This window comes from Bacteroides mucinivorans (assembly GCF_034654355.2).
GTDB classification, from domain to species: domain Bacteria; phylum Bacteroidota; class Bacteroidia; order Bacteroidales; family Bacteroidaceae; genus Bacteroides; species Bacteroides nordii.
Map to the genome: position 1 here is coordinate 4,440,705 of NZ_CP178179.1, position 57,671 is coordinate 4,498,375.

Below are 57,671 nucleotides of genomic sequence, written 5' to 3' on the forward strand. Positions count from 1 at the left end.
AAGAAGAGAGAACATCACTTATCCTGTCTCCTGAGTTTGATGCATCAAAAGGCTTCACATTAGACTTCGACATTAAGTTCAGATCAGAAGAACATAATTACGGGTACGTCTTCAGAATCATAGTCGATAATGAAAAAAGTTTTGACTTAATAGCTAATATCACACCAGGGAAAAAAACACTGAATCTAATAGAAGGTGACAACATCTATCTGGCTTTCGATGAAGAACTACTTAAGCAATACACATGGAATAAATGGGTGCATATCCGGTGTTCAATCTATCCGGACAGTCTACGGCTTGTTTTCGATAATCAAACGTTGCAAGACCGGTATAAACCTATAAATATCCAAAATGTGAAATTCTATTTCGGGTATTCCGACCATGATAAATTTCACTCTTCGGATGTCCCTCCGATGTCTATACGTAATATAAAAATTACAGACGGTAAAAATAAAACAATTGCATACTGGCCGTTGAAAGAACATCAGCCATATTCCTGTTCAGACAGTCTGCATCATATTCCGGCAACAGTAACCAACCCCACATGGGAAATAAACAAACATACCAAATGGGTAAAAGAAAAGACGTTGGAATTACCGATATATACACAAATCTGTCATGCTCCTTCAAAAAGCAATATCTATTTTGCCAATAGTTCATCTGTTCTCGTTTATTCGACCATTGATAATACATTAGATACGATTTATTCTGCCCACGGAGCTCCATATACGGAAATAAACAACCAACTCATTTATCATCCATATTATAATGAGTTATGGTCATATGATTTTGACACCCTAAAATGGATTTCTATTTTCAATTTCAAGGACAACACATGGACGAGGGATGACCGTGAAATAAAAAATCCGGAATATTCTCAACACAATACTTTTGTATCTCCCAATGACTCGTGCTTGTATATTTTTGGCGGATACGGTAATTATCAATATAAGAACCAGATACTTAAAAAGAGCCGGACGCAGGATAATTGGAAATCGGTATCGTACAGTGAAGAAATACCTCCACGTTATCTGAGTGGATCAGGTTACAAAAACAGAGACACGATACTGGTGTTCGGAGGATGTGGTAACCCACAAGGAAAACAAGAGTTAGGAATCATCAATTATTACGATCTTTATGCGATAGACATCAACACATTCAAAACAAAGAAATTGTGGACTATCCCCAACGATACAAAGAATTTCGTTATCGGTAATAATATCGTTGCAGATGAAAAAAATAATAGACTGTACGCTTTATGTTTTCCGAATGACTGCTCAAACAGTTATATCCTGCTAAAGTCTTTCGACCTGGATAGTGGAAACAACTGTACGAACTATGCAGATACTATCCCTTTCACCTTTAACGATGTAAATTCATTCTGTACACTCTACTACGACTCTTTGCAGTCACAACTTTATGCGGTAACCAATTATAACCACAACAATAAATCAAATATTAACGTATACTCGTTGGCTTACCCGCCTTTAAAAATAGAAGATACATTGCAAACGGCTACGGGACGTAAAGCACATTCTGCAACGATAGGATTCTTCATAAGTGTAGGAATCTGCATTATTGCAGGTATGGGCTGTATATACTTCTGTTATCGAAAAAGAAGAAGAAAAAGAAACTTTAATCCCAACTCTCCGGTCACTACAAATACGGACCGTCTCCACGAAACAACTTCGGAAGAAGAGAATTATAAACCTAAACCAACTGTCCACAGAAAGTCATCCATTCTTTTTCTGGATGGATTCCAGGTATGGGATAAGAATGGAATAGATATTACCAAATCATTCACTCCCATTTTGAAACAACTGCTGATTCTTATCATATTATACAGCGTAAATAACAAGAAAGGAATTTCGAACGTCACTCTGCGAGAACTGCTTTGGTTTGACAAAATGGATGAAAGCGCCCAAAATAACCGACGGGTGAATATTCGGAAATTGAAACTCTTACTGGAAAAGCTGGATGGTGCCGAACTTGTGAAAGAAAGTACCTATTGGTCTGTTAAGTTTACCCAAACTTATTGCGACTATATAGAAGTATGCAATTGTATAGACAAAGTAAAAAACAACGAACCTATCACAGCAACAAATATCAATGATTTGCCTTTAAACCTACTATCGGGACAATTATTGCCATATGTTCAAACAGACTGGTTGGATTCTTTCAAGTCCAATTATGCCAATTCCGTACTGGATACAGCAATAAGCCTATCCAAACAGGAATATATAAAAGGAAACAACGAATTATTAATTCAGATAGCCAACAGCATGTTTGCACACGACAAAACAGATGAGTATGCATTAATTCTCAAATGCCAGGCACTGTATAAAAATGGCAGAACCAGCTTGGCTAAAACAACATTCGACACATTCTGCAATGAATATAAAGCAATGTTGAATACGGATTATACGAAGACATTCAATGAAGTAATCAATTGTCAATTGTAACCTCTCAACAAGATAAAAGTTAAAAAAATGTATGCTCCTGTTTCACGAAACAAAAGCATACATTCTACTAATAGGATATTCAGATACTTAGATAAAATTTCTGTTCCTTTAAAACAAGATTCTATCTTTAAAGATTCTTTTTTATGGCAAATGTTTCTGTAATGCCTCTACCATCAATGTAATATTGCTCATAAACAATTTCACAGAAATAGCCAGCAGAATAATTCCAAAGAATTTGCGGATGATATAGATACCACCTTTACCCAAAAAACGTTCTACACGTCCCGTCATACTCACCACAAAATAAACCCAAATCATATTCAGTACCAACGCAATGATTATATTGATACTGGCATATTCGGCACGCAACGACAACAGGGTAGTGAAAGCTCCGGCACCTGCTAAAAGAGGAAAGACAAGCGGAACAAGAGTAGCCTCCTTAATAGGGCCCTGATTCTTGAAAATTTCTACATCGAGAATCATCTCGAGAGACATCAGAAAAATAACAAAAGCACCGGCTACGGCAAACGACTCAATATCTACATGAAAGAGCTTTAACATCATATCACCGGCATAGAAAAAACCTATCAACAAAACAAAAGAGATGACAGTAGCTTTCATCGCATTTACATCTTTTCCTTTTTCTTTCAGATTGATAATGATAGGAATAGAACCAATAATATCAATTACAGCAAACAGTACGATAAACGCACTTATCATCTGTTGAAAATTAAATTCTACAAACATCGCTCCTCCTTTTTTTCTGCAAAGATAATCTATTTTTATGCATTTTACAATATTTTTTTTCTTCAATCAGTACGTTCAATTAAGAAATAATAAAAAAAACAAAAAGAGAAGCGAAATGATCACAGCAAGCTCTGATTATAACTACATTTGTTTCAAATTAGAAGATTATACTTGTATGGAAACGATGTTTAACACTTTGTTGCAATTGCCTTTATTTCAAGGACTTTGCCACGAGGATTTCACAAATATACTGGAGAAGGTAAAATTGCATTTCACCAGGCATAAAGCCGGAGAAGTGATTGTAAGAAGTGGAACTCCCTGCAATCAGTTGGTTTTCCTACTGAAAGGAGAACTCTCTTTGCAAACTACCTCAAAGGATGATTTATTCACTTTTATAGAGCACATGGAAGCACCTTATGTGATTGAACCTTATGCCCTGTTTGGTATGAACGTAAACTACGCTTCATCTTACATAGCTCATACGGAGTCACACACCATAAGCATCAGCAAAGCATTTGTTCTTTCCGGTCTGCTCAAATATGAAATATTCCGTCTCAACTACATGAATTTCATCAGCAACCGGGCTCAAAATCTCTATGGCCGTTTGTGGGATGAAGCATATACGGATATAGAAGATAAAATTATTCATTTCATACTGATTCATGCGGAAAGGATGCAGGGAGAGAAAATCATGAAGATTAAAATGGATGATTTTGCCCGCTGTGTAGATGATACACGATTAAATGTATCCAAAGTTCTGAATTCCTTGCAGGAACAGAAGCTATTGGAACTGCACAGAAAAGAAATAATCATTCCGGATGCTGCATTATTGGCGGAATGGAATGAAAAAAGAAAATAACGGCTAAAAAAATAGCCTCAACTTTTAAAGGTTGAGGCTATTAAAGATTTAACTAACTTCTCCAATTTTAAATAGGGACATTCGGGAAATACATAAAATCAGGGATATTATTAAAATCCTAAAGTTAAATCCAACTAATTCATAGCGAGTTAGTTGGATTTTTCTTATCTTTAGATATTTCCCCGAAAACCCAGTTTGACGACTAAATCGGTGGCAATCAATAAAAATCGTCAATGCTATCCGTCAGGAACTGGCTTCAAGACTGGAGATTGAATCTTTACAGGAAATTTTAGCTGAATATTGGAAACCCTACCTGGAAATACATACGGCCAATGCTGTTTGTATAAATCTATCCGGTCCAATGGAATATCAGAAAACAAGAAGAAGATAGTTAAATAATTATCTTTTTTTGAGTTTTGCATTTTATTATATGTTCCACAATTTTTGTTTTTTCTGAATAAAACGGTAATATTGTAGTATTATTCATTTTATGATGATTTTAGCTATGTATAATACACTCTTTTTGTCAATGATTTATACAGGATTCAAACGTGTCGGGACCTGGTGGAATTATAAAAATGTGATTAGTCCTTTTTATCGATTGTATTATGTAGAAAAAGGAAAAGGGAAAGTATATATCAACAATCTTTTGTATGAATTGACTCCTGGTACTCTTTTCTTAATCCCTAAATTTACATTTCATAGTTATGAGTGCGACGATTTTATGGATCATTATTATATCTGTTTTTTTGATGATATGGCAGGAAGTGTCGGGATACCGAGCCCTATGCAGATGAACTTTAAAATAGTAGCTCATACGACGGATATTAATTTAATTAAACGTTATTTGAATATAAATCCATCAAAGTCGCTTGTTGTTTCAGATCCCCAGTATTATGATAATGATAAGACAATATATGAGTTTCATGAAAAAGATTCTTCTTATATGGCTCAATCAATAGAAAGTAACGGCATTCTATTGCAATTGTTCTCCCGCTTTGTAACAGTAAATAGTGTAAAGCAACCCACAACCAATAACTCATATGAAAAACTTGATGTAGTGGTTCAATATATAAACAAGCATTTAACCAAACGCATTGCTGTAACTGAGTTAGCCCAATTAGTATATCTCACCCCTAATCATTTTTCTAAGATTTTTAAGAAAGTGATGGGTATGTCTCCCTGTGAATTTATTCAAATGAAACGCATAGAGCGAGCACAAGCATTATTGTTGACATCTCGTATGAGCATTATGCAGATAGCAGAAAGTGTAGGTATTTATAATCCTGCTCAATTTACCCGTCTGTTTACCAAAATATCTCAATGCCCTCCTAAAGAGTATCGGGCAAAGCAATTAAATATATAAAGACATTACTGTCCACTAAAAATGTGTACGTTAGATAGTAAGTTCGCCAATTACCTCAAAGTATATATTCTATTTATACAATCTTTAGACAATCAAATAGTTGAAACTATATATTTATTTTTCTTCTTCAAAAACAGGAAAAAATGAATTGCAGATATATGACAAATTAATTCATTTGCTTATTTCTTAAGGATCATTATAGGCTATATCGACAGGAATCTGGGTAATATTCGGTCAGTATCTTTAAAATAGTCAAAAAAAACTCGATTTATGACATTTTTTTTATCTCCTTCATTTCTACCTTTGCATCATCTTAAACAAATAAATATCCTAAAAAACATGAAAAGACTATTTTTTACTTACATTTTTTTAATTACATTAGTATTGCAAAGCGTCTATGGGCAAAGGCTTATTCTTCCTGTTCCTTCTAACACTCCCAATAAGGCACAGCAAAAACAAATAGCACGTAAATATGGTATGTTTATTCATTTTGGCATCAACACTTTTCATGATGAAGAATGGACGGATGGCTCCAAACCGGTTTCCAGTTATTGCCCTACTAATGTTGATGCAGATCAATGGATAAAAACTGCCAAAGAAAGTGGTATGAAGTATGTTATTTTAGTAACTAAGCACCATGACGGATTCTGTCTTTGGGATAGTAAATATACGGAATATGATGTTGCAAATTCAGGTAATATTACCAACGTCGTGGAAGCCGTTGCTAAAGCTTGTAAAAAATATGATATAGGTCTTGGGCTATATTATTCATTATGGGATCGCAAAGTAAATGGTAATGTGAAAGATCAAAGTCAAGATATGGCTTACAATGAATATATGATTAAACAACTGAAAGAACTAATCAAGATTGTGAAGAAATACACACATATTGTGGAATTCTGGTTTGATGGTAGTTGGGTGAAGCAAAGTTATCGTTGGCCAATAACAGATATTTACCAAACTATTAAATCGAAAGAACCGGAATGTCAAATCGGTATTAATAATACCATTGGCCTGCCGGAAGATATAAGTAAAGCTGTACTTCCAAAAGATCAAAAAGCAGGTTATCCCATTCGTTATTTCCCAAGTGACTTTAGATTGTTCGATCCTCATTTACCCATTGATGATGATCCTAAGATATTTACTCACGATGGTAAAAACTACTATATGCCGTGGGAATCGACAGTGTGCATCAGCGAACGTTGGTTTTATCATACTAAAGACACAAAGTTTAAATCAATAGATGAATTAGAAAAAATATATAAACAATGTACAAAAAATAACAATATCTTAATACTAAACTGCCCTCCTAACAGAAAGGGAGAAATAAGGACAGAAGATATTGCCATACTAAAAGAATTACGTAAACGGTTGAATTTATAAGATAATACGGAAGATACTATGCTAAGAACTCAGTCGTGTATGTTGCTGTTAAGATGTTCTACCAGTAGCCTGCCAGAGAATCCGGTGTAAGCCTTCAATACCATAAGGGCGATCTTTACTGGAGGACTGAAACTGTTCCCAGCCAGTGCTGTGACAGACCGACCTCTTTGGCTATACTGTCGAATGGAAACACGGAATGAAGATTTCCAAGTTCACTCTCACCAAAACTCTTACGATATTTTTCCAGAATATCGAATTCTGTAAAGCCCAAAGTAGGGTGGATTTCTGAAATATTTTGTATCTTAGCCATATCTTAATTTGGATATTTCCCCCGTTTTGCCCGTCAAACCTTATTTGCGGGGGAATATCTAAAGATACAAAAAAGCCAACTAATTCGCAACACTTTGAATATGAATCAGCTGGCCAATTTTATATTATTTACTAAATGTCCCTAAATATATTGAATCCGTATCAAACGAAACAATCTATCATTCTTTTCCATAGTGTAACAAATAATAAATAGAATACTACCAATCATTATTTTCATTCCCTACCAGACCATTCTTTGCTGCTTCTTCTATTTTATCCATGATGACATTTGAATAAGCATGTGTCATAACAAGTGCCTTAGAAGAACTCTTTTTAGCCTTATATCCATCTTTCATTTGAAATGGAAAGCATTTTTCAATAGCCCACTTTTCTACAGATTTTGTAGCCTGGGTACCCCCAATTGCTCCCATTATACCGCCACCTACATATTTATTAACATCGTAGTTTTGAACAGTATAAGTAACACGAATTTTACCCTCTTTAATATCTACTCTGATAATAGGATATATGCTGATAACATAAGAATTCATACCTCCTGCATGAGACGCAATTCCTCCTATAAACCCTTTGGCAATTATCACACCAGCCTCTTTATCATTAAGTTGAATAACAGCATCAGCATCGTTGAATGTAGCAGTGAACCAATAATTAAGGGCAACATAAAGTTGTTCTTTTGTTTGTTCTCCACAATCTATAACTTGAACATAAGTCAATGAATTGTTTTTGTCTAATGAAACTTTTGTTCCTAAGTTTTCAGCGGCTTCAGTCCATTTATCTCCAAAATTCTCAACCGCATACTTCTCAAGTTCTTCAGCACGCATAATTTGAGCACTTATACATACTGTCATAACGCATGCCAGTGCACTAATAAAAAATCTTTTCATAATTGTTAAACATGCATCGCTGGCTCGTCAATGCTCTTAATTAATAAAGGAATATTATTAACACATAAAGAAAGCGTGAACCAATAGTTCAATATTCCAATAATAAAAGTTCTCAACTACCTTAAAACGGAAAAATAGAAAAAGTCAACTCACACTTATTATCGTATATGCTACAAATCATTATAACGCTAATAACGAGTTTTTTTCATCTCTACCACCTTAGATAATATATTAAGTTTATCATTTTAAAAAGAACTAAACGCATCCTATATATGTTCGTTGTTTTATACAACAATGCAAATATAAACATTTTTTAATAAAGACTCAAAATTTACAAATTATTTGTTTAAAAAGATGTATCCAACCACTACCAACTTTCCCTATTTAGAAACACATTTCCCATTCTATAACATTGATAATCAGAAAACAAGAAAGTACGTACTTTCTTATAAAAAAATACGTATTTGACACACTGTTAATTAGAATTTTAAGTGTGTGTTAAAATACTAATCTTATAATCATAAAAACACATAAGAAACTTTCATTAAATTAAGTATATTCTTTTCTTATACAATAATGAGGGGGTCCGAAAAAGGGTACCCTCCTGTTTTTTTTGTAAAAGTCCGAACTTTCTCAAGCTCGGACTTTTGCACAATAAAAAAGAGGGGATCCTTTCGGACACCCTCATTTGAATAAACTCTAAAAGGAACTACTAATCACTCCCACTCTATAGTTGCCGGTGGCTTGGAACTGATATCATAAGTTACGCGATTCACACCCTTCACCTTATTAATTATATCATTAGAAACTTTTCCTAAGAACTCATAAGGCAAATGTGCCCAATCAGCTGTCATTGCATCGGTAGATGTCACAGCACGCAGTGCAACAGCTCTTTCATAAGTACGTTCATCTCCCATTACACCTACAGACTGAACCGGAAGCAAGATAACACCTGCCTGCCATACCTGGTCATACAATCCCCAATCTCTCAATCCTTGAATAAAGATATCATCGGCATCCTGCAAAATAGATACTTTTTCCGGAGTTATATCACCTAAAATACGCACAGCTAATCCAGGTCCGGGAAATGGATGACGCGTAATCAAATGTTCAGGCATACCCAATTCGCGACCTACACGGCGAACTTCATCCTTAAACAAAAGACGAAGCGGTTCACAGAGTTTCAAGTGCATTTTTTCAGGCAATCCACCTACATTGTGATGACTCTTGATGACTGTGCCCGTGATAGACAATGATTCGATGCAGTCCGGATAGATTGTACCCTGTGCCAGCCATTTCACATCTTTAATCTTATGTGCTTCTTCATCAAATACATCGATAAAGCCTTTACCTATGATCTTCCGTTTACGCTCTGGTTCAGTTACGCCCTCCAGCTCTGCAAAGAACTTAGCACTGGCGTCCACACCAATCACATTGAGACCAAGGCATTCATAATCATGCATTACGTTTTTAAATTCATTCTTACGAAGCATACCGTGATCAACAAAGATACAAGTAAGATTCTTACCAATAGCTCTATTCAATAATACGGCAGCCACTGATGAATCAACGCCGCCACTTAAACCAAGCACTACCTTATCATCACCCAACTGAGCTTTCAGTTCGGCTACTGTACTTTCAATAAACGAAGCCGGAGACCAATCTTGCTTACAACCACAAACATCTACCACAAAGTTCTTCAACATCTGTGTTCCGTCTTCACTATGAAACACTTCCGGATGAAACTGTACACCCCATACCTGTTCTCCCTCAATCTGATAAGCAGCTATTTCTACTTTATCAGTAGAAGCTATTTTCCTGAAGTTGGAAGGAATAGCTGTAATAGTATCTCCGTGGCTCATCCACACCTGGGTACCTTCTTTCACCCCTTTGAACAACACGTTGTCCTTACAGAAAGAAGCTAAGTGGGCACGACCGTACTCACGCGTACCTGCCGGTTCCACTTTTCCGCCATTCGTATAAGCCATGAACTGTGCACCATAGCAAATGCCCAAAATAGGATATTTACCCCGTATCTCGCTCAAGTCTACCTTGAATGCGCTTTCATCATATACTGAGAAAGGGCTTCCGGAAAGGATAACACCTTTTACACTTTCATCTCCTTTGGGGAACTTGTTATAAGGAACAATTTCACAATACGTATCCAGCTCGCGTACACGACGTCCAATAAGCTGCGTAGTCTGCGATCCGAAATCAAGGATTATTATTTTTTCCTGCATATAAATGGTTGGATTTTGAATAAATGATCTGCAAAAGTATAAAAAACTATGCAATCTACTTGAACAATAGTCTATTTATTTTCCTTTTTGCTCCTTTAGCAAGTCACGTATTTCAGTCAGTAACACCTCTTCTTTAGTAGGAGCCGGTGGTGCGGGGGGCGTTGCAGGAGCAGCAGCTTCTTTCTTTGTGGTCAGTTTGGTCAACAATCGTATAAATAAGAATATAGAAAGGGCAATTATCAGAAAATCAAAAGTAGCCTGCAAGAAGTTTCCATAATTCAACGTCACAGCAGCAATTTCTTTTCCATCTATCACCTCAGCAGGCTTCATCACCCACTTCAAATCCGTAAAGTTCACTCCACCTACCAGCAATCCGAGAGGAGGCATTATGACATCAGCCACCACTGATGACACTATTTTACCAAACGCTCCACCGATGATAACACCGACGGCCATATCAATCACATTTCCCTTCATGGCGAAAGCCTTAAAGTCCTGTAAAAAAGTACTCTTTCCCATCTTTTTTTATATTTAATATTAATTTCATGTGCGAATATAAAAACATTTTCTTACTTTTGCACCGCATTTAGAAAAGAAATGCAAGTTCAGAAATATATTTGAACAAATATTATAAAACCCTTAAAAGTTTAAACAAAATGATTAAAGTAGGTATTAACGGTTTCGGCCGTATCGGACGTATGGTGTTCCGTGCTGCAGTTAAGAACTTTGGTAACGATATTCAAATCGTAGGTATCAATGACTTGTTGGATGCTGATTATTTGGCATACATGTTGAAGTATGACTCAGTACACGGTCGTTTTGATGGTACTGTAGCTGTAGAAAACGGTGCTTTGATTGTAAACGGTAACAAAATCCGTTTGACTGCAGAGATGGATCCTGCTAACTTGAAATGGAACGAAGTTGACGCTGACGTTGTTGTTGAATCAACAGGTTTCTTCCTGACTGACGAAACAGCTCGCAAACATATCCAGGCTGGTGCTAAGAAAGTAATCATGTCTGCTCCTTCTAAGGATGCTACTCCTATGTTCGTATATGGTGTTAACCACGATACTTACGCAGGTCAGGACATTATCTCTAACGCTTCTTGTACTACTAACTGCTTGGCTCCTATCGCTAAAGTATTGAACGACAAGTTCGGTATCGTTAAAGGTTTGATGACTACAGTTCACGCTGCTACTGCTACTCAGAAAACAGTAGACGGTCCTTCTAAGAAAGACTGGAGAGGTGGTCGTGGTATTCTTGAAAACATCATCCCTTCTTCAACAGGTGCTGCTAAAGCTGTAGGTAAAGTATTGCCGGTATTGAACGGTAAACTGACTGGTATGGCATTCCGCGTTCCGACTTCTGACGTTTCTGTAGTTGACCTGACAGTAGTTCTGGAAAAACCTGCTACAGTAGAAGATATCAACGCTGCTATGAAAGAAGCTTCTGAAGGCGAATTGAAGGGTATCCTTGGCTATACTGACGATGCAGTTGTTTCAACTGACTTCCGTGGTTGCGCTATGACTTCAATCTTCGATTCTAAAGCTGGTATCTCTTTGGATTCTAACTTCGCTAAAGTTGTATCTTGGTATGACAACGAGTGGGGTTATTCAAACAAAGTTTGTGAAATGGCTCGCGTTATCGCTAAGAAATAATCATTCACAATATGATTCAAGTAAAGCTGTTTCGGTTTCCGAAGCAGCTTTTTTCATATATTCATTTTTGATCCGAAATGAGCAAAACTCACCACAGAGTAGTATTTATCTGATGAAACGCAGATTAAAAGGCTGTAGTTCTTTATCATACATTTGTTTCCCTTTACGAAAATCTGCGTTAATCCGTGTTTCAATAAAGATTTAAACTCTGTGGAACTCCGTGTTACTCTGTGGTGAAATCATTCAGAAAAAACTAAAACGCCCTCTATTAATTAACAAAATTATATTAATCTGCGAAATAATCCTTATTCACTAATACTTTGTTAAAAAGCAGATCATTCCTACTGTAAGTATCCACTATTTTAGTAATTTTGTAACTCATAAGTATAAACCAAATCATTCATAATCCGGCTTATATGAAGAGACTAAACGTAATATTGATTTTACTTTGCATTATTATTAATATGATGAACGCCCAAAACCCTTTTTTTGAAAAGTATACTACACCGTATGGAACTGTCCCATTCGATAAAATAAAAACAGAACATTATGAACCTGCCATCCGTGAAGGAATCCGTCAGCAGGCAGCTGAGATAGATGCTATCGTTAATAACCCGGAAGCACCGACTTTTGCCAATACAATACTGGCATACGAAAAGTCAGGCGAACTATTGGATCGTGTAACGACTGTATTCGGTAATCTACGTAGTGCAGAGACGAATGATGATCTGCAGATACTGGCACAGGAAATGATGCCACTTCTTAGTGAACACAGCAACAATATCAGTCTGAATGAAGAGTTATTTAAACGTGTAAAAGCTGTCTATAACCAAAAAGAGCAATTAAACCTAACTCCGGAACAAACCAAGTTACTCGAAAACATATATGATGGTTTTATCCGCCGGGGAGCCAATCTGCAAGGAGAAGCCAAAAAGCAATACCGTCAATTAACGAAAGAATTGAGCAGCCTTACATTGCAGTTCAGCGAAAACAACCTGAAAGAGATAAATAATTATCAGCTTGTGCTTACAGACAAAGCACAACTTGCCGGACTCCCGGAAAGCGCCATAGAAGCAGCAGCTGAAACAGCCAAGGAAAAAGGTGTAGAAGGCTGGGTATTCACTCTACAGGCACCAAGTTACATCCCTTTCATGACTTACGCCGACAATCGTGATCTACGTCATGAGCTTTACATGGCTTATAATACCAAATGTACCCACAACAATGAGTACAACAATATCGATATTGTAAAGAAGCTCGTTAATACCCGAATGGCTATCGCACAATTGCTGGGATATGAAAACTTTGCCCAATACACTTTGAAAAAGCGGATGGCAGAAGACAGTGATGCGGTTTACAATCTGCTCAACCAACTTTTAGAAGCGTATACTCCTACTGCAAAGAAAGAATACCAGGAAGTACAGGAGCTGGCACGCCAGGAACAAGGTGCAGAGTTCACCGTTATGCCTTGGGATTGGAGTTACTATTCTAATAAACTAAAGGATAAGAAGTTCAATATTAATGAAGAAATGCTACGTCCTTATTTTGAACTGGAAAAAGTAAAAGAAGGAGTATTTGGCCTGGCAACCCGCTTGTATGGAATTACCTTCAAAAAAAATACCGATATTCCGGTCTATCACAAGGATGTGGATGCCTATGAGGTACTTGACAAAGATAATAAAACGCTCGCTATACTTTATACAGACTTCCACCCACGTACAGGGAAACGTGCAGGTGCGTGGATGACCGAATATAAAGGCCAATGGATAGACGAAAAGACAGGAGAAAACAGCCGGCCACATGTGTCTATCGTGATGAACTTTACAAAACCAACAGGAAACAAACCCGCCTTACTGACTTTTGACGAAGTGGAAACATTTCTCCATGAATTCGGGCACAGTCTGCATGGTATGTTTGCTAATTCTACTTACGAGAGCCTCAGCGGCACCAGCGTTTATTGGGATTTTGTAGAGTTACCTTCACAAATTATGGAAAACTTTGCTATCGAAAAAGAATTCCTCAATACGTTTGCCCAACACTATCAGACGGACGAAAAGTTACCCGAAGAACTGATAAAACGCATGGTAGATGCTTCCAATTTCAATGCTGCTTATGCCTGTCTGCGTCAAGTTAGTTTCGGTTTGTTGGATATGGCATGGTATACCCGTAATACCCCTTTTGAGGGAGATGTGAAAGAGTACGAACAACAATCATGGGCCAAAGCACAAATATTACCGGTTGTGAAAGATGCCTGTATGAGTACACAGTTCTCACACATCTTTGCCGGAGGATACTCTGCCGGATACTACAGTTATAAATGGGCGGAGGTATTGGATGCGGATGCTTTCTCGTTGTTTAAACAGAAAGGTATATTTAGCAGGGAAGTTGCCGAATCATTCCGCAACAATATTCTGTCAAAAGGTGGAACGGAACATCCAATGATACTTTATAAGCGCTTCCGTGGACAAGAGCCTACAATTGACGCATTGCTCATCAGAAATGGTATTAAAGAAAACACTGGAAATTAAAAACTGAAGATTAGAAATCAAGATGAAGAAACAAATATTGAAATATATCGGAATATTGTTTGCAATCATGCTGATTCCGGCTTTAAGCGGATGCAATGATACGGACGATGTGCAAAAGATATTCACAGGGAAAACATGGAAGATGACCTATATCACCAAAAAGGGTGAACATAGATGGTATACTTTTCCGGGAGTAGACGAAAAGAACTATTTGTCTTATGATCCAACCACCGGAACAAGAGCATTCCGGATAACTTTCACAGGCAGTACAAGTGAAAACAGAATCAATGGTGACTTCAACGGTTCCGGTTCTGTGGTTATGAACGGTACATGGGAAGCAAATGGCGAAAAACAAACTTTCCGAACAACTGTAAAAGATAAAAGGGTGACCGATTCGAATGACAAATTGGGGCAGTTCATCATCGAAGCAATAACCAAAGCAACCTCCTATGAAGGAGATGAATACAATTTGTATCTCTATTTTGAATATAATACAGAAACTCTGTGCATTACATTTGCACCCGAAAAATAAAACACATACGATAATGGATAAACAATCAGAATTAGATAAGCGTTATATACGTATGGCCAGCATCTGGGCTGAAAATTCGTATTGCCAACGGCGTAAAGTAGGAGCATTGATTGTCAAGGACAAAATGATCATTTCCGACGGATATAACGGAACGCCTTCCGGCTTCGAGAATGTCTGTGAAGATGAAAACAATGTCACAAAGCCCTATGTGCTTCATGCCGAAGCAAACGCCATAACCAAAATAGCACGTTCTAACAACAGCAGCGATGGTGCTACCATGTATGTCACGGCTTCTCCTTGTATTGAATGTGCCAAACTAATCATTCAGGCGGGTATCAAACGGGTAGTTTACTCCGAGCATTACCGTCTGGAAGATGGAATTGAATTACTCAAACGGGCCGGAATAGAAGTCATATTTGTGACAACAGACCACGAGTAACAATAACAAAAAAAGAAAAAACAGCAAACCGCAGTTATAGCATAGCCCCCGCAGCTTGCAACTACTAACTAATAACTAATAAAAAAGCATGAGTACAAAAAACTCTTCCCGTTTTACCCCTGTCATCATTGCTATCAGCGTAGTAATTGGAATCCTTATCGGAACGTTCTACGCCAAACATTTTGCAGGCAATCGCTTAGGCATTATCAACGGATCATCCAATAAGTTGAATGCTTTACTCCGTATTGTTGATGACCAATATGTAGATACGGTGAACATGACAGACCTTGTAGAAAAAGCAATGCCTCAGATTCTGGCTGAACTTGATCCACATTCAACTTACATTCCGGCACAAAATCTGGAAGAAGTAAACTCTGAATTGGAAGGAAGTTTTAGTGGAATAGGTATCCAGTTTACAATACAATATGATACCATACATGTAAATGCCGTTATTCCCGGCGGACCTTCCGAGAAAGTAGGCTTAATGGCAGGTGACCGTATTGTAACCGTAGATGATAGCCTCTTCGTTGGGAAAGAGGTTACTAACGAACGGGCCATGCGTAAACTGAAAGGCCCGAAAGGCAGTCAGGTTAAACTGGGCATTAAGCGTGCAACCGAAAAAGACCTGATAAACTTCACGATTACCCGTGGTGATATACCGCAGAATACAATAGATGCCGCTTACATGCTGAACGATGATTTCGGATATATCCAAATCAGTAAATTCGGACGTACATCACACGTAGAATTATTAAATGCTCTTGCACAATTAAATCATAAGAATTGTAAAGGACTTATCATAGATCTTCGTGGAAATACCGGAGGATATATGGATGCTGCCACACGAATGGTAAATGAGTTTCTGCCGCAAGGGAAATTGATTGTTTATGCACAGGGACGTAAATACAAACGTCTGGATGAAGTTGCTAACGGAACAGGAAGTTGCCAGAATCTCCCATTGGTTGTTCTTGTAGATGAAGGATCGGCTTCTGCCAGCGAAATTTTCTCGGGTGCTATTCAGGATAATGACCGTGGAACTATCGTAGGACGTCGTTCATTCGGTAAAGGTCTGGTACAGCAACCCATCGATTTCAGCGACGGTTCTGCCATTCGTCTAACAATAGCCCGTTACTATACCCCCTCAGGACGTTGTATACAGCGCCCATACGAAAATGGAAAAGACCGCAATTATGAAATGGATTTGTACAACCGTTATACCCACGGAGAATTTTTCTCACGTGACAGTATAAAACTGGACGAATCACAGCGTTACTCAACCGGGTTAGGACGCCCCGTGTACGGTGGTGGCGGTATTATGCCCGACGTATTTGTACCACAAGATACTACTGGTGTGACCTCCTACTTGTCTACCGTACTAAACAAGGGGTTGACTATTCTCTTTACATTCCAGTATACGGACAACAACCGCGAAAAACTGAGCAAATACGATACGGAAGAGTCACTCGTAAACTACCTGCGTCAGCAAGGACTCGTTGAACAATTCGTTCGTTATGCAGAAACCAAAGGTGTTAAGAGAAGAAATATCCTTATTCAGAAGTCATATAAACTACTGGAAAAGAATATCCTCGGAAACATCATTTACAATATGCTCGGAAAAGAAGCTTATATCAAATATTCCAACCTGACAGATCCGACTGTAAAGAAAGGATTGGATTTGTTGGAAAAAGGCGAAGCTTTCCCCAAAGCACCGGAAATAGTTGAAGAACCGGAAATCAAGAAAAACGATGAAGGAAAGAAAAAAAGAACTGCGCAAGCTGATAGCGCAAGAGAAAACCCGGTATTGCGACTCTACGCTGAAGGCACTCTCTGCTGACATTTTAGCTAACCTGGAAAGTCACCCGGCTTTCCAGGCAGCAAACACCATACTACTCTACCACTCCTTGAAGGATGAAGTCCAGACCCATTCCTTCATTGAGAAGTGGAGTGAAAGAAAAAGGATTATATTACCTGTCGTTGTTGGAGATTATCTGGAACTACGACTTTATACAAGCCCCCAGGACCTGATTATCGGTTCTTATGGTATTGCCGAACCTACCGGAAAATTGTTCACCGACTATGGCTCCATTGAACTGGCAGTAGTTCCGGGCGTTGCTTTTGACCAGATCGGACATCGGTTAGGAAGAGGTAAAGGTTATTACGATAAACTCCTTCCCCACATTACAGCCACAAAACTTGGAATATGTTTTCCCTTTCAATTGCTTGAAGAGGTACCTGCAGAATCATTTGATATCTGTATGGATGAAATTATAACAAAATGAAAACTAATTATCACACCCATACTACCCGCTGCCACCATGCGACAGGGAGTGACGAAGAATTTGTTTTAAGTGCCATCAAAGGAGGCTATCAGATAGTAGGGTTCTCAGACCATAGTCCGTGGAGATATCACACGGACTATGTATCAGATATCCGGATGACTCCTGAAGAATTCCCTGAATATGTAGAGAGCATCCGGAGCCTACAAGAAAAATACAAAAACCGGATAAAGATACATTTAGGATTGGAATGCGAATATTTTCCTGAATACATACATTGGCTGAAAGAGCTGATAAAGGAATATAAGCTCGATTATATCATCTTTGGCAATCATCACTTCCACACAGACGAAAAATTTCCCTACTTCGGACGTAACACCATCACACCAGATATGCTCGAACTCTACGAAGAGAGTGCAATCGAAGGAATGGAAAGTGGTCTGTTTGCCTACTTAGCCCACCCTGATCTTTTCATGCGTTCTTATCCGGAATTTGATTCCCACTGTAAATTAATTAGCCGGCACATTTGCCGCGCAGCTGCCCGGCTTAATATCCCTTTGGAATATAATATAGGAATGATGGACTACAACCAGGCTTTTGACACTCTGACCTATCCACACCCGGAGTTTTGGCATATTGCTGCTAATGAGGGTTGCACAGCCATTATTGGAGTAGATGCACACGACACTAAATCACTGGAATATTCAGGATATTACGATCAGGCTTGTGAAAACCTGAAACTATTGAAAATAAAAACAATTGATACACTTCCCTGCTTGAACGGATGAGTTATTCAGTGAAAAGATTACGCTCATAACTATCTAATAATCAAGGCTTATAAGAATGTACATTTTTGCATAACAAGAGTGTACATTCTTGTTATACTAAAGTGTACAATATTGTCATGCATAAGTGTACAATCTTATAAAACATGAGCTACAAGTGAATGCATACCATTCTACTTGTAGCTCATATTTATAATGCAAGTTATAAAATTCAGCTGCCTATAAGGCAAGCCATTTCAGTTACCACTTCAAATCCGGGAAATAACTCGTCAGGCAATTCCTCAAAATACTCAATGTAATGGGTTTCACCAATACCTCTGTTGCTCCACATTTCATTGCATTTTCTTTATCGGAACTGAATGCATATGCAGTCTGCATTATGATAGGTATTTTCTGATCCTCTTTACGAATAATCACTGTTGCGTCCAAACCAGTCATTATCGGCATTTTAATATCCATAAGTATCGCTGCAGCTTTGCCACGATTCTCATTGAACAACTTCACTATTTCCTCTCCGTTCTTAGCCCACAGGATATCACATTTTTTTCCTATGATAGCCTTTATCAATTTGAAATTACTGTCATCGTCTTCCGCCACCAGTATTAGCGGACGGAAGTCTGTTGTTGATTCATTTTCCATTATAATGATTGTTATATTCGCGTGTACATATTTAAGTATATCGTATTATATCATACGCATTCAGCGCGCAAGTTATAAAAAAAAATAATATAAATGATTATCTTTGCCAAAAAAGCGAAGATAAGCTGCACCTTGGCATAAAAAATGAACTCGTTCATTTTATTCTACTCCCGGTTTGCATTATCTTTGCACCTCATTTTAACGAACATATATGATTTCAGTAGACGGAGTTGCCGTAGAATTCGGCGGAACCACCTTATTTAGTGATATTTCTTTTGTAATTAACGAAAAAGACCGTATTGCCCTGATGGGTAAAAACGGAGCAGGTAAAAGCACACTGCTTAAAATATTGGCAGGAGCCCGCCAGCCGACCCGAGGGAATATTTCGGCTCCCAAAGAGTGTGTTATTGCTTATCTTCCACAGCATTTAATGACCGAAGACGGACGTACCGTATTTGAGGAAACAGCACAGGCGTTCGCTCATCTGCATGAAATGGAGGCCGAAATAGAACAATTAAATAAAGAACTGGAGACCCGCACCGATTATGAAAGTGACAGTTATATGGAACTGATTGAAAAGGTTTCGTCACTGAGTGAAAAGTTCTATTCGATTGATGCAACCAACTATGAAGAGGATGTAGAAAAAGCATTATTAGGACTCGGTTTCGTGCGTGAGGACTTCTATCGGCAAACAAGTGACTTCAGCGGTGGCTGGCGTATGCGCATCGAACTGGCAAAACTGTTACTGAAAAAACCGGACGTATTGCTACTGGACGAGCCGACCAATCACCTGGATATTGAGTCTATACAATGGCTGGAAGATTTCCTCATCAACAATGGTAAAGCGGTAATCGTAATCAGCCATGACCGTAAATTCGTTGACAATATCACCACCCGTACCATCGAGGTGACGATGGGACGCATCTACGACTATAAAGTTAACTACTCCCAATATCTGCAATTACGCGCAGAACGTCGTGTGCAGCAGCAAAAACAGTATGACGAACAACAGAAATTCATTGCCGAAACCACCGAATTCATAGAACGGTTCAAAGGAACATACTCCAAAACCCTGCAAGTACAAAGCCGTGTAAAGATGCTCGAGAAACTGGTATTGCTGGAAGTGGACGAAGAAGATACATCGGCTTTACGCCTGAAGTTTCCGCCTTCTCCCCGTTCGGGTAGTTATCCGGTAATTATGGACAATGTAGGTAAAACCTATGGCGAACATACAGTATTCAAAAATGCTTCACTCACTATAGAACGCGGAGATAAGGTAGCATTTGTCGGAAAAAACGGTGAAGGTAAATCCACATTAGTGAAATGTATCATGAAAGAAATCGAACATGAGGGTACATTGACTCTGGGACACAACGTACAGATAGGATACTTCGCACAAAACCAGGCCTCACTGTTAGACGAGAACCTAACCGTATTCCAGACCATCGACGATGTGGCTAAAGGAGAAATCCGTAATAAGATACGCGACCTGTTAGGAGCTTTCATGTTTGGCGGACCGGAAGAATCAATGAAGAAGGTGAAAGTACTATCGGGAGGCGAGCGTACACGTTTAGCTATGATTAAGCTATTACTCGAACCGGTAAACCTGCTGATTCTGGATGAGCCTACCAATCATCTTGACCTCAAAACAAAGGATATCCTGAAACAGGCTTTAATTGATTTTGACGGTACGTTGATTGTCGTTTCACATGACCGTGACTTCCTGGACGGACTGGTAACAAAAGTATACGAATTCGGCAATAAGAAAGTAAAAGAACACTTGTGCGGTATCTACGAATTTCTTGAAAAGAAAAAGATGGACTCTCTGCAGGAGTTAGAAAAGAAATAGTGGTACTTCCCGCACGGGGAGGTACGCCAAGCGATGGGTATATTTTGAAACGCGGATTAACGCGAATTTGCGCAAATTAAAAGACTGTTATTCTATCTCGTCTTTCTTTGTGCAAATCCGCGTTAATCTGCGTTTTATTGAATAATAATACTCTATGGAACTCTGTGAGCCTCTGTGGTGAAATCCCTCCAAATTATCTTTTTAATATTTTAAGTACTATAATTTGCTATTCGATAAGGTAAATCCTATCTTTGCCAGCCAATTAAAGTTTTAAATTTGAAGAACAAAAGGTACATATTCTATATTCTATTTGTCATCAGCATCATTATGCTGGCAGTACCCCTTGTTCCCCATCATCACCATGCCAATGGGATGATTTGCATGAAACATGATGTAACACCCGAAGAACAATGCCCTGTACACAATCACCACCGGGAAAATGACTCCTGCTGCAGTAACGAATGTCTGGCGCGTTTTTCATCTCCTGCACCCAGTGCGCAGGTAGATTTGGGACCACAACATATGTTTGTTGCAATCTTATTCACCGACTTTATAATTGAAAATCTACTCCGACCTCAGGAAAAACAATTCACTAACGAATATGTCTACCGAGAGTCTTTACACGGCACGAATATCACTCGTGCCTTCGGACTTCGTGCCCCTCCATCTACATTCGTCTAACCGAACAATGTAGCTATTACATTGTTTGCAAGACTGTTGCACCCACAAACCTCTACTTTTGCAGGGTGAATTGTGACGAATTTACAAAAACGAAATCATTAAGAATGTATTTTATATAATCATGAAGAAACTTATCTTTATGGGAGTTCTAGGATTGTTTATTCTGGGCTCCTGCAACAACAAACCGGGAAATAATCCCGAGGAACACAATCATGGTACCGAGGCTCACAACCATGACCACGAAGGACACGATCACGAAAATGAAGGACACAGCGCCACCAAAGAGTGCGAGGGGCATGATCACGGCAGCGAAGCTTCCGTAAGTGAACATAGTGATGAAATCATCCTGCCCAAAGCCAAGGCGGAAGCTGCCGGAGTGAAGGTGAGCACTATTGAACCGGGGACTTTTGAACAAGTAATAAAGACCAGCGGACAAGTACTTGCCGCACAGGGAGACGAAAGCGTAGCTGTAGCTACGGTAGCCGGTGTTGTCAGCTTTCACGGTAAAGTTACCGAGGGCATGAGTGTAGGGAAAGGCAGTACCCTGCTGACCATCTCATCCAGTAATATAGCAGATGGTGACCCGGTGCAACGTGCCCGTATTGCCTATGAAATCTCAAAGAAAGAATACGAACGTATGAAAGCGTTGGTTAAAAACAAAATCGTATCCGACAAAGATTTCGCACAAGCCGAACAAAATTACGAGAATGCCCGTATCAGCTACGAAGCACTCGCCAAAGGAAATACCAAAGGCGGACAGGCCATATCTTCTCCTATCGGCGGATATGTGAAAAATATCTTAGTCAAAGAGGGAGATTATGTTACCATCGGACAACCGTTGGTCAGCGTAACACAAAACCGTCGTCTTTTCCTGCGCGCAGAAGTTTCAGAGAAATACTACCCATATCTGCGCACTATTGGTTCGGCTAACTTCAAAACGCCGTATGATAATAAGGTGTATGCACTGAAAGAATTAAGCGGACGCCTCCTTTCGTTTGGCAAGTCTGCCGGAGATAATTCATTCTATGTTCCGGTAACATTTGAGTTTGACAACAAAGGAGATATTATTCCCGGTTCGTTTGTAGAGGTATATCTACTGTCAACCCCAATGGAAAACGTTATCTCGCTCCCCCGCACTGCACTGACAGAGGAACAAGGATTATTCTTTGTCTATTTGCAACTGGATGAAGAAGGGTATAAAAAGCAGGAAGTGACCTTAGGTGCAGATAATGGGCAAAGCGTACAGATACTTACAGGCGTCAAAGCCGGCGATCCTGTTGTTGTCAGCGGTGCCTACCAGGTGAAACTGGCTTCGGCAAGTAATGCGATACCGGCACATAGTCATGAACACTAAAAGGATTTACGATTGGACGATTTACAATTTACGATTGAAATTACTTTGATTTACAATCTCTTTCATCAATCGTAAATTGTAAATCGTCTAATCGTAAATAATTGTAATTTCAATCGTAAATTGTAAATTGTCTAATTGTAAATCGTCTAATCGTAAATAATTTCATGTTAAATAAAATTATACATTTCTCTCTTCAGAACCGCATCCTGGTACTCGTAGCCTCGGTGTTGTTGCTGATTGGCGGTACGTATACCGCAATGCATACAGAAGTGGACGTATTTCCCGACCTCAACGCGCCGACAGTGGTCATCATGACTGAGGCCAATGGTATGGCAGCCGAAGAAGTGGAACAGCTCGTCACCTTTCCCGTAGAAACTTCTGTGAATGGTGCAACAGGTGTGCGCCGCGTACGCTCTTCTTCTACAAATGGATTTTCTGTAGTTTGGGTAGAATTTGACTGGGGAACAGATATTTATCTGGCCCGGCAGATTGTAAGTGAAAAACTGGCAGTAGTCAATGAGTCACTGCCCGCTAATGTGGGCAAACCAACACTTGGCCCACAGTCTTCCATATTGGGTGAGATGCTGATTATCGGCCTTACCGCAGATTCAACATCTATGCTCGACCTGCGTACTATCGCCGACTGGACAATTCGTCCGCGTCTGCTTTCAACAGGAGGTGTGGCACAAGTAGCCGTTTTGGGTGGCGATTTGAAAGAGTATCAAATACAACTCGACCCGGAACGGATGCGTCACTATGGGGTATCTATGGGTGAAGTAATGAACACCACCCGGGATATGAATCTCAACGCCAACGGTGGAGTACTTTATGAATATGGAAACGAATATATAGTACGCGGAGTACTCTCTACAGATAAAGCAGATCAGCTGGGAAAAGCTGTAGTGAAGAGTATAAACACCGTACCTGTACTATTGGAAGATATAGCAGATGTAACTATCGGACCGAAAGCTCCGAAGTTGGGCACAGCCTCGGAACGGGGAAAACCTGCTGTATTGCTGACAGTTACCAAACAACCTTCTACCAGTACACTGGAACTGACGGATAAACTGGAAGCTTCTTTAAAGGATTTACAGAAGAACCTACCTGCGGATGTGAAGGTTTCTACCGATATTTTCCGTCAAAGCCGTTTTATCGAAAGTTCTATCGGAAACGTGAAGAAGTCTTTGCTGGAAGGAGGTATCTTTGTTGTGATCGTGCTCTTCCTGTTCCTGGCAAATGTACGAACCACAATTATTTCACTGGTAACACTGCCAATTTCACTGATTGTTTCCATCCTCACTCTTCATTATATGGGGATGACTATTAATACAATGAGTCTTGGCGGTATGGCAATTGCCATCGGTTCACTGGTGGACGATGCTATTGTAGATGTGGAAAACGTATATAAACGACTCCGTGAGAACCGGATGAAACCGGAAGCTGAACGTCTCCCGGTACTCGACGTGGTATTCAATGCCTCTAAAGAGGTGCGTATGCCCATTCTGAACTCTACACTGATCATTGTAGTGAGTTTCGTACCCCTCTTCTTCCTTACAGGTATGGAAGGACGTATGTTAGTACCGCTGGGCGTTGCTTTTATTGTGGCACTGTTCGCTTCTACAATAGTGGCTTTAACACTTACTCCGGTACTATGCTCTTATCTGTTGGGTAGAAACAAGAGTGACAAAATCCCCAAAGAAGCATTCGTAGCACGCTGGTTGAAAGGTGTTTATGAAAAAGCATTGAGATGGGTACTTAATCACAAGCGAATCACGTTGGGAAGTACCATTGCTCTGTTTATTGTTGCTTTGGGATGTTTCTTTACGTTAGGACGCTCCTTCCTACCGCCTTTCAACGAAGGTTCGTTTACCATCAATATATCTTCGCTGCCGGGTATCTCTCTGGAAGAGAGTAACAAAATGGGGCACCGTGCGGAAATGTTGCTATTAACTATTCCTGAAATACAGACCGTGGCCCGCAAAACCGGGCGTGCCGAACTGGATGAACATGCCCTGGGAGTGAATACCTCGGAGATAGAAGCACCATTTGAACTGAAAGACCGTTCGCGCAATGAGCTCATTGCAGATGTACGTGAGAAACTGGGTACAATCACCGGAGCAAATATCGAGATCGGCCAGCCTATCAGCCACCGTATCGACGCTATGCTATCCGGAACAAAAGCCAATATCGCTATTAAGCTTTTCGGAGATGACTTAAACAAAATGTTCTCTTTGGGTAATGAAATAAAAGGGGCTATTGAAGGTATTCCCGGTATTGCCGACCTGAATGTGGAACAACAGATTGAACGCCCACAGCTAAAAATCACTCCGAAACGTGAAATGCTTGCCAAATATGGTATCACCCTGCCAGAGTTCTCGGAATATATCAATGTAGCATTGGCAGGTGAAGTCATTTCACAGGTTTACGAAAAAGGCAAGGCATTCGATCTCATTGTTAAAGTGAAAGATAACTTCCGTGATGAAGCCGAGAAGATACGTAACCTGATGGTAGATACATCGGACGGAAAGAAGGTACCCCTAAGTTACGTAGCTGATGTTGTTTCGGCTATGGGTCCCAATACCATTAACCGTGAAAACGTGAAACGTAAGATTGTGATTTCTGCAAACGTAGCCGACCGCGACCTTCGCAGCGTAGTAAATGATATACAGAAAAAGATAGATACCTCCGTAAAGCTCCCGGAAGGGTACCATATTGAATATGGAGGGCAATTTGAAAGCGAACAGGCAGCAAGCCGCACGCTGGCCTTGACTTCCTTCATGAGTATCGTTATAATCTTCTTACTGCTGTACCATGAGTTCCGGAGTGTAAAAGAGTCCGGAGTGATTCTGCTGAACTTGCCGTTGGCGCTGATTGGTGGCGTATTTGCGCTACTCATCACCACAGGTGAAGTCAGTATCCCGGCCATCATCGGATTTATCTCTCTGTTTGGTATCGCTACACGTAATGGTATGCTACTTATCAGCCATTACAATCACCTGCAACAGGAAGAGGGTATGGGAGTATACGACAGTGTAATTCATGGTTCACTGGACCGGTTGAATCCTATTTTGATGACAGCACTCTCCAGTGCTCTGGCGCTGATACCACTGGCCCTGAGTGGTGATCTGCCGGGTAACGAGATACAAAGTCCAATGGCAAAAGTAATCCTCGGAGGTCTTTTAACATCGACTTTCCTGAACGGATTTATCATTCCCATTGTATACCTGATGATGCATCACCGCTCCCCACAGAAGGAGGAGATATGCCAAACGATAGATGATGGGAATATCCCTAATGAAACGAATGAATAATAGAATGAAATGAAAAGAATAACGATATTTACTGCCGCACTCCTTGCCATTGCAGGAGTGCAGGCACAAAGTAACATAGAACAGGTGCTTCGGAATATCGAAGCTAACAATAAAGAGTTGCAGGCAAACGCCCAGCTTATCTCTTCACAGAAGCTGGAAGCAAAGACTGATAATAACCTTGCAGATCCCAGTCTCTCTTATGCACACCTCTGGGGTGCTAAAGACAAAAATGAGACAATCGGAGAGCTTGTTGTTTCTCAAAGCTTCGACTTTCCCAGTCTCTACGCCAGCCGTGCAAGATTGAACCGCCTGAAAACAAGCTCTTTCGACGGACAGGCAAGTATCTTCCGGCAAGGTATCCTGCTACAGGCCAAAGAAGTATGTCTGGACATTATCATGCTTCGCCAGCAAAAGCAGATCTTACAAGAACGTTTACGCAATGCGGAAGAGCTTTCGGCAATGTACAAGAAACGCCTGCAAACAGGCGATGCCAACATTATTGAAACAAACAAGATCAACCTGGAACTGCTAAATGTCAAAACAGAGGCTTCGCTAAATGAAACAGCCTTGCGCAATAAGCTTCAGGAACTGAATACCCTGAATGGAAATATTCCTGTAGTATTTGAAGGGAATACATATCCGGCGGTTATCTTCCCTTCGGACTATCAGATGCTTAAAGCGGAAGTACTCGCTGCGGATCCAACCCTGCAGACACTTGCCAGTGAGAGTGCAGCTGCCCGTAAGCAGATTGGTGTCAATAAACAAGGCTGGTTGCCGAAACTGGAACTGGGATACCGCCGGAATACCGAATCGGGTACTCCCTTCAATGGCGTAGTAGTAGGTTTCTCTTTTCCAATCTTTGAAAACAAAAGCAAAGTAAAGATAGCAAAAGCACAAGCCATGAATACAGATTTCCTGAAAGAAAGCGCCATGTTGCAGGCAGAATCACAAGTAGCACAACTTTATCAGGAGGCACAAACTTTGCGCAGCTCAATGGACGAGTACGAAAAAACCTTCCAGGCGCAGCAAGATCTCGAAATGCTGAAACAAGCACTGACCGGTGGGCAGATCAGCATGATTGAGTACTTTGTAGAAGTCTCGGTAGTATATCAAAGCAAACAAAATTATCTGCAACTGGAAAACCAGTATCAGAAGGCAATGGCAAAGATATATAAGAACCAATTATAGAACCGATTTCACTTCTGCCAGACATTGTTTGAAGCTTTTTGTTGACAAAGACAAGAGAATACATTATATTTGCAGCAAACATAAAATACTGATTATGAAACCTAAACATTTCTATCAGACAGCTTTGTGCTGCATCCTTACTCTGCTGAGCGCATGTAAGGACGACAACGACAGTCCGCTCCGCTTTTATAACGACACATACGAAGTCCCTATGGGAGGTATACGCTACCTGGGGTTGGAAAGCGGAAACGGTGATTATTCATTAGAAGTAAAAGATCAACGTCTTGTCAGTGCACAAGTGGAACAGGGATGGTCGACTCCGGGTGGTAGTGCCATCTATGTCCGGGGAATCCTTACGGGAAAAACAACCTTGAAAGTCACAGACTATGCAACGTTGGAAAGTTGTCTTTTGACAATTAAAGTAGTGGATAATTACGAAACAATGCGGCTATCCCGTGGATATGGATCTGTACTGTCTGAGAATGGAACGGCGGACATGCTGCCCGGCATTTCGGATATATTTCTTATCAATAATCGTGCACGGGATGCATATTTCTTCAGACAGGGACCTCAAACAGCCTTTTCATCCGGGTTGGTACTGGTAGCAAAAGGAAATTATGTACTCGAACCGGGAATGGACGACCAGGCCAATATGACACTCACCTTTACAGAGAGTGTGGAGCACGCAGAAGCCCTGACCGGTTCACATAAGTTCATCCTTCACGGCAATCCGTATATACTCCACCGGTTGGACAAGAACCTGAATCTGAATTGGGATACTCCACCGACAGGAGATACGCGGACATCGCCCGAACCTCCTCCTTCTTACATTCTGGAAGAAGAAGGAACAGGAAAGCAGTTGAGCTTTTCATTCACCGGACTGGAAATGCCGGAAGGAATATTGCCTTAACCGGGAAGAAAACAGCCGGCTCCGATGTCTGGTGTCATCACAGGATACGTATCTCTTCGGGCAAATATCCGCTGCGAATACGCCACTCCTGCGGATAAAGATTATTGGCACGATTGCCTATATTCTTCACAAAACCGAGGGGAACCGATCTATAAGTAAGCAATACATAACCACGAGGGGCCGTCTCTGATAAAGAGATGGCCTCTTTGCGTAAAAAAGCAATGGCTTGTTCGTAACTGATTTCTTCTGTAGAGAAAATATCCGGTTGCAATGCCCGGCTCATAGCAAGTGCATGATCGGGAATAAGATCTTTCCCTTTCACTTCTCCCACTGTGATACCCGCTTGTACTATGCGGAGAAACTGCTTTAAAGTGGCAAGTTCACCGATGTATTCTTTAGGAAATGCAGTAATCGTGTTTCCATTTACTGACAGTTCATACGCTTCAGGAACTGCAAGCCAGCTTTTTGCTGTCGCTAATTGTTCTTTACCAATCGGTGCAGGAGCTGCTTTACCTCGCATAGCAGACACTTTTTTACGGATAGCCTTTCCATTGCCGACTTCATAAGCAAATACCTCCGAACCTGCAGCACCGTACATTTCTTTCTCTCTTTCCGGTTTCCGAAGTGCGGCAAGAAAGAACCCCTCTCCTCTCGTTTTATGAGGCAAAAAACGGTAGACCGGAAAGTCTGTTCCTGTTAGCAGATCTCCTGTGATGTCCCACTCCGAAGAAATATCCAACGGAAGTACTTCAGTTCCGAATTCATCACAAATCCACTGCACATTTTCTTCGTCCTCCTTCGTGTTATAAGTACAAGTACTGTATATAAGTATCCCACCCGGTTTAAGACATTGCCAGATATCAGCAATAATACGGCGTTGACGTTGCCAGCATATTTCAACGTTATCCGAGTTCCACTCCTCAATTGCGCGAGGATCTTTGCGGAACATACCTTCGCCGGAACAGGGTACATCGGTGAGTATTACATCAAAAAAACTTCCAAGATGTGAGAAATCTGCCGGATCATTGTTCGTCACTACAACCCCGGGATACCCCCACTTTGTCAGATTCTCTGCAAGTATCTGCGAACGATTGCGGATCACTTCATTTGCAACCAACAGACTTCCTGCCGGCAAAAGGCTACAGGCATGAGTAGACTTCCCGCCGGGAGCAGCGCAAAGATCAAGCATCACAACAGGGTCTTCGGATAGATATTGTTGCAACACCTGACCAACAAACATAGACGAGGCTTCCTGCACATAGTAACAACCGGCATGAAAAAGAGGATCAAAAGTAAACGTCAGACGCTGATCGAGATAATACCCCTCTTTGCACCAGGGAACTTGTTTTAGTTGAGAGTTGAGAGTTGGAAGTTGAAAATTAACTGCGCTATCAGGCTGCATAGTAACTTTCAACTTTCCACTTTCAATTTTCAATTGATTAAGCCGGATACTGACAGGAGGTTCCTGCTCCAGGGCAGCAGATAACTTTTCATATTCTTCGTTGCCCAACAAGGTACGGGTATAGTCAATAAAAGAGGCTGGCAAATTCATTGGATTTCCTTTTTATATGTATTAAAACCGATTGGATTACGGGGTTTACTCGCATCTTTCTCTTTGGTCTGTAACTCCGCAAGAGTCCGATTTATCAATTCTATCTGCATACGCGTATCATCATTTATATCATTATAATCGGCAACTCCATCCATTTTCTTCTGTTAATTCCTGCAAATATCAAAAATATTTTGTCTCTTTGCAACTTTCCGGCAGGTTAACTACGTCTAATAACCAAAGAAACAAAAAAATTACAAGATATGAAAAGAATTTTAATTGCTCTAATGGTGGCAACTCTCTACTGCTCCATGTCATTTGCACAAAAGCAGAAAACCGTCTACAAAGATAGTACCGGACAGGTAACAATTACAGTTAGCAAAACCAATGATGATTCGGTCTATACCCCCAAATACAAAGATACAGCAGAGGATGGAGTAACCGTAGAAAGCGAATCAACTGATTCCTATGACAGTACATACAGTTATACTGGCTTTAATGATGAAGACTTCTCTTTAATCAAAGACTTTAGCGGCATGGCTTCCAAAGGCATTGCTCTTGCATTCTTCATCTTGATATTAGTTTTCGGTTTCCCTATTTTTGTTATCTTCATTGCGTTTTACTTCCGCTACAAAAACCGGCGTGAACGTTACAAACTGGTAGAAAAAGCCATTGCTGCCGGACAGCCCATTCCGGAAGGTATTCTTAAAGAGAGCCTGAATACAGACACACGTTCCAAAGGAATTAAAAACATGTGCCTCGGCGCCGGATTGTTCATCTTCCTTTGGGCTATAACAGACAGCTTTGCTCTGGGGTGTATAGGCCTACTGATAATGTTCACCGGCCTCGGACAATGGTTGGTTGCCCGTAATCAACATCCTACTGACGAGCAAAAATGAGTCAGATCAACGACATATCGTTAGTCGCACAGGTCGTGGTGTTTAAAAACGCCAAGGCCTTCAACCAGTTGGTGCAGAAGTATCAATCGCCTATCCGGCGCTTCTTCCTCAACCTGACGTGCGGCGACAGCGATTTGAGCGACGATCTGGCACAAGATACATTTATCAAAGCATATACAAGTATAGCAACCTTTAAAAATCTTTCAAATTTCTCAACATGGCTTTATCGTATTGCTTATAATGTATTTTATGATTATATTCGCAGTCGGAAGGAAACAACCGAACTGGACTCCAGAGAGGTAGATGCTACCAATTGTGTTGAACAGGAAAACGTAGGACAACGCATGGACATTTACCAATCACTTGAAAAGCTAAAAGAAGTGGAACGAACCTGTATCACTTTGTTCTATATGGAAGATGTAAGTATAGACAAAATTGCGGGAATTGTGGGTATACCGGCAGGAACAGTAAAAAGTCACCTGTCGCGTGGTAAAGAGAAATTGGCTATGTATTTAAAACAAAATGGTTATGATGGAAACAGATGATAAACTAATACGGGAATTCTTTGCAAAACAAAAACAAGAAATACCCGATAATGGCTTTAGTCGCCGTGTAATGCACCATCTGCCCTACCGCACAGGACTATTGGTGAAAATATGGAGTGTATTTATTACGTTTGTGGCTGTGGTGCTGTTCTTTGCTTTCGACGGACTTCAGGCAGTAGTAGGTACTGCACGTGATATATTTGTATCGATGGTACAAAGCGGAGCCGCAACTGGCATTGATCTCAAATCGCTGATTATCGCTGCAGTGGTACTCATGTTTCTGGGAGTACGCAAGGCATGGTCGATGGCATAAGAAAAGCAGAGTAAAAAGTAAACTTTTTACTCTGTAATATAGTATATTGGTAAACGTATAACAATCACACATTCAATTTAATATGGAATAAAAGAGGGAAGTCTTTACTTTCCTCTTTTATGCTTATACAAAGCAAAGGAATTTCAATCAACAGGCTCCATATGCCCTGTGAAGGGGGTATATAGGTCTCGTTTGAAATCGGCATATCAACAATATCCCGGTAGCAAACAGTCCGCTTGATAGCAGCAAACTTTTTTTCATCAGTAAATAATATTCTATCTCTTAGTCTGGTGAAACGGAACATCAAATGATAGGAGAACAGTTTTCATTTTGTTAAAGTATGATAAATTTGCTCTTAACAGAAAAGAGCTCCGAACAGAGAAGTTGTATCTTTGTTTCCTTAGTAAACTAAATAAAGACTGCAAGTTTTGAGACTACATATATTTTTTATTTTGTTGTTTTTGACAATAAGCAACATAAAAGCAGATGAAATAGATAGCTCATGGGTACAGCGACAAGACACTACCGAATTACCCAGTGACCAGATGGTACTCAATTTCCTCCGGGAATCGGGTATTCCTATTACGCATGGTAATAAAGTAAAGTTACTCAAAAGCGGACGCGAGAAATTTGAGGATCTCTTTGAAGCTATTCGCGGCGCTAAACACCATATACACCTGGAATACTTTAACTTCCGGAATGATTCCATTGCCAACGCTCTTTTTGACCTCTTGGCCGAAAAAGTAAAGGAGGGAGTGGAGGTACGCGCCTTATTCGATGCTTTCGGTAACTGGTCTAATAATAAGCCGCTAAAGAAGCGTCATCTCAAAGCAATCCGTGAACGAGGTATCGAAATAGTCAAGTTCGATCCATTTAAGTTTCCCTATATCAATCACGCAGCACATCGGGATCATCGGAAAATAGTTGTTATCGATGGGAAAATAGGTTACACCGGAGGAATGAATATAGCAGATTATTACATCAACGGACTCCCCAAAATTGGTACATGGCGTGATATGCACATCCGTATTGAAGGCCCGGCAGTAGACATTCTGCAAGAAATCTTCCTCACAATATGGAACAAAACAGCCAAGCAAGATATCACAGGAGAGGCTTATTTTCCTGAACTTCCGGCTCCGGCAGATAGTATTGATGGAATTACCGTTGCTATCGTCGACCGTACACCGAAAAAGAATACCCGCATGCTCAGCCATACTTATGCCATGTCTATCTATGCGGCAAAAGAAAATGTACGAATAGTGAATCCTTACTTCGTACCCACCTCTTCGATCCGGAAAGCACTAAACTACGCACTTGAGAAAGGTACAAAGGTAGAGATTATGATCTCCTCTAAGGCAGATATACCTTTCACGCCGGATGCTTCGCTCTATAAAGTGCATAAGCTAATGAAACGTGGCGCGGATATATATCTGTACAATGGCGGATTTCATCACTCGAAAATCATGATGGTGGACGAGACCTTTTGTACCGTAGGCACTGCCAATCTTAACAGCCGAAGCCTGCGCTATGACTATGAAACAAATGCTTTTATCTTTGACAAAGAGTTTACAGCACAACTTGACAGTGTATTTGAGGCTGATACCCAACATTGTACAAAGCTCACACCTGAAATATGGAAAAAGCGTTCACCGTGGAAGAAGTTCGTCGGATGGTTTGCTAACCTATTTACTCCCTTTTTATAATCTGCATAGATTCTAACTACTTACTACTGGATTCTAACTACTTTTTTTCTACCTTTGCAGTATGAAACAGTATTTAGATTTACTCAACCGTGTACTTACCGAGGGTGCTGAAAAGAGTGACCGCACCGGTACTGGTACAATCAGTGTTTTCGGACATCAGATGCGCTTCAATCTCGACGAGGGATTCCCTTGCCTGACGACAAAGAAATTGCACCTGAAATCTATTATATATGAGCTATTATGGTTCTTGCAGGGAGATACGAATGTAAAATATCTGCAAGATAACGGGGTTCGTATCTGGAATGAATGGGCCGACGAAAAAGGAGAACTAGGACATATCTATGGCTATCAGTGGCGTTCATGGCCTGACTACAAAGGCGGTTTTATCGATCAGATCAGTGAAGTGGTAGATACAATCAAGCATAATCCTGACTCCCGGCGAATCATCGTAAGTGCCTGGAATGTAGGGGACCTCGATAATATGAACCTGCCTCCATGCCATGCTTTCTTCCAGTTTTACGTAGCCAACGGACGTCTGAGTCTGCAACTCTATCAACGGAGTGCAGATATTTTTCTGGGAGTTCCGTTCAATATCGCCTCTTATGCCCTGTTATTGCAAATGATGGCGCAAGTGACCGGATTGGAAGCCGGAGATTTCGTACATACATTGGGAGATGCGCATATCTACCTGAACCATCTGGAACAGGTAAAGCTGCAATTAACCCGTGAACCACGTCCGCTACCCCAAATGAAGATAAATCCGGATGTAAAGAGTATCTTCGACTTCAAATTTGAAGATTTTGAATTAATAAACTATGATCCGCATCCACATATTGCAGGAAAAGTCTCGGTATAAATCAGTAGCTAGAATTTAGTAGTTGGTAGTTAGAAGCTATGCAGCATGATCGTATTTTTATGATCTGACGACATATTCCATAGATTCCAACTTCTAAATTCTAACTACTAAATTCCAATAAACATTATGAGTAAAATCAGCATTATAGCCGCTGTAGATCGCCATATGGCTATCGGCTTCAAAAATAAACTTTTGTTCTGGTTGCCCAATGACCTCAAACGTTTTAAAGCACTCACCACAGGAAATACAATTATAATGGGGCGAAAAACATTCGAGTCACTTCCTAAAGGTGCACTTCCCAATCGCCGCAATATTGTTCTTTCTTCCAATCCGGCAAATAGCTTTCCCAATGCCGAGGTTTTCACTTCTTTGGAAGCTGCTTTGCAAAATTGCCGCGAAGATGAGCATGTTTACGTCATCGGCGGAGAAACTGTATACCGCCAGGCTATTGTCCTAGCTGACGAACTCTGCTTGACTGAAATAGATGATGAAGCCCTGGAAGCCGATGCTTTCTTCCCTTCAGTAGACCTTACAGTATGGCACGAAAAAAACAGAGAAGTCCATCCTGCGGATGAAAAACATCTCTGCTCCTATGCGTTCGTTGATTACACCAGATAGTTACGGATAGAACGAATCACTCCTGATCGTCTGTGTCCACTATAATTGGCATCTGCCGTTTAATAGCTTCATGGAAAGAGATAAGTGTCTCAGTACGTGCCAACCCCAACGGTTGCAGCTTATCATGAATGACACTCAACAGATGATGATTATTCTTTGCATAAATCTTGATGAACATATCATATTTACCTGTAGTGAAATGACATTCCACCACCTCTGGTATAGCTTCCAAAGCTTTTGTCACAGAATCAAATGATTCCGGGTCCTTCAGGTAAATTCCAATGTAAGCACACGTCTCATACCCGATTTTTTCAGGGTCGATGACAAACTCCGAACCCTTCAATATCCCCAGATTAGTCAGCTTCTGTATACGCTGGTGGATAGCTGCACCCGAAACATTACACGCTCGTGCCACTTCCAGAAAAGGAATACGTGCATTATCTGCTATCAGCTTCAGAATCTGCTCATCTAAAGTATCCAATTGATGATGTCCCATTTTAAATCAATTTGTTTTAATACATGAATGTTATTGCAAAGTTAGATAATTTTTTGGCAATAAATACTATGATTTATTACTTTTATTTCTAAATATGGGATAAGTCAGCAATTGTTCGTACCTTTGTAAAAACATAAATATACGCTAAATATGAAACGAAATACTACCCTCATACTATGCCTTTTGATGGTAATAAACATACACGCACAGGGGTTTACAGACTTTTTCAAGGACAAAACATTACGAGTAGATTATATTTTCACCGGTGATGCCAAACACCAATCGATCTATCTGGATGAACTTTCGTACCTGCCTTCATGGGCAGGGCGCAGACATCATCTCTCCGAACTTCCTTTAGAGGGTAACGGCCAAATCACAATGATCGATCTCACCACTCGAAAATGTATCTATAAAACCTCCTTTTCCTCTCTTTTTCAAGAGTGGCTTTCTACAGACGAGGCTCAGAAAACAGCAAAAGGATTTGAAAATACCTTTCTACTTCCTTATCCGCAACACCCGGTAGAGATAGAGATCACACTGCTCAACTCGTCACGAAAAGTAATGGCTCGTTTAAAACATATCGTACACCCCGATGATATACTGATTCATGAACGGGGTATCTCGCATATAACACCACATAAATACCTTCTGAAAAGTGGTAGTGAAGCAGATTGTATCGATGTAGCCATCTTGGCTGAAGGATATACTGAAGACGAAATGGATCTATTCTACAAAGATGCTGAAAAAGCATGCGAAAGTCTTTTCTTTTATGAACCATTCAAATCAATGAAAAACCGGTTCAATATTGTTGCTGTTGCCAGCCCATCAAAAGATAGTGGTGTCAGTGTACCACGAAAAAGCAATTGGAAACAAACTGCATTTAATTCTCATTTTGATACTTTCTATTCCGACCGTTATCTGACTACCAGTCGTGTAAAGTCTATACACAACGCGTTATCAGGTATTCCTTACGAGCATATTATCATCATCGTCAATACCAAAGAATACGGTGGTGGAGGTATCTATAACTCCTACACACTGACTGCTGCTCACCACCCTACCTTCAAACCCGTAGTAGTACACGAATTCGGACATAGTTTCGGAGGTTTAGGTGACGAATATTTTTATGAAGAAGATGTAATGACGGACACCTATCCGCTCAATGTGGAGCCTTGGGAACCGAATATCTCTACCCGTGTAGACTTCTCCTCCAAATGGGAAGATATGCTTCCGGCAGGAATTCCTGTTCCTACTCCTCCGCAAATGAATAAGCAGTACCCGGTAGGTGTTTATGAAGGTGGTGGATATTCAGCAAAAGGTATCTACCGTCCCTCTTTTGATTGCCGCATGCGAACAAATGAATATCCAACATTCTGTCCGGTATGCCAACGCTCTATTCGTAGAATGATTGAATTTTATACTAACAATAAATAAAGTAATAATCAAAAACCAGGTCTTTATGATTAGACTCCAACCTATCAGTACGTCTGACGTACAACATTATCAATTTATGGAGGATCTGCTTATTGCAGCCTTTCCACCAGAAGAATACCGCGAGCTGAAAGATTTGCGCGAATATACCAACCGTATTGGCAATTTCCATAATAATATTATTTTTGATGATGATACCCCTGTGGGGCTTATTACCTACTGGGACTTCGATCATTTTTATTATGTAGAACACTTTGCCATTAACCCGGCATTACGAAATGGTGGCTATGGCAAAAAAGTATTAGATTTCTTATGCAAAAAATTAAACCGTCCCATCGTTCTGGAAGTTGAAATGCCCCTGGAAGAAATGGCACAACGCCGTATTAACTTCTACAAACGACAAGGATTTGTTCTTTGGGAAAAAGAATACCACCAGCCTCCCTATAAAACCGGAGATCCTTTCTTACCGATGTATCTGATGGTACATGGCGATTTACAATGTGAACAGGATTTTGACACAGTAAAGAAGAAAATCCACAAGGAAGTCTATAATGTGAAAATGAATTCCTAAACATTCTCTTCATTTCATTCCAAAGAAAAAAAGGTGCTTAACTAAATAAATAGCTAAGCACCTTTTTCAAATATATTCAATCAACTCTCTATTCGCGGTACTGCGAAGAGTAGTTAATTTTCAAAGCATAAGCTTGACGAAGTGCATTCTTGATATCAGTTACGATACCCATCTTCGTATCCTTATCGATTTTCAGAGATACAGTCATCATTGCTTGATCAGATTCTTTCATACTTGATCTTTCTGCAATAATATAATCCTGAATTTCCGAAACTTCAGCGAAAGCATCATTCAATTGGATACGGCTCTCAGAACCCATCTTCTGACGAAACTCTCTCATTGGCTTTCCTACATACACAAATGTAACCAATGATTTCTTTTCAAGTTTTTCTAATTCTGTTGCTTGCGGAATCTTAAATTCAACCTTCAACGTTACCTCACGCATCGTTGTTACAATCATAAAGAAGAATAACAGCGTAAAGATAAGGTCAGGCAGAGAAGAAGTATTCAACGCAGGCATTTCACGTTTACCTGTTTTATTAAATTTTCCCATTACTTCTTTTCTCCATATTTTTTAGGTTCAGCTTCAGAAATCTTCTGAGGATAAATTTCACGAACAGCTTTCTGCTGATCTTCATTTAACTCTGAATATTTCTTTCCCCACTTTTCCTGAGACAGTTCATCTCTCAGTTCATTGTAAGCAGCAACCAATTCATTTTGTACGTCAATATATGCCTGATATGAAGAAGAACGGTCGTTCTGTAAAGAGACTACATGCTTTTCAGTGACCATCGTCGGACCAAAAAAGTCAACATCCTTTGATGTTTTTTCCGGCAACGACTCATCATTATATTTATTAGCAACAAACTCTTTAGTCTTCGCTCTCAACTGCTGAACATTCATGATTTCACCGTTAACCATCAACTGGTCATACATATTCAGGTAAATCTGTAGAACGTTGCGTTGCTTAACCTTGTCTTCATTCTTCTGCTCCTTATCATTTTCAGGCGGTGGCGGCAAACGTCTTGCCAAACCACGGTCCGTATCCATAGAAGTTGTAATCAAGAAGAAGATCAGCAACAAGAAAGCGATATCAGCCGTAGAACTTGAATTTATATCAGGAACTTTTCTTTTTCCTTTTGCCATAGTATTACTATATTTAATTGAGCAAGCTCAATTGGATTATGATAATTTCTTCTTAATGCTACTCAAGATGATAGCAACAACTGTTGCTCCCAAAAGGAAGTAGATTGAATAAAGGAACATATCAGTTAGCTTCAACCAAAAAGGAACATTGTCCGTTCCATCATATCCTGGTATTCTCAAAGTCTCTTCGCTACCCATAGCCCAAGAAACAACCAGTACAAGAACTAAAAGAATAAGACCAATCAATGATTTAATAGCGCTTACCGGATTATCTTTCAACGCTGAACCGAACTGGAATATAGCAGCAATAACAGTTGCAGCTACTGCAAGTCCGAAAAGTGCATACATCAAATACAATAATGCATCTGTATTTGCAGGTTGCCACATTTCCGGATCAACGCCTGCCAATGCAGCTGTTCCCTGAGCATCTCCTCCAAAATAAAAGAGACCTAATACCACCAGGATAAGAGCAAACATTGCGTACAGTACGTAGTACGATAATTTATATGATAACTTACTCATCTCAGATTATTTTTTGTATTTCAAGTTATATTTGATTACCATGTCAAGCAAAGAGATAGAAGAATCTTCCATTTCGCTTGTAAGAGCTTCGATCTTAGAAAGTACATAGTTGTAGAATACCTGAAGAATCAAAGCAACGATCAAACCGAAGATAGTTGTAATCAAAGCAACTTTCATACCACCTGCAACAACCGTCGGAGAGATATCACCTACTTGCTGGATCTTATCAAATGCCTGCACCATACCGATTACAGTACCCAAGAATCCTAATGACGGAGCCATTGCGATAAACAGTGTGATCCAAGAACATCCTTTTTCAAGGTAACCTGCTTGCACACCACCATAAGATACAACTGATTTTTCTACTACATCAATACCTTGATCGATTCTCATCAAACCTTGATAGTAAATAGATGCAATAGGACCTCTGGTGTTACGAGCGATGTCTTTTGCAGCTTCAACATCACCTTTTTCCAAAGCAGCTTCAATAGAAGCCATAAATTTCTTAGTATTGATTTCAGCCAAGCTCAAATAAATGATACGTTCAATACAGAATGCCAAACCGATAACCAATGCAATAGCTACCAAACTCATGAAAGATGCAGTACCTTCAATGAATTTTACTTTAATTTCTTTGTGAATACCACCTTCTTCAACGCCGTCAACAGAAGCATCAGCAGCTGGTTCTACTGCAGCAGGTGCAGCCTGTTCAGTTTGTTCAGCAGCAGGAGCATCTTGAGCCTGAGCAAGTTGAGTTGAGCCAAATGTTAAGACTCCCATCACAGCAACAATTGCGAATAACTTTTTCATTGTGTGTCTAATTTTTAAGATTAATTAATTAAATTATTATTATTGTATTTATTTTAGTTGTTTCCAAATTCCATTTGCTCATCTGCGGAGAGAGCGGGATTCGAACCCGCGATACACTTTTGGCGTATACACGCTTTCCAGGCGTGCCTCTTCAACCACTCGAGCATCTCTCCCTAAACCGGTTTGAGCCTTTTCAGCTACAAATGTATCCTTTTTTTTCTTCTTCTAAAGCATTCTAGCTCTTTTATCTCAAAGAAATACTCCAAATTAATATATTTTAAAACCTTTAGAAGCTTATTTGAGCATTCCAAACACTTTTAAAGCGTTTTCAGATGTGGCTTCAGCAACCCGTTCAGGCATCTTTTCATAAGCCTCTGCAACTTTTATCAAAGTATCTTTTATATAGGCACTTTCATTCCTCTTTCCACGATTCGGAGCGGGAGTCAGGTAAGGTGAATCAGTCTCTAAAACAATACGTGTCAACGGAATACCTTTCAAAACATCTGCCAAGTGAGATTTCTTAAATGTCACGACCCCATTTATTCCCAGCATAAAATCCGGAAATTCCAGTAACCTGGCAGCCTCTTCAGAAGTACCGGTAAAACTATGAAAAATCCCTTTTAACCCACTTTTTTTATAGGGCTCCAATACCTTATATATATAATCGAAAGCTTCTCTACAATGAACCACAATAGGCAAATGATACTCTAAAGCCCATTCTATCTGTTTTTCAAAGACAATAAGTTGCTCTTTCAAAAAAGTTTTATCCCAATAAAGGTCCAAGCCAATTTCACCAATAGCCACATACTCATTAAAAGGAGCTAACTGACGTGCAACAATATCCAATTCTTTTTCATAAGACTCATTAACAGAAGTAGGATGTAATCCCATCATCGGAAAACAAAATCCTTTATAAGTATTACATACCGAAAGTAATGGTCCAATTGTTGTACTGTCTATATTCGGCATAAAAATATGAGTTACACCTGCATCGTGAGCACGCTGCATTACTTGTGGAAGATCGTCGGAGAACTCTTCCCAAAAAAGATGTGAATGAGAATCAACAAGCATAATTAAACTAATCTATTCAGGTTGTTTTTCACCTGTCCGGTAATAATAAATAACTCCATAGTCACGGCATCTGTCTAAACGGAGTTCATTAGGAGATATATTCCGGAACTTTTCTTCTACTTGATTCCAAATATCCAATATCAGTTCATCAGCACGGGTACGCATAGCAGCCAATCCTTCTAAACTACGGTTAGTCAACACTTGTAGTGCTTTCTGCCTTTCATAACTATCAACAAATATATCATAATGAACCTTCACCTTAGCAATAGTAGGATTATAAATAGGCACTCCTCCCTGTGACGTTCTTTTTCTCTCACCTTCAATAATTCGTTTTCCCCATTCAACCATTGCAACCTCAGATGTTAAATCGGGAACATTATAATTATCAACCGGTAAACAATATATTTTTTTGTGGATAGGTTTCACTTCAGAACGAAGTACAGACAAATTCAATACCTGGATAAAATGAGAAATATACAAACGGGCTGTCTTTACATTTGATTGATGCTTTGGACTTTCCTTCACCTGGTTATTATAACATTGAATATAATAGTTATGAGCAACCTCAAATTTTGAAAGAAAATTCCTTGCTTCAGATAAAGTATTCAAAGATATTGCCAGTTCACTTACATTATACACATCCCCCTTTCCGACCGCCGATTTCAGCGCTCGTATTCTGGCCTGGTCTGTATTTGGTAAACGTCTGTAAGGCATCGGACAACACTGTTAATTACATTTCTCTGTACATCAAATGTTCCATCAAATTTTTTAATTCTTTTTTTCTTTCTTCAGCCACTGTTACTGCTGCTAAACTTTCCATAGCACGGGTATAATATTCACGCATTTTATTTTTACAGATACCCTTTATGCCAATCTTATCATAAATCCCGGTTACAGCAGCGATCTTTTGTTCCGGAACAAAATCTTCAGCAGTAATCCAGGTATTCAGTTCGGCAAAACAATCCTTATCAGCATGCTCCAAAGCTTTAATCAACATATAAGTTTTCTTATTGCAGAGGATATCCCCCCCTATTTTCTTACCAAAGACAACCGGATCACCATACACATCCAACAAATCATCCTGCAATTGAAAAGCAACACCTAGCTGAACACCAAAATCATAAAGACGTTCGGAATCTTCTCTGGATGCTCCGCCCAATATTGCACCTATTTTCAGACTGGCAGCCAACAACACTGCTGTTTTCAACCGGATCATTTCAATATATTCCTCTTCTTTAACATCGCTACGTTGCTCAAACTCCATATCCATCTGCTGCCCTTCACAAATTTCAAGAGCAGTAAGGCTAAAAATATCCATCACCTCCTTTAAATATTCCGTTGGACAGGCTGCCATATATTGATAAGCAAGTACCAACATTGCATCCCCCGACAATATGGCAGTATTATCATCCCACACTTTGTGTACGGTAGGTTTACCTCTACGCACATCTGCCCTGTCCATGAGATCATCATGAAGAAGGGTATAGTTATGATAAATTTCAATACCTATGGCCGGATCATAAACCTGCTCCACATTTTCCTTATATAAGTTATAAGCCATCAACATCAATACAGGACGAATGCGTTTTCCGCCCAAAGACAAGACGTATTCTACCGGATCATATAATCCTTTAGGAGAACGGGTAAACTGTAATTCAGAAACATGGGTATTTATTTTATCAAGCAATTGAGGCGCAGTAAACATAGTCATTTGAATTAAAAAGACGAGAAATAATTACTAATGAAAAAGGCTGCTTTTATGGCAGCCTTTTTCTGTATATTACATAATATTATTGCAATCTAAACATTACAGGTACCGTATACTTCACACGTACAGGTTTGTTTCTCTGCATACCAGGATTCCATTTAGGCATGGAATTAATCACACGAAGAGCTTCTTTATCCAGATATGGATCAACACTACGTGCGACCTTTGCATCTACGATACTACCATCTTTGTTTACAACAAACTGTACGATAACACGACCTTGTGTACCATTTTCCTGAGCAATTGTAGGATATTTGATATTCTTAGCCAAATATGACATCAAGGCAGCATTTCCGCCCGGGAATTCCGGCATTTTTTCTACAACATCGAAGATTTCCTGTTCTTCCGGTTCTTCTTCAACAACCTGTACAGGCACATATTTCACTTCAACTTTCTGACCGGTTTCCTCACTTGATGCTATAATTGTTTCTTCTACATCAGCATCATCATCTACAATATCCAAGATTTCAGCTGCCGCAGGTACTTCAGGTGGAGGTGGAACCTCAATTTTCTGTTCTTGTTCCGTAATAGGAACCATTTCCTCTTCAAACACTAGATCGGATAAAGCCTGACTTGTATCAATCTTTATGTCTCGCTCGGTCCATTCGAACGCCACGAACATAAAAGCTAATACAACCACGTATCCGATAAGCAACCATGTAGACTTTTTGCCTTCCAGGTCTGCTTTAGGTGATTTTTTAACTTCCATAAATTATAATATAAATATTAATAATACGTTCTTTTAATCAGATGTGTTTCTCAGTGCTTTTGAGTATCACGTGTTTTTCTGCCACAAATATAACGCAGATATTTGAGAAATAAAGTATATTTGAACAGTTTTTTCTGCCAAAATGTTAAAAAAGAATATATTCATAGTAGTATTACTCCTTTTTTGGGTCCGGATACAGGCTCAGGAAGATAATAGCGTGTTCCAATTCCTCAAGATCCCTTTTTCTTCTCATGCAGCAGCATTAGGAGGGGAAAATATATCAATTATAGAGGATGACCTTACAATGGCGGTCCATAATCCTGCTTTGTTGTCATGCGTAGCGGATAAAACACTTAACCTGAACTATATGTTATATATAGCCGGAGTCAACGCCGCCAGTGCTGCTTTCTCACGTGTTGCCGGAGAACGCTCAACATGGGCAGTTACAGCTCAGTTCGTGAATTATGGAACAATGAAAGAAACAACCAGTGAAAATGTAATAACAGGAACCTTTTCGGCTAAAGATATGGCATTTTCAGGAATCTACTCTTATGACTTGAGTGACTATTGGAGTGGTGGAGTAAAAGCAAATCTCATCTATTCTAATTACGAGAAATTTTCTTCATTTGCTATTGGAGTGGATTTGGGATTGAATTATTATCATCAGAACAGCGACTTTTCTTTTTCTCTTGTTGCCCGTAACTTAGGAGGACAAATTGTAGCTTTTGAAGATAAACATGAAAAGCTTCCGGTAGATGTGCAAGTAGGTATCACAAAGCGATTGTCACATGCACCTTTCCGAGTATCAGCAACTTTATACAATCTGACGGATTGGAAAAATTCCAACTTCTTTGATCACACCGTGTTAGGTATAGACTTTCTGCCAACAGATAATTTCTATATTTCATTAGGATACAATTTCCGTAGAAAAAACGAGATGAAAATAGCTGACTCCAGTCATTGGGCAGGTCTCACAGCCGGAGCCGGCATACAAATCAAACGCTTCAAATTAGGAGCTGCCTATGCAAAATATCACCTCAGCTCTTCTTCTTTATTATTCAATCTCTCAATGACATTATAGTACAATTACAAATAAAATGAAAAAAATCACCATAGCAATCGATGGCTTTTCCTCTTGTGGTAAAAGCACAATGGCCAAAGACCTGGCTCGTGAAATAGGGTATATTTATATAGACAGTGGAGCTATGTACCGTGCAGTCACTCTTTATAGTATAGAAAACGGTATCTTTAAAGGAGATACGATTAACACCGAAGAGCTTAAAAAACGAATGAACGACATCCACATTTCTTTCCAGATTGATCCGGAAACCGGCCGCCCAAATACTTACTTAAATGGTGTGAATGTAGAGAACAAAATTCGCACAATGGAGGTTTCTTCTAAGGTGAGTCCTATTAGCACACTTGACTTCGTACGTTCTGCTATGGTCCAACAGCAACAGGCCATGGGCAATGAAAAAGGAATTGTTATGGATGGACGTGACATCGGTACTACAGTATTCCCTAATGCCGAGTTGAAAATATTTGTTACAGCAACTCCTGAAATTCGTGCTCAAAGGCGTTACGATGAGCTAAAAGCGAAAGGACAAGAAGCCAACTTTGATGAAATATTAGAAAATGTAAAACAACGCGATTATATTGACCAGCATCGCGAAGTGAGTCCATTACGAAAGGCAGATGATGCGCTATTGCTGGATAATACAGAATTGACTATCCAGCAGCAGAAAGAATGGTTATTTAATCAATATAATCAAAAGGCAAAAGGGTAAGTTACGTATCATCTGACCTCATTAAGAGCAGAGAGTATTAAACAAATACATAGAATCATCTGAAAAAATCTGCAAACGTAAAACCAGGAATGATCAAAGTAGAAATAGATGAAGGTTCAGGTTTCTGTTTTGGAGTGGTAACCGCTATTCATAAGGCAGAAGAAGAACTGGCAAAAGGAGTTACCCTCTATTGCCTGGGTGATATTGTTCACAACAGCAAGGAGGTAGAACGGTTAAAAACAATGGGACTCATTACTATCAATCATGAAGAGTTCAAGCAACTACATAATGCCAAAGTATTACTTCGTGCTCATGGTGAACCTCCCGAAACATATACAATCGCCCGGGAAAATAATATTGAAATTATTGATGCTACCTGTCCGGTAGTACTCCGATTGCAAAAACGCATCAAGCAAGAATATCAGGAGAAAGATGCAGAAGAAAAACAAATTGTTATTTATGGTCAAAATGGACATGCCGAAGTTTTAGGATTAGTAGGTCAAACTACCGGAAAAGCAATTGTTATAGAAAAATTAGAAGAAGCTAAAGAGCTCGATTTCAGCAAAAGTATCCGTCTTTATTCGCAAACCACCAAATCGTTAGATGAATTCTGGGAAATAGTTGACTACATCAAAGATCACATTTCTCCTTCTGCTACATTTGAATACTATGATACCATTTGTCGTCAGGTAGCCAATCGCATGCCTAACCTACGTACGTTTGCTGCTTCACATGATCTTATCTTTTTTGTCAGTGGTAAAAAAAGTTCTAATGGGAAAATGTTATTCAGTGAATGTCTAAAGGTCAACCCTAATTCTCATTTAATAGATAATGCAGAAGAAATAGATGACTCTCTATTTCATGGAATTAGTTCTATTGGAGTATGCGGAGCTACTTCAACCCCCAAATGGCTGATGGAACAGATTTATACAGAAATCAAAGCACGTCTCGACAAAAAAATCATTTAACGTTATTTATTAATGCCACCGTCAGTTTGACACAAATGCAACTTATTTCCTAACACTTTTTGTTATCTTTGCAGCGTCAAATATAAAATAAGATTGTAATGGGAACAGTTAAGTGTGTAGGTATTTTAACCTCCGGAGGAGATGCTCCGGGAATGAATGCTGCAATTCGTGCAGTGACACGTGCAGCTATCTATAACGGACTGCAAGTTAAGGGTATATACAGAGGATATAGAGGTCTGGTAACAGGAGAAATCAGCGAATTCAAAAGTCAGAATGTTAGTAATATCATTCAACTGGGTGGCACTATATTAAAAACAGCACGTTGCAAGGAATTTACTACTCCTGAGGGACGTCAGCTCGCATACGATAATATGAAAAAAGAGGGAATCGATGCCCTTGTTATTATCGGTGGTGACGGTTCATTGACCGGTGCACGTATTTTTGCACAAGAGTTTGATGTACCTTGTATCGGACTACCCGGTACAATTGATAACGATTTGTATGGTACAGATACAACTATTGGATATGACACAGCATTGAATACAATTCTGGATGCAGTCGATAAAATACGCGATACAGCAACCTCACATGAGCGTCTTTTTTTCGTAGAAGTAATGGGACGTGACGCAGGTTTTCTTGCACTGAATGGTGCTATTGCTTCAGGAGCCGAAGCTGCTATTATTCCAGAATTTAGTACAGAGGTAGACCAATTGGAAGAGTTTATCAAAAGCGGTTTCCGGAAGTCTAAAAATAGTAGTATCGTATTAGTAGCCGAAAGTGAACTGACTGGTGGTGCCATGCACTACGCAGAGCGCGTAAAAAATGAATATCCGGAATACGATGTACGCGTAACCATATTAGGTCATTTGCAACGTGGTGGTAGCCCTACCGCTCACGATCGTATCATAGCGAGCAGAATGGGTGCTGCAGCAATCGATGCATTAATGGAAGATCAACGTAATGTAATGATTGGTATCGAACATGACGAGATCGTATATGTACCATTCAGTAAGGCCATAAAGAATGACAAACCAATTCAAAGAGAACTGGTGAACGTACTAAGAGAACTCTCTATTTAAAAGTTATAGAGTTATAGAGTTATAAAGTGGTAGAGTTATTGAATAGAGTGGTAAAGTTATAGGATTATAGAACAAAGAGGCATAGTGCCATTATTTTCCATTCAGATTTTAATGAGATTTGTAGTGTAAAATTTTGCAATCCTGCACCCTATTATCTTATAATCCCACCATTTTATAACTCTATAACTTCACCACCCTACCGTTCTATTTTTATCGTTTATTCAACGGAATATATTTACCAACATCCAGCACATTTTTATATGCAGGACGGATGATACGTTTACCTTCAAAGTTAAGTTCTTCATTGCGATGTGCACACCAGCCTACAATACGAGCCATTGCAAAAAGTGGAGTATAAATTTCTTGTGGCAAACCAATCATCTCATATACAAAACCGGAATAGAAATCAACATTACTTGATACAGTTTTACCATTATTTTTTATTTTGCCAAACATAGCAATTGCACGTTCTTCCAGTAATTCTAGAAAAGCAAACTCTTCTTCCTTTTTCTTCTCCTTTGCCAAATCCCGGGCGAGTTCTTTCAGCAATAAGGCACGTGGATCTGAAATAGTGTATACAGCATGCCCGATACCATAAATCAATCCGGTTTTATTATAGACTTCCTTATTCAGCATACGAGTAAAATAAGTATCTATTTCATCTACATCCTTCCAATCCTGGATATTTTCCTGAAGATGATGGAACATATCAACTACCTGAATATTAGCACCTCCGTGAAGCGGACCTTTTAAGGAACCGATACCAGCTGCGATAGACGAATAAGTATCTGTCCCGGTAGAAGAAGTGACACGTACTGTAAAAGTAGAGTTATTACCACCACCATGCTCTGCTTGTAGCATGAGTAAAAGATCAAGAGTACGGGCCTCCAGCTGGGTATAATCCTTCTTAAGCATGTAGAGGAAATTTTCGGCTATAGAGAGATTTTCCTGCGGATGACGAATATGAAGCGAACGACCAAAGGTGGCATGACGCAACATATTATAAGCATATGCAATAATAGTAGGAAACTTCGAAATCAGATCAATACTCTGTCTCATAAGATTATCCCGGGAGGTATCATCCGGATTGGGGTCAAAACGATACATTTCAAGAACACTACGAGCCAGAATGTTCATAATGTTATTACCCTCCAGCTCTATAATATTCATTTTCGTTTTCTGTTCCAATGGCATATTGTCATTCACCAATTCACGAAAAGAAGCTAATTCTTCCTTATCGGGCAAATGACCAGATAGCAACAGATAAGCTACCTCTTCAAATCCGTAACGTTTTTCTTTCATTGCAGCATGTGCCAAGTCTTCCAAATCGTATTGACGATAGAACAACTTACCGGGAATTGGCTTCAAACCACCACCCGGAATACGCTCATAACCAACTACATTACCAACCTTAGTCAATCCTACCAGTACACCAGTACCATCTTCATTACGCAAACCGCGCTTTACATCATATTTCGGAAACAAATCATTATCAATCCGGGTAGCATCCTTCATCTCCTCGGAGAGCTTATAAACTAAATATTCTTTCTTCATGGAATTATCTCTCTTTTAATCATTAATTTATATTTTCTATTCTTTCAATAATCTCCCGCGTAAAAGCAGAAGTAGACAGAGCTTTACCCCCCGGCATAAACCGAGCCAGATCAGCTGTTGCACGACCATCCTCAAAGCTATGTTCCAGTGCTCTTACTATCAGATCGGCAGCTTCCTGCCAACCAAAATACTCAAGCATCATCACAGCAGAAAGAACAAGCGAACAAGGATTCACAATATCCTTTCCGGCAATGTTAGGTGCAGTCCCGTGTGTTGCTTCAAAAATAGCATGCCCACTATCATAATTGATATTAGCACCAGGAGCTATACCAATACCGCCTACCATAGCTGCCAACTGATCAGAGATATAATCACCATTCAGATTGAGGGTGGCAACCACCGAATACTCTTCGGGCATTAACAAGGTATTTTGCAAAAAAGCATCTGCAATACAGTCTTTAACAATAAATCGTCCCTCTGCCAATGCATCACCAAATTCACGTTGTGCCAGTTCATACCCCCATTTTTTGAAACCACCTTCGGTAAATTTCATAATATTTCCTTTATGCACCAATGTCACAGAAGGTAAATGATGATCTAATGCATACTGACAAGCTGCCCTTACCAAACGTTCAGTACCTTCACGCGAAACCGGTTTTACACCAAAAGAAGACGTTTCCGGAAACCGTACTTTAGTTACTCCCATTTCATCACGTAAAAAATGATAAAATTTCTTCGCTTCAGGAGTGCCCGCTTCCCATTCTATTCCTGCATAAATATCTTCTGTATTTTCACGGAAGATATGCATATTTACCTTCTCTGGTGCTATGACAGGCGAATGTACGCCTATGAACCAGCGAACGGGACGAAGACATACATACAAATCAAGAGTTTGGCGCAAAGCTACGTTCAATGAGCGTATGCCACCGCCCACCGGTGTAGTCAAAGGCCCCTTGATACCTATCAGATACTCTTTAAATTTTTCCATGGTCTCATCAGGAAGCCATGAACCGGTAATATTATATGCACGTTCTCCAGCCAAAACTTCTACCCAGTCTATTTTACGCTTTTCACCGTAAGCTTCTTTCACGGCAGTGTCCACAATGCTTTGCATGGCAGGAGTAATCTCCTCGCCTACCCCATCCCCTGTTATGAAAGGAACTGTAGGGATATCGGGTACTAATAATGTACCATCTGCTTGCTTAGTAATTTTACTCATAATAAATAATGTGCCAATATGCCAATATTCAAAACATGTCAATTGGCTGGCGCGTGTTAATTGGTTAATTGGTTAATTCTTTAATCCATTATTATTCAAGGCAGAACCGGCACGAAACCAGTCTATCTGTTGTTCATTATAAGTATGTTGCACAGCAAAACGTTCTTTCGTTCCGTCTTCATGATGGACAATCACTTCAAGATCACATCCCGGAGCAAAATTCTGTAGACCTATTACAGAAATTAAATCATGTTCCTGTATCCGATTATAATCATCTTTATCCTTGAAAGTAATAGCAAGCATGCCCTGCTTTTTAAGATTTGTTTCATGGATACGGGCAAAACTCTTGGCAAGAATTACTTTCACATTGAGGAAACGAGGTTCCATAGCAGCATGTTCCCGGCTGGAACCTTCGCCATAGTTTTCTTCAGCAACCACAATCGAAGAAACTCCTTCAGATTTATACATCTTTGCCGTACCCGAAACTGGTCCATACGTATTTGTCAAACGATTCCAGACACTGTTCGTTTCACCATTAAAAGCATTCACAGCTCCCATCAACATATTGTCTGAGATGTTTTCCAGATGCCCCCGAAAACGCAACCAGGGACCTGCCATAGAGATATGGTCGGTAGTACACTTCCCCTGAGTCTTAATAAGGAGAGGCATATTCAGTAAATCATTTCCATCCCATGCAGGGAAAGGAGTCAATAATTGTAAACGCATTGAATGTGGATCCACTTTTATTTCAACTTGTGATCCTATCGGAGCAAGATAGCCGTCAGAAGCCGAAATGAAACCATGCACAGGCAATTCATCGCCTACCGGTTCATTAAGCTTTACTTTTTCACCATCATGAGTGAGTAAACGATCTCTCAACGGATTAAAGCAAAGATCACCGGCAATGGTCAATGCCATAACAATCTCAGGTGAAGCAACAAAAGCAAAGGTATTCGGATTTCCATCAGCACGCTTGGCAAAGTTACGATTGAAAGAAGTTACTATAGAATTCTTACGCATAGGGTCATCTGTATGTCTCTTCCACTGCCCGATACAAGGTCCACAAGCATTAGCCATAATTGTAGCACCAATTTGCTGAAAAAGAGTTATCATACCATCGCGTTCAGCAGTAGCGTAGATTTGTTCACTACCCGGATTTACAATTAGTGGTGAAGAGATAGCAACATCTTTCTCCAATGCCTGCCGGGCAACAGAAGCAGCGCGACTGATATCCTGATAAGAAGAATTTGTACATGAGCCAATAAGCCCCACCTCCATCTTACGAGGATATCCATTCAGCAATACTTTTTCTGCAAATTCCGAAATAGGAGTAGCAGCATCAGGAGTAAAAGGTCCGTTAATATAGGGTTCTAATTCAGATAGATCTATTTCAATTATACGATCATAAAACTTCTCAGGAAGTGCCATTACTTCATCATCCGGACGAAGATCGGCAGCTACAGTTTCAGCCAACATTACAACCTCTTCGCGGCCAGTAGCACGTAGATAAGCAGCCATACGCTCATCATAAGGAAATAGTGAAGTAGTAGCACCTACCTCCGCCCCCATATTACAAATAGTAGCTTTTCCTGTAGCAGAAATAGATTCCGTACCGGGGCCAAAATATTCAATAATGGCATTTGTTCCCCCTTTCACGGTCAATATACCTGCCAGTTTCAGAATAACGTCTTTCGGGGCAGTCCAACCATTAAGTTCACCCGTCAAACGAACTCCAATCAACTTAGGCATCTTAAGCTCCCATTCCATACCCGTCATCACATCTACTGCATCAGCACCTCCCACACCTATTGCAACCATACCTAACCCACCGGCATTAGGAGTATGAGAGTCCGTTCCCACCATCATACCGCCAGGAAAAGCATAATTCTCCAATACTACCTGATGGATAATGCCAGCTCCCGGTTTCCAAAAGCCAATGCCATAGCGGGAAGAAACGTCACGCAGAAAATCATACACTTCTTCGTTTGTCCTGGTGGCAATGGCAATGTCTTCGCGTGCACCTTTATAAGCTTGTATCAAATGATCACAATGTACAGTAGAAGGAACTGCAGCCTGTTCCTTTCCTGCATTCATAAACTGCAATAAAGCCATCTGCGCTGTAGCATCCTGCATTGCTACGCGGTCCGGACGGAAATTCACATAATCTTCCCCACGTTTATAATCTTTTAAAACAGCCTCATCAAAAAGATGAGTATACAAGATCTTTTCCGCCAACGTAAGCGGACGCTTCAATACTGCCCGCACATGCTCCATCTTCCCTTTATAAGCCGAATAGAAGCTCTTTATCATGTCTATATCATACACCATATGCATTAATATTTTTAAACTGTATATATAATATTAACGAACAAGAGACAGATAAGGTTTAACAAAATGAAATAAATATTCGAGACTGCAAAGAGAAGTGTTACCTTTGCGAAAAGATAAATTATAATCAGAATTATTTTCTCTGCTTAAAAAAAGAATCACGCTTTACAACATAGATTTGTTTTTTGAGCAATAGTGAATATTTTTTAGCAGACAGCATGGTTGAAAATAAAATAAATCCCGCATCTCCACTCCTTTCTCTCCAAAAGCAACAACTCCTGTTGCGTATGGAATATGAATGTGAGAAAGAAGAATTTAAGCGTCAGACAGAAACAATGGGAATCACCCGAAAGATAAAACGCGGGCTCTGCTGGTATCCTCTACTTGTTGGACGTAGTTATTATAATTCTTTAAACCAACTGGTAGCAGAAGTGATACGAACCGAAGATAAGGATATCGAGCATGCTTTTGAGTTCGGACGTCCTGTTTGTTTCTTTCAGCAGGAATATGATGGAAAAATCCATTATATGAATTTTACTGCAACAGTAAGTTATGCTGATGAAGAACGAATGGTAATCGCTCTACCCAATGCAGGTGCACTACTCGAAATACAAGGAACCGATCGGTTGGGGATACAACTTTATTTTGACGAGACCTCCTACCATACTATGTTTGAAGCATTGGAAGATGTAATCCGCGCCAAAAATAACCGATTGGCAGAACTGCGTGATACCCTCTTAGGAACTCTTCCTGTACATCAACGCGAGCTCTATCCTGTCCGTTTCCCATGGTTAAACTCTACTCAGGAGGAAGCTGTAAACAAGGTACTTTGTACTAAAGACGTAGCCATAGTCCATGGACCTCCCGGAACAGGAAAAACCACCACACTCGTTGAAGCTATTTACGAAACACTACATCGTGAAAATCAAGTACTCGTTTGCGCACAAAGTAACACTGCTGTAGACTGGATTTCAGAAAAGCTTGTAGACCGTGGTGTACCCGTACTTCGCATCGGCAATCCAACGCGTGTTAATGATAAGATGCTCTCGTTCACGTATGAACGCCGCTTTGAGAGTCATCCGGCCTATACCGAGTTATGGGGGATACGTAAATCTATCCGGGAAATGAACGGACGTATACGTAAAGGCAGTCATATCGAAAGAGAGAATATGCGCAACCGTATCAGCCACCTGCGTGATCGTGCCACAGAGTTGGAAATACTTATCAATGAAGATCTGTTTTCTTCAACCCGGGTGGTTGCATCTACTCTTGTCAGCAGTAACCACCGGATTCTTAATGGACGTCGTTTCAGTACACTGTTCATTGATGAAGCTGCACAAGCATTAGAAGCAGCATGCTGGATTGCTATCCGCAAAGCAGATCGTGTGATCTTTGCCGGTGATCATTGCCAGTTACCTCCTACAATCAAATGTATTGAAGCTGCCCGTGGTGGTTTGGATCACACATTGATGGAAAAAGTAGTAGCTAATAAGCCAATCTCCGTTTCTTTATTAAAGGTACAATACCGTATGAACGAGTCCATCATGCGTTTTCCTTCAGAATGGTTTTATAACAATCAGTTAGAATCTGCTCCTGAAATACGTCAACGCGGCATTCTTGATTTCGATACCCCTATGATCTGGATCGATACCTCAGAAATGGAATGCCACGAAGAGTTTGTTGGTGAAAGCTTCGGACGTATTAATAAACCGGAAGCAAACTTGTTACTACAAGAGCTGGAAAGTTATATTCAAAAAATAGGAGAAAACCGGGTATTAGACGAACATATTGATTTTGGGCTCATTTCTCCGTATAAAGCACAAGTACAATATTTACGAAACAAAATAAAAAATAGTAGTTTTTTCAGGCGCTTCCGGTCATTAATTACCGTTAATACAGTAGATGGCTTCCAAGGTCAGGAAAGAGATGTCATTTTTATCAGCCTCGTACGCGCCAACGAAAGCGGGCAGATTGGTTTCCTTAATGATTTACGAAGAATGAATGTTGCTATTACCCGGGCACGAATGAAATTAGTAATATTAGGAAATGCTACGACCCTGACTAAACATACTTTTTATCACAAATTAATGGAATATATCCAAAAAGAGACAGCTATACGCTTATAAACCATCCTACCTATAAAAACAACCGGGTGATATTATTCAAAGATAATACCACCCAGCTATCACATTAATGTGTATCTATTACTTGTACCAATCTTTATTAGTTGTACCATTCGACTTAGCCCAATCCGTAAAACGGGGATAAGACTTGTCTACTGATATTTTTTCTTCTGTACTGAATTTTTCAGCATCTGCCATATGGATAGCATATGGATAATTATTAGTAGAAACATAATAAACACCTTTTTCTACTTCAGAAAGATCAGCACCTGTATGGAATAATGTCATATCCGCTTTCTCCGTCGGTTTATGGTTTACCAGATGAACCTCAATGCGCCCCTTGTCCATATTCTTATGAATAAAAATAAACGGATTGTATGGAGCAACATCAAACTGGCTATGATCGACCGGTTTTTTGAAAGAATTCCTGACTTTATAAACAGAAGTATAAGTGTTATTCCCCGTTACTTCACTGGCATCATTAAACAATGATATAGTGGCCATACTTATATCCTTGTCAAGTCCCTGATTACTCCAGCCAGAAGCACCTTCTACAACTTCACATTCCACATTAGAACGTTCAGTATTCATCTGATAAGCAAATCCATTATGATAAAGTGCCCCTGCCCAAAGAGCAGTAAAAGTATCTTCTGTGGAAAGAACTTCATTCTTTGTGTTATAGTACATTACAGAGTTATACTTCAGAATCATATCATTCAAATCATAATCACCCTTATCAGGCCAGTTATCCTCAAAAGCCAGGATTCCTTTATAAGTTACACGATAGGCTATCGAGTTATCATCTTCCGGCTCTGAAGGTTTTACTTCAGGCAGTTCTGGGGTTACAATTGCTTCTATCGGATTAGACCATACATTGAACTGTACATCATTGTAATCCTCATCTGTCCAGTCTTCAAACGAAAGTACGATGAAGTCATTTATTCTAAAGGCTACAGTGTGTGTGCGTCCATCAGAGTTCAAACTGGTCGTGGAATAGAATTCTTTATATCTGGTAGCAACCGTACCTTTTCTGAAAGCATCATTATTGATAAACCAGCCAATTTTTGTTCCATTCGGAAAATCCGTTCCCTGATCTACTCCATTTCCGTCAATATAATGCAATTTTACGCATTCTCCCCCTTTAATACCAACACCTGTTTTTGTGTTAGGGAATACAACATACTTTTTGGCCTTTTTGATAGCTGCGTCCGAGTCTCCTTCTTTATAACAATAATATCCAAAAGCACTCGCGGCAGCACTTGTCCCTCCAATAAAACGTACTTTAACCTCTGATTTTCTTCCTTTCGGATCATTTAATACAAAATCAGCAGACTGACGATACTTAGAAGGACAAGTTCCTCCTTCCGGGATAGTCTTATTGATTGTACTTAATATAGACTCAGATAAACTGAGCTGCCCTTCACTGTCCAAATAATTTGGACGACCATTTACATCCCATGTCCCTAATATATTATAATTAGAAGGTACATTCTCAAATTCTCCACTGGCACGTGTCTGTGGAATAGCATCAGCCATTGTATCCCAATTGATGTCAGCATCAATCACCTCCCCCTTAAATGAAGCCTTATACAACATAGGTACCCCGATATAGGAGGTATAAATATAAACATCACTACCATGATCCGATGAAATCGTTTCCAAAGAACGGTATTCCCCCTTTTCATCTGTCATACGTTTAACTACGGGTTCAATATCCATACGTTTTACAACTTGCCCTTCAGCATCAGTAATAAACGGATTTTCAGTATAAACCTCAAAAAGAACTTTATATCCTTTAGGAACATCGTAATTCACATTCAACTGAATGGACTCAGTAGTAGCAAAATCAAAAGTATTGGGAGTGTCAGAATTAACGTCCCCAGGTTCAGAAAGGTCAGTATCATTATTAATACAACCTACAAGAATAGAAGTCATCAGCAAGCAAAATATTGCTCCTGAATACATAAAGGAGATACACTTCTTTACCATATTAGTTATTCGTTTTGTTTGTTTTCAGTTAATCGCCACAAATATACATATAAACTTGTAATATTTATCCATACCATATACTGTTTTTTTATACAGAAATCAAACCTTTAACTAATATCCGGTTTAGTACTCTATCATACAGCAAAATAAAAGGAGGAAAACTAACGTCCCCTCCTTTACAAAAGTTGTATATTTTATCCAGATTAGTTATTTTCCGGACGAAGTTTACGAACAACCGCACCAGCTTGCCACATTTCACTTTCACGTAATGCTTTCAGCTCAGCATCCAAACCTTCACGATAATCCGGTTTAGAGTTTGTATCAATAGAGCGTTGTGCTTCGTTACCACATTTTACTTCACTATACAGCTTTTCAAATACTGGTTTTGTAGCATCATGGAACGGCCCCATCCAGTCGAGAGCACCACGTTGAGCAGTAGTAGAGCAGTTTGCATACATCCAATCCATACCATTCTTTGCAAATAATGGCATCAACGACTGAGTCAATTCTTCAACAGTTTCGTTGAAAGCCTCAGAAGGAGTATGACCATTCTCACGCAACACTTCGTATTGAGCCAGCAACAATCCTTGAATAGCACCCATCAACGTACCACGTTCTCCTGTCAGGTCAGAGTAAACTTCACGTTTGAAGGTAGTTTCAAACAAATAACCAGAACCTACACCGATCCCCAGTGCAATCACTCTATCCCATGCTTTACCTGTCGCATCCTGGAAGATAGCAAAAGAAGAGTTCAACCCACGACCTTCGAGGAACATAGTACGAAGAGACGTACCCGACCCCTTCGGAGCTACAAGAATTACATCTACATCAGCAGGAGGAACAATGCCTGTACGTTCTTTGTAAGTAATACCGAAACCGTGAGAGAAGTAAAGTGCTTTACCCGGAGTCAGATTCTTCTTCACAGTAGGCCATACTTCGATTTGGGCTGCATCAGAGAGCAGGTATTGAATAATGGTTCCACGCTGGCATGCTTCGTCAATATCAAACAATGTCTCACCAGGTACCCAACCGTCAGCAACTGCTTTTTCCCAAGTTTTACCACCTTTACGCTGTCCTACGATTACATTAAAACCATTGTCGCGCAAATTTAACGACTGGCCAGGGCCCTGTACACCGTAACCGATAACAGCGATTGTTTCGTTTTTCAATACTTCACGAGCTTTCTCCAACGGAAA

At 39.9% G+C, this 57,671-nt stretch carries 50 protein-coding genes, 1 tRNA gene and 3 pseudogenes (2 of these 54 cut by a window edge); 31 read left to right on the forward strand and 23 right to left on the reverse strand.

Annotated features, from left to right (window positions below; translation table 11 throughout):
* A protein-coding gene (locus tag VCM39_RS17085; RefSeq protein ID WP_289293931.1) for a hypothetical protein crosses the window boundary here: on the forward strand, positions 1-2,462 show its 3' portion. Its footprint begins 103 nt before the window's first position; the window shows 2,462 of its 2,565 coding nt (coding positions 104-2,565); the start codon falls outside the window, past its left edge; its stop codon occupies positions 2,460-2,462.
* Positions 2,463-2,603: 141 nt separating this feature from the next.
* On the opposite strand, the gene VCM39_RS17090 is transcribed toward VCM39_RS17085, so the two are convergent.
* A complete protein-coding gene (locus VCM39_RS17090; protein ID WP_289293933.1) occupies positions 2,604-3,209 on the reverse strand; it encodes a MarC family protein in 606 nt (201 codons plus the stop codon).
* Between the two features lie 175 nt (positions 3,210-3,384).
* Between VCM39_RS17090 and VCM39_RS17095 the strand changes: the two genes are divergently transcribed.
* The 4 genes and pseudogenes from VCM39_RS17095 (at position 3,385) to VCM39_RS17110 (ending at position 6,817) form a co-directional block, all read left to right on the forward strand.
* Complete coding sequence (locus tag VCM39_RS17095; protein ID WP_221650617.1) at positions 3,385-4,068, forward strand: Crp/Fnr family transcriptional regulator; 684 nt, start codon at positions 3,385-3,387, stop codon at positions 4,066-4,068.
* A gap of 223 nt (positions 4,069-4,291) precedes the next feature.
* Positions 4,292-4,387 (forward strand): annotated as a pseudogene (locus VCM39_RS17100) (transposase); the annotation flags it as partial.
* 171 nt (positions 4,388-4,558) lie between these two features.
* The gene (locus VCM39_RS17105; RefSeq protein ID WP_255586027.1) at positions 4,559-5,434 is read left to right on the forward strand and encodes an AraC family transcriptional regulator; all 876 of its coding nucleotides are present in this window, start codon (positions 4,559-4,561) and stop codon (positions 5,432-5,434) included.
* Between the two features lie 339 nt (positions 5,435-5,773).
* Positions 5,774-6,817 (forward strand): alpha-L-fucosidase, encoded by a 1,044-nt coding sequence (locus VCM39_RS17110; protein WP_221650582.1) that lies wholly within the window; start codon positions 5,774-5,776, stop codon positions 6,815-6,817.
* A 35-nt stretch (positions 6,818-6,852) separates the two neighbouring features.
* Here the strand turns inward: VCM39_RS17110 and VCM39_RS17115 are convergent.
* From VCM39_RS17115 to mscL, 4 genes and pseudogenes are all read right to left on the reverse strand, one after another.
* Positions 6,853-7,127: pseudogene (locus tag VCM39_RS17115) on the reverse strand (DDE transposase); the annotation flags it as partial.
* Positions 7,128-7,344: 217 nt separating this feature from the next.
* A complete protein-coding gene (locus VCM39_RS17120) occupies positions 7,345-8,031 on the reverse strand; it encodes a DUF4468 domain-containing protein (RefSeq protein WP_221650581.1) in 687 nt (228 codons plus the stop codon).
* 716 nt (positions 8,032-8,747) lie between these two features.
* Positions 8,748-10,271, reverse strand: a complete 1,524-nt coding sequence (guaA, locus tag VCM39_RS17125) for a glutamine-hydrolyzing GMP synthase (protein WP_221650580.1) — start codon at positions 10,269-10,271, stop codon at positions 8,748-8,750.
* A 75-nt stretch (positions 10,272-10,346) separates the two neighbouring features.
* Positions 10,347-10,790: a large-conductance mechanosensitive channel protein MscL gene (gene mscL / locus VCM39_RS17130; protein ID WP_221650579.1), complete on the reverse strand. Its 444-nt coding sequence runs from the start codon at positions 10,788-10,790 to the stop codon at positions 10,347-10,349.
* A 137-nt stretch (positions 10,791-10,927) separates the two neighbouring features.
* On the opposite strand from mscL, the gene gap reads away from it, so the two are divergent.
* The 7 genes from gap (at position 10,928) to VCM39_RS17165 (ending at position 18,492) form a co-directional block, all read left to right on the forward strand.
* The gene (gap, locus tag VCM39_RS17135; protein WP_002559487.1) at positions 10,928-11,929 is read left to right on the forward strand and encodes a type I glyceraldehyde-3-phosphate dehydrogenase; all 1,002 of its coding nucleotides are present in this window, start codon (positions 10,928-10,930) and stop codon (positions 11,927-11,929) included.
* A 455-nt stretch (positions 11,930-12,384) separates the two neighbouring features.
* Positions 12,385-14,457, forward strand: a complete 2,073-nt coding sequence (locus VCM39_RS17140; protein WP_155896551.1) for a M3 family metallopeptidase — start codon at positions 12,385-12,387, stop codon at positions 14,455-14,457.
* 22 nt (positions 14,458-14,479) lie between these two features.
* Positions 14,480-14,989 carry a DUF4847 family protein gene (locus VCM39_RS17145; protein WP_122200911.1) on the forward strand — a complete coding sequence of 170 codons (510 nt, stop codon included), beginning with the start codon at positions 14,480-14,482 and terminating at the stop codon, positions 14,987-14,989.
* Positions 14,990-15,002: 13 nt separating this feature from the next.
* Positions 15,003-15,428 carry a dCMP deaminase family protein gene (locus tag VCM39_RS17150; protein WP_007484284.1) on the forward strand — a complete coding sequence of 142 codons (426 nt, stop codon included), beginning with the start codon at positions 15,003-15,005 and terminating at the stop codon, positions 15,426-15,428.
* Positions 15,429-15,516: 88 nt separating this feature from the next.
* Positions 15,517-17,262, forward strand: coding sequence for a S41 family peptidase (locus VCM39_RS17155; protein WP_221650577.1), 1,746 nt, complete (start codon positions 15,517-15,519; stop codon positions 17,260-17,262).
* Positions 17,174-17,707 carry a 5-formyltetrahydrofolate cyclo-ligase gene (locus VCM39_RS17160; RefSeq protein ID WP_322932751.1) on the forward strand — a complete coding sequence of 178 codons (534 nt, stop codon included), beginning with the start codon at positions 17,174-17,176 and terminating at the stop codon, positions 17,705-17,707. The genes VCM39_RS17155 and VCM39_RS17160 overlap by 89 nt, the downstream gene beginning before the upstream one ends.
* Positions 17,704-18,492 carry a histidinol-phosphatase gene (locus tag VCM39_RS17165; protein ID WP_322932752.1) on the forward strand — a complete coding sequence of 263 codons (789 nt, stop codon included), beginning with the start codon at positions 17,704-17,706 and terminating at the stop codon, positions 18,490-18,492. The genes VCM39_RS17160 and VCM39_RS17165 overlap by 4 nt, the downstream gene beginning before the upstream one ends.
* A 237-nt stretch (positions 18,493-18,729) precedes the next feature.
* On the opposite strand, the gene VCM39_RS17170 is transcribed toward VCM39_RS17165, so the two are convergent.
* Positions 18,730-19,128 (reverse strand): response regulator, encoded by a 399-nt coding sequence (locus VCM39_RS17170; protein WP_007484281.1) that lies wholly within the window; start codon positions 19,126-19,128, stop codon positions 18,730-18,732.
* Between the two features lie 211 nt (positions 19,129-19,339).
* Here VCM39_RS17170 and VCM39_RS17175 point away from each other — a divergent pair, with 211 nt between their 5' ends.
* The 6 genes from VCM39_RS17175 to VCM39_RS17200 all read left to right on the forward strand — a co-directional run bounded on the left by VCM39_RS17175 (position 19,340) and on the right by VCM39_RS17200 (position 28,421).
* Positions 19,340-20,977 carry an ABC-F family ATP-binding cassette domain-containing protein gene (locus tag VCM39_RS17175; protein WP_322932753.1) on the forward strand — a complete coding sequence of 546 codons (1,638 nt, stop codon included), beginning with the start codon at positions 19,340-19,342 and terminating at the stop codon, positions 20,975-20,977.
* 276 nt (positions 20,978-21,253) lie between these two features.
* Positions 21,254-21,658, forward strand: coding sequence for a DUF6769 family protein (locus VCM39_RS17180; protein WP_221651391.1), 405 nt, complete (start codon positions 21,254-21,256; stop codon positions 21,656-21,658).
* 121 nt (positions 21,659-21,779) lie between these two features.
* Positions 21,780-23,012: an efflux RND transporter periplasmic adaptor subunit gene (locus VCM39_RS17185; RefSeq protein WP_322932754.1), complete on the forward strand. Its 1,233-nt coding sequence runs from the start codon at positions 21,780-21,782 to the stop codon at positions 23,010-23,012.
* A 164-nt stretch (positions 23,013-23,176) separates the two neighbouring features.
* Positions 23,177-26,323 (forward strand): efflux RND transporter permease subunit, encoded by a 3,147-nt coding sequence (locus VCM39_RS17190; protein ID WP_322932755.1) that lies wholly within the window; start codon positions 23,177-23,179, stop codon positions 26,321-26,323.
* A 9-nt stretch (positions 26,324-26,332) separates the two neighbouring features.
* Positions 26,333-27,511 carry a TolC family protein gene (locus tag VCM39_RS17195; RefSeq protein WP_322932756.1) on the forward strand — a complete coding sequence of 393 codons (1,179 nt, stop codon included), beginning with the start codon at positions 26,333-26,335 and terminating at the stop codon, positions 27,509-27,511.
* 94 nt (positions 27,512-27,605) lie between these two features.
* Entirely contained in the window at positions 27,606-28,421 is an 816-nt protein-coding gene (locus VCM39_RS17200) for a hypothetical protein (RefSeq protein WP_322932757.1), read from the forward strand.
* A 37-nt stretch (positions 28,422-28,458) separates the two neighbouring features.
* Here VCM39_RS17200 and VCM39_RS17205 read toward each other — a convergent pair whose 3' ends face one another.
* A complete protein-coding gene (locus VCM39_RS17205) occupies positions 28,459-29,973 on the reverse strand; it encodes a methyltransferase RsmF C-terminal domain-like protein (RefSeq protein WP_322932758.1) in 1,515 nt (504 codons plus the stop codon).
* Positions 29,970-30,116: pseudogene (locus VCM39_RS17210) on the reverse strand (ORF6N domain-containing protein); the annotation flags it as partial. The gene VCM39_RS17205 and the pseudogene VCM39_RS17210, both read right to left, overlap by 4 nt.
* 117 nt (positions 30,117-30,233) lie before the next feature.
* Here VCM39_RS17210 and VCM39_RS17215 point away from each other — a divergent pair.
* The 6 genes from VCM39_RS17215 (at position 30,234) to VCM39_RS17240 (ending at position 34,904) form a co-directional block, all read left to right on the forward strand.
* Entirely contained in the window at positions 30,234-30,869 is a 636-nt protein-coding gene (locus VCM39_RS17215) for a DUF6249 domain-containing protein (RefSeq protein ID WP_221651385.1), read from the forward strand.
* Positions 30,866-31,414 (forward strand): RNA polymerase sigma factor, encoded by a 549-nt coding sequence (locus VCM39_RS17220; RefSeq protein ID WP_221651384.1) that lies wholly within the window; start codon positions 30,866-30,868, stop codon positions 31,412-31,414. The genes VCM39_RS17215 and VCM39_RS17220 overlap by 4 nt, the downstream gene beginning before the upstream one ends.
* Complete coding sequence (locus VCM39_RS17225) at positions 31,398-31,727, forward strand: DUF5056 domain-containing protein (protein WP_221651383.1); 330 nt, start codon at positions 31,398-31,400, stop codon at positions 31,725-31,727. The genes VCM39_RS17220 and VCM39_RS17225 overlap by 17 nt, the downstream gene beginning before the upstream one ends.
* A gap of 428 nt (positions 31,728-32,155) precedes the next feature.
* Entirely contained in the window at positions 32,156-33,430 is a 1,275-nt protein-coding gene (cls, locus tag VCM39_RS17230; protein ID WP_221651382.1) for a cardiolipin synthase, read from the forward strand.
* A 61-nt stretch (positions 33,431-33,491) separates the two neighbouring features.
* Positions 33,492-34,286, forward strand: coding sequence for a thymidylate synthase (locus VCM39_RS17235; protein ID WP_322932761.1), 795 nt, complete (start codon positions 33,492-33,494; stop codon positions 34,284-34,286).
* A 165-nt stretch (positions 34,287-34,451) separates the two neighbouring features.
* Entirely contained in the window at positions 34,452-34,904 is a 453-nt protein-coding gene (locus VCM39_RS17240; RefSeq protein WP_413544846.1) for a dihydrofolate reductase, read from the forward strand.
* A 16-nt stretch (positions 34,905-34,920) separates the two neighbouring features.
* On the opposite strand, the gene VCM39_RS17245 is transcribed toward VCM39_RS17240, so the two are convergent.
* A complete protein-coding gene (locus VCM39_RS17245) occupies positions 34,921-35,400 on the reverse strand; it encodes an Lrp/AsnC family transcriptional regulator (protein ID WP_007484264.1) in 480 nt (159 codons plus the stop codon).
* Positions 35,401-35,550: 150 nt separating this feature from the next.
* On the opposite strand from VCM39_RS17245, the gene VCM39_RS17250 reads away from it, so the two are divergent.
* Positions 35,551-36,834 carry an IgA Peptidase M64 gene (locus tag VCM39_RS17250; protein ID WP_221651378.1) on the forward strand — a complete coding sequence of 428 codons (1,284 nt, stop codon included), beginning with the start codon at positions 35,551-35,553 and terminating at the stop codon, positions 36,832-36,834.
* Between the two features lie 25 nt (positions 36,835-36,859).
* Positions 36,860-37,402: a GNAT family N-acetyltransferase gene (locus tag VCM39_RS17255; RefSeq protein ID WP_322932762.1), complete on the forward strand. Its 543-nt coding sequence runs from the start codon at positions 36,860-36,862 to the stop codon at positions 37,400-37,402.
* A gap of 88 nt (positions 37,403-37,490) precedes the next feature.
* Here VCM39_RS17255 and VCM39_RS17260 read toward each other — a convergent pair whose 3' ends face one another.
* The 9 genes from VCM39_RS17260 to VCM39_RS17300 all read right to left on the reverse strand — a co-directional run bounded on the left by VCM39_RS17260 (position 37,491) and on the right by VCM39_RS17300 (position 43,428).
* Positions 37,491-37,955 carry an ExbD/TolR family protein gene (locus VCM39_RS17260; RefSeq protein ID WP_005933384.1) on the reverse strand — a complete coding sequence of 155 codons (465 nt, stop codon included), beginning with the start codon at positions 37,953-37,955 and terminating at the stop codon, positions 37,491-37,493.
* The gene (locus tag VCM39_RS17265; RefSeq protein ID WP_221651376.1) at positions 37,955-38,548 is read right to left on the reverse strand and encodes an ExbD/TolR family protein; all 594 of its coding nucleotides are present in this window, start codon (positions 38,546-38,548) and stop codon (positions 37,955-37,957) included. The genes VCM39_RS17260 and VCM39_RS17265 overlap by 1 nt, the downstream gene beginning before the upstream one ends.
* A 36-nt stretch (positions 38,549-38,584) precedes the next feature.
* On the reverse strand, positions 38,585-39,070 hold the full coding sequence (locus tag VCM39_RS17270) for a hypothetical protein (RefSeq protein WP_221651375.1): 486 nt from the start codon (positions 39,068-39,070) through the stop codon (positions 38,585-38,587).
* A gap of 6 nt (positions 39,071-39,076) precedes the next feature.
* A complete protein-coding gene (locus tag VCM39_RS17275) occupies positions 39,077-39,880 on the reverse strand; it encodes a MotA/TolQ/ExbB proton channel family protein (protein ID WP_221651374.1) in 804 nt (267 codons plus the stop codon).
* Positions 39,881-39,965: 85 nt separating this feature from the next.
* Positions 39,966-40,053, reverse strand: a tRNA-Ser gene (locus VCM39_RS17280).
* Between the two features lie 121 nt (positions 40,054-40,174).
* The gene (locus VCM39_RS17285) at positions 40,175-40,951 is read right to left on the reverse strand and encodes a TatD family hydrolase (RefSeq protein WP_322932764.1); all 777 of its coding nucleotides are present in this window, start codon (positions 40,949-40,951) and stop codon (positions 40,175-40,177) included.
* Between the two features lie 12 nt (positions 40,952-40,963).
* Positions 40,964-41,665: a hypothetical protein gene (locus tag VCM39_RS17290; RefSeq protein ID WP_221651372.1), complete on the reverse strand. Its 702-nt coding sequence runs from the start codon at positions 41,663-41,665 to the stop codon at positions 40,964-40,966.
* A 16-nt stretch (positions 41,666-41,681) separates the two neighbouring features.
* The gene (locus VCM39_RS17295; protein ID WP_322932765.1) at positions 41,682-42,656 is read right to left on the reverse strand and encodes a polyprenyl synthetase family protein; all 975 of its coding nucleotides are present in this window, start codon (positions 42,654-42,656) and stop codon (positions 41,682-41,684) included.
* Positions 42,657-42,741: 85 nt separating this feature from the next.
* Positions 42,742-43,428, reverse strand: a complete 687-nt coding sequence (locus VCM39_RS17300; protein WP_002559454.1) for an energy transducer TonB — start codon at positions 43,426-43,428, stop codon at positions 42,742-42,744.
* A gap of 142 nt (positions 43,429-43,570) precedes the next feature.
* Between VCM39_RS17300 and porQ the strand changes: the two genes are divergently transcribed.
* From porQ to pfkA, 4 genes are all read left to right on the forward strand, one after another.
* Positions 43,571-44,509: a type IX secretion system protein PorQ gene (gene porQ, locus VCM39_RS17305; RefSeq protein ID WP_221651370.1), complete on the forward strand. Its 939-nt coding sequence runs from the start codon at positions 43,571-43,573 to the stop codon at positions 44,507-44,509.
* Positions 44,510-44,525: 16 nt separating this feature from the next.
* Positions 44,526-45,215: a (d)CMP kinase gene (gene cmk, locus VCM39_RS17310; protein ID WP_221651369.1), complete on the forward strand. Its 690-nt coding sequence runs from the start codon at positions 44,526-44,528 to the stop codon at positions 45,213-45,215.
* 89 nt (positions 45,216-45,304) lie between these two features.
* Entirely contained in the window at positions 45,305-46,183 is an 879-nt protein-coding gene (locus VCM39_RS17315) for a 4-hydroxy-3-methylbut-2-enyl diphosphate reductase (protein ID WP_221651368.1), read from the forward strand.
* 98 nt (positions 46,184-46,281) lie between these two features.
* Positions 46,282-47,262, forward strand: a complete 981-nt coding sequence (gene pfkA / locus VCM39_RS17320) for a 6-phosphofructokinase (RefSeq protein WP_278599036.1) — start codon at positions 46,282-46,284, stop codon at positions 47,260-47,262.
* A gap of 210 nt (positions 47,263-47,472) precedes the next feature.
* Here the strand turns inward: pfkA and VCM39_RS17325 are convergent, their stop codons facing one another.
* The 3 genes from VCM39_RS17325 to VCM39_RS17335 all read right to left on the reverse strand — a co-directional run bounded on the left by VCM39_RS17325 (position 47,473) and on the right by VCM39_RS17335 (position 52,363).
* Entirely contained in the window at positions 47,473-48,816 is a 1,344-nt protein-coding gene (locus VCM39_RS17325; RefSeq protein ID WP_289291636.1) for a citrate/2-methylcitrate synthase, read from the reverse strand.
* A gap of 22 nt (positions 48,817-48,838) precedes the next feature.
* Complete coding sequence (gene icd, locus VCM39_RS17330; protein WP_221651367.1) at positions 48,839-50,035, reverse strand: NADP-dependent isocitrate dehydrogenase; 1,197 nt, start codon at positions 50,033-50,035, stop codon at positions 48,839-48,841.
* 72 nt (positions 50,036-50,107) lie between these two features.
* The gene (locus tag VCM39_RS17335) at positions 50,108-52,363 is read right to left on the reverse strand and encodes an aconitate hydratase (protein ID WP_323673973.1); all 2,256 of its coding nucleotides are present in this window, start codon (positions 52,361-52,363) and stop codon (positions 50,108-50,110) included.
* A gap of 218 nt (positions 52,364-52,581) precedes the next feature.
* Here VCM39_RS17335 and VCM39_RS17340 point away from each other — a divergent pair, with 218 nt between their 5' ends.
* Complete coding sequence (locus VCM39_RS17340) at positions 52,582-54,489, forward strand: AAA domain-containing protein (protein WP_322932767.1); 1,908 nt, start codon at positions 52,582-52,584, stop codon at positions 54,487-54,489.
* 78 nt (positions 54,490-54,567) lie between these two features.
* Here the strand turns inward: VCM39_RS17340 and VCM39_RS17345 are convergent, their stop codons facing one another.
* Together VCM39_RS17345 and ilvC are read right to left on the reverse strand one after the other, a co-directional pair.
* A complete protein-coding gene (locus VCM39_RS17345; protein ID WP_322932768.1) occupies positions 54,568-56,475 on the reverse strand; it encodes an LruC domain-containing protein in 1,908 nt (635 codons plus the stop codon).
* 203 nt (positions 56,476-56,678) lie between these two features.
* Positions 56,679-57,671 carry the 3' portion of a ketol-acid reductoisomerase gene (gene ilvC, locus VCM39_RS17350; protein ID WP_002559445.1) on the reverse strand. Its footprint extends 54 nt past the window's final position, so only the last 993 of its 1,047 coding nucleotides appear in the window; the start codon falls outside the window, past its right edge; it ends in the stop codon at positions 56,679-56,681.

Coding starts and splice junctions, on each gene's coding strand:
- VCM39_RS17160 (WP_322932751.1), top strand. CDS start 17,174: ATGAAGGAAAGAAAAAAAGAACTGCGCAAGCTGATAGCGCAAGAGAAA.
- VCM39_RS17250 (WP_221651378.1), top strand. CDS start 35,551: ATGAAACGAAATACTACCCTCATACTATGCCTTTTGATGGTAATAAAC.
- mscL (WP_221650579.1), bottom strand. CDS start 10,790: ATGGGAAAGAGTACTTTTTTACAGGACTTTAAGGCTTTCGCCATGAAG.
- VCM39_RS17175 (WP_322932753.1), top strand. CDS start 19,340: ATGATTTCAGTAGACGGAGTTGCCGTAGAATTCGGCGGAACCACCTTA.
- VCM39_RS17275 (WP_221651374.1), bottom strand. CDS start 39,880: ATGAAAAAGTTATTCGCAATTGTTGCTGTGATGGGAGTCTTAACATTT.
- porQ (WP_221651370.1), top strand. CDS start 43,571: ATGTTAAAAAAGAATATATTCATAGTAGTATTACTCCTTTTTTGGGTC.
- VCM39_RS17335 (WP_323673973.1), bottom strand. CDS start 52,363: ATGGTGTATGATATAGACATGATAAAGAGCTTCTATTCGGCTTATAAA.
- VCM39_RS17150 (WP_007484284.1), top strand. CDS start 15,003: ATGGATAAACAATCAGAATTAGATAAGCGTTATATACGTATGGCCAGC.
- pfkA (WP_278599036.1), top strand. CDS start 46,282: ATGGGAACAGTTAAGTGTGTAGGTATTTTAACCTCCGGAGGAGATGCT.
- VCM39_RS17095 (WP_221650617.1), top strand. CDS start 3,385: ATGGAAACGATGTTTAACACTTTGTTGCAATTGCCTTTATTTCAAGGA.
- VCM39_RS17225 (WP_221651383.1), top strand. CDS start 31,398: ATGATGGAAACAGATGATAAACTAATACGGGAATTCTTTGCAAAACAA.
- VCM39_RS17235 (WP_322932761.1), top strand. CDS start 33,492: ATGAAACAGTATTTAGATTTACTCAACCGTGTACTTACCGAGGGTGCT.
- VCM39_RS17290 (WP_221651372.1), bottom strand. CDS start 41,665: ATGCCTTACAGACGTTTACCAAATACAGACCAGGCCAGAATACGAGCG.
- VCM39_RS17165 (WP_322932752.1), top strand. CDS start 17,704: ATGAAAACTAATTATCACACCCATACTACCCGCTGCCACCATGCGACA.
- cmk (WP_221651369.1), top strand. CDS start 44,526: ATGAAAAAAATCACCATAGCAATCGATGGCTTTTCCTCTTGTGGTAAA.
- VCM39_RS17110 (WP_221650582.1), top strand. CDS start 5,774: ATGAAAAGACTATTTTTTACTTACATTTTTTTAATTACATTAGTATTG.
- VCM39_RS17260 (WP_005933384.1), bottom strand. CDS start 37,955: ATGGGAAAATTTAATAAAACAGGTAAACGTGAAATGCCTGCGTTGAAT.
- VCM39_RS17215 (WP_221651385.1), top strand. CDS start 30,234: ATGAAAAGAATTTTAATTGCTCTAATGGTGGCAACTCTCTACTGCTCC.
- VCM39_RS17255 (WP_322932762.1), top strand. CDS start 36,860: ATGATTAGACTCCAACCTATCAGTACGTCTGACGTACAACATTATCAA.
- VCM39_RS17090 (WP_289293933.1), bottom strand. CDS start 3,209: ATGTTTGTAGAATTTAATTTTCAACAGATGATAAGTGCGTTTATCGTA.
- icd (WP_221651367.1), bottom strand. CDS start 50,035: ATGAGTAAAATTACTAAGCAAGCAGATGGTACATTATTAGTACCCGAT.
- VCM39_RS17105 (WP_255586027.1), top strand. CDS start 4,559: ATGATGATTTTAGCTATGTATAATACACTCTTTTTGTCAATGATTTAT.
- gap (WP_002559487.1), top strand. CDS start 10,928: ATGATTAAAGTAGGTATTAACGGTTTCGGCCGTATCGGACGTATGGTG.
- VCM39_RS17145 (WP_122200911.1), top strand. CDS start 14,480: ATGAAGAAACAAATATTGAAATATATCGGAATATTGTTTGCAATCATG.
- VCM39_RS17205 (WP_322932758.1), bottom strand. CDS start 29,973: ATGAATTTGCCAGCCTCTTTTATTGACTATACCCGTACCTTGTTGGGC.
- VCM39_RS17345 (WP_322932768.1), bottom strand. CDS start 56,475: ATGGTAAAGAAGTGTATCTCCTTTATGTATTCAGGAGCAATATTTTGC.
- VCM39_RS17315 (WP_221651368.1), top strand. CDS start 45,305: ATGATCAAAGTAGAAATAGATGAAGGTTCAGGTTTCTGTTTTGGAGTG.
- VCM39_RS17200 (WP_322932757.1), top strand. CDS start 27,606: ATGAAACCTAAACATTTCTATCAGACAGCTTTGTGCTGCATCCTTACT.
- VCM39_RS17155 (WP_221650577.1), top strand. CDS start 15,517: ATGAGTACAAAAAACTCTTCCCGTTTTACCCCTGTCATCATTGCTATC.
- VCM39_RS17270 (WP_221651375.1), bottom strand. CDS start 39,070: ATGAGTAAGTTATCATATAAATTATCGTACTACGTACTGTACGCAATG.
- VCM39_RS17220 (WP_221651384.1), top strand. CDS start 30,866: ATGAGTCAGATCAACGACATATCGTTAGTCGCACAGGTCGTGGTGTTT.
- VCM39_RS17185 (WP_322932754.1), top strand. CDS start 21,780: ATGAAGAAACTTATCTTTATGGGAGTTCTAGGATTGTTTATTCTGGGC.
- VCM39_RS17285 (WP_322932764.1), bottom strand. CDS start 40,951: ATGCTTGTTGATTCTCATTCACATCTTTTTTGGGAAGAGTTCTCCGAC.
- guaA (WP_221650580.1), bottom strand. CDS start 10,271: ATGCAGGAAAAAATAATAATCCTTGATTTCGGATCGCAGACTACGCAG.
- VCM39_RS17325 (WP_289291636.1), bottom strand. CDS start 48,816: ATGAAGAAAGAATATTTAGTTTATAAGCTCTCCGAGGAGATGAAGGAT.
- VCM39_RS17170 (WP_007484281.1), bottom strand. CDS start 19,128: ATGGAAAATGAATCAACAACAGACTTCCGTCCGCTAATACTGGTGGCG.
- VCM39_RS17120 (WP_221650581.1), bottom strand. CDS start 8,031: ATGAAAAGATTTTTTATTAGTGCACTGGCATGCGTTATGACAGTATGT.
- VCM39_RS17195 (WP_322932756.1), top strand. CDS start 26,333: ATGAAAAGAATAACGATATTTACTGCCGCACTCCTTGCCATTGCAGGA.
- VCM39_RS17300 (WP_002559454.1), bottom strand. CDS start 43,428: ATGGAAGTTAAAAAATCACCTAAAGCAGACCTGGAAGGCAAAAAGTCT.
- VCM39_RS17245 (WP_007484264.1), bottom strand. CDS start 35,400: ATGGGACATCATCAATTGGATACTTTAGATGAGCAGATTCTGAAGCTG.
- VCM39_RS17340 (WP_322932767.1), top strand. CDS start 52,582: ATGGTTGAAAATAAAATAAATCCCGCATCTCCACTCCTTTCTCTCCAA.
- VCM39_RS17265 (WP_221651376.1), bottom strand. CDS start 38,548: ATGGCAAAAGGAAAAAGAAAAGTTCCTGATATAAATTCAAGTTCTACG.
- VCM39_RS17295 (WP_322932765.1), bottom strand. CDS start 42,656: ATGTTTACTGCGCCTCAATTGCTTGATAAAATAAATACCCATGTTTCT.
- VCM39_RS17190 (WP_322932755.1), top strand. CDS start 23,177: ATGTTAAATAAAATTATACATTTCTCTCTTCAGAACCGCATCCTGGTA.
- VCM39_RS17240 (WP_413544846.1), top strand. CDS start 34,452: ATGGCTATCGGCTTCAAAAATAAACTTTTGTTCTGGTTGCCCAATGAC.